General features: G+C 68.0%; 48 protein-coding genes and 1 tRNA gene. 20 read left to right on the forward strand and 29 right to left on the reverse strand.

The annotated features are described in order from the left end of the window. Both ENSA5_RS19300 and lexA read right to left on the reverse strand, forming a co-directional pair. On the reverse strand, positions 1-1,716 hold a 1,716-nt coding region (locus ENSA5_RS19300), incomplete at its 3' end, for a TonB family protein (RefSeq protein WP_181197933.1). Between the two features lie 202 nt (positions 1,717-1,918). Next, on the reverse strand, positions 1,919-2,542 hold the full coding sequence (gene lexA, locus ENSA5_RS19305) for a transcriptional repressor LexA (protein WP_258182928.1): 624 nt from the start codon (positions 2,540-2,542) through the stop codon (positions 1,919-1,921). 235 nt (positions 2,543-2,777) lie between these two features. On the opposite strand from lexA, the gene ENSA5_RS36115 reads away from it, so the two are divergent. Together ENSA5_RS36115 and ENSA5_RS37870 are read left to right on the forward strand one after the other, a co-directional pair. Beyond that, on the forward strand, positions 2,778-3,356 hold the full coding sequence (locus ENSA5_RS36115; RefSeq protein WP_146155878.1) for a hypothetical protein: 579 nt from the start codon (positions 2,778-2,780) through the stop codon (positions 3,354-3,356). Beyond that, entirely contained in the window at positions 3,353-3,529 is a 177-nt protein-coding gene (locus ENSA5_RS37870; protein ID WP_181197934.1) for a hypothetical protein, read from the forward strand. The genes ENSA5_RS36115 and ENSA5_RS37870 overlap by 4 nt, the downstream gene beginning before the upstream one ends. Positions 3,530-3,661: 132 nt before the next feature. Here the strand turns inward: ENSA5_RS37870 and ENSA5_RS19315 are convergent, their stop codons facing one another. Then, positions 3,662-4,156 (reverse strand): hypothetical protein, encoded by a 495-nt coding sequence (locus ENSA5_RS19315; protein WP_106393156.1) that lies wholly within the window; start codon positions 4,154-4,156, stop codon positions 3,662-3,664. 97 nt (positions 4,157-4,253) lie between these two features. Here ENSA5_RS19315 and ENSA5_RS19320 point away from each other — a divergent pair, with 97 nt between their 5' ends. The 7 genes from ENSA5_RS19320 (at position 4,254) to ENSA5_RS19350 (ending at position 14,800) form a co-directional block, all read left to right on the forward strand. Further along, on the forward strand, positions 4,254-4,808 hold the full coding sequence (locus ENSA5_RS19320) for a thermonuclease family protein (protein WP_258182929.1): 555 nt from the start codon (positions 4,254-4,256) through the stop codon (positions 4,806-4,808). Positions 4,809-4,969: 161 nt separating this feature from the next. Further along, the gene (locus ENSA5_RS19325) at positions 4,970-6,409 is read left to right on the forward strand and encodes a single stranded DNA-binding domain-containing protein (protein WP_106393157.1); all 1,440 of its coding nucleotides are present in this window, start codon (positions 4,970-4,972) and stop codon (positions 6,407-6,409) included. Between the two features lie 11 nt (positions 6,410-6,420). Continuing rightward, complete coding sequence (locus ENSA5_RS19330; protein ID WP_106393158.1) at positions 6,421-7,983, forward strand: choice-of-anchor L domain-containing protein; 1,563 nt, start codon at positions 6,421-6,423, stop codon at positions 7,981-7,983. A gap of 16 nt (positions 7,984-7,999) precedes the next feature. Beyond that, on the forward strand, positions 8,000-10,597 hold the full coding sequence (locus ENSA5_RS19335) for an amidohydrolase family protein (RefSeq protein WP_181197935.1): 2,598 nt from the start codon (positions 8,000-8,002) through the stop codon (positions 10,595-10,597). Between the two features lie 521 nt (positions 10,598-11,118). Continuing rightward, complete coding sequence (locus ENSA5_RS19340) at positions 11,119-12,357, forward strand: TIGR04552 family protein (RefSeq protein WP_106393160.1); 1,239 nt, start codon at positions 11,119-11,121, stop codon at positions 12,355-12,357. An 83-nt stretch (positions 12,358-12,440) separates the two neighbouring features. Beyond that, the gene (locus tag ENSA5_RS19345) at positions 12,441-13,436 is read left to right on the forward strand and encodes a hypothetical protein (protein ID WP_106393161.1); all 996 of its coding nucleotides are present in this window, start codon (positions 12,441-12,443) and stop codon (positions 13,434-13,436) included. Between the two features lie 191 nt (positions 13,437-13,627). Continuing rightward, positions 13,628-14,800: a hypothetical protein gene (locus tag ENSA5_RS19350; protein ID WP_106393162.1), complete on the forward strand. Its 1,173-nt coding sequence runs from the start codon at positions 13,628-13,630 to the stop codon at positions 14,798-14,800. On the opposite strand, the gene ENSA5_RS19355 is transcribed toward ENSA5_RS19350, so the two are convergent. From ENSA5_RS19355 to ENSA5_RS19365, 3 genes are read right to left on the reverse strand one after another with little or no spacing between them, the layout of a single operon-like run. After that, on the reverse strand, positions 14,797-15,264 hold the full coding sequence (locus ENSA5_RS19355) for a hypothetical protein (protein ID WP_106393163.1): 468 nt from the start codon (positions 15,262-15,264) through the stop codon (positions 14,797-14,799). The genes ENSA5_RS19350 and ENSA5_RS19355 overlap by 4 nt on opposite strands. A 31-nt stretch (positions 15,265-15,295) precedes the next feature. Continuing rightward, entirely contained in the window at positions 15,296-17,569 is a 2,274-nt protein-coding gene (locus ENSA5_RS19360; protein WP_106393164.1) for a sensor domain-containing diguanylate cyclase, read from the reverse strand. After that, on the reverse strand, positions 17,566-17,910 hold the full coding sequence (locus ENSA5_RS19365) for an FtsB family cell division protein (RefSeq protein ID WP_106393165.1): 345 nt from the start codon (positions 17,908-17,910) through the stop codon (positions 17,566-17,568). The genes ENSA5_RS19360 and ENSA5_RS19365 overlap by 4 nt, the downstream gene beginning before the upstream one ends. A 165-nt stretch (positions 17,911-18,075) precedes the next feature. On the opposite strand from ENSA5_RS19365, the gene ENSA5_RS19370 reads away from it, so the two are divergent. The 3 genes from ENSA5_RS19370 (at position 18,076) to ENSA5_RS19380 (ending at position 23,156) form a co-directional block, all read left to right on the forward strand. After that, complete coding sequence (locus tag ENSA5_RS19370) at positions 18,076-20,115, forward strand: bifunctional aldolase/short-chain dehydrogenase (RefSeq protein ID WP_106393166.1); 2,040 nt, start codon at positions 18,076-18,078, stop codon at positions 20,113-20,115. Between the two features lie 112 nt (positions 20,116-20,227). Continuing rightward, the gene (locus ENSA5_RS19375; RefSeq protein WP_106393167.1) at positions 20,228-22,984 is read left to right on the forward strand and encodes a TIGR02996 domain-containing protein; all 2,757 of its coding nucleotides are present in this window, start codon (positions 20,228-20,230) and stop codon (positions 22,982-22,984) included. Positions 22,985-23,083: 99 nt separating this feature from the next. Further along, a tRNA-Ala gene (locus ENSA5_RS19380) sits at positions 23,084-23,156 on the forward strand. A 39-nt stretch (positions 23,157-23,195) separates the two neighbouring features. On the opposite strand, the gene ENSA5_RS19385 is transcribed toward ENSA5_RS19380, so the two are convergent. After that, positions 23,196-24,188, reverse strand: coding sequence for a tyrosine-type recombinase/integrase (locus tag ENSA5_RS19385; protein WP_181197936.1), 993 nt, complete (start codon positions 24,186-24,188; stop codon positions 23,196-23,198). Between the two features lie 22 nt (positions 24,189-24,210). Continuing rightward, positions 24,211-24,843 (reverse strand): sensor histidine kinase, encoded by a 633-nt coding sequence (locus tag ENSA5_RS36125; RefSeq protein ID WP_146155880.1) that lies wholly within the window; start codon positions 24,841-24,843, stop codon positions 24,211-24,213. 281 nt (positions 24,844-25,124) lie between these two features. Between ENSA5_RS36125 and ENSA5_RS36130 the strand changes: the two genes are divergently transcribed. The 4 genes from ENSA5_RS36130 to ENSA5_RS36145 all read left to right on the forward strand — a co-directional run bounded on the left by ENSA5_RS36130 (position 25,125) and on the right by ENSA5_RS36145 (position 29,671). Then, positions 25,125-25,661 carry a hypothetical protein gene (locus tag ENSA5_RS36130; protein ID WP_146155881.1) on the forward strand — a complete coding sequence of 179 codons (537 nt, stop codon included), beginning with the start codon at positions 25,125-25,127 and terminating at the stop codon, positions 25,659-25,661. A gap of 1,661 nt (positions 25,662-27,322) precedes the next feature. Continuing rightward, a complete protein-coding gene (locus ENSA5_RS36140) occupies positions 27,323-27,790 on the forward strand; it encodes a hypothetical protein (RefSeq protein ID WP_181197937.1) in 468 nt (155 codons plus the stop codon). A 615-nt stretch (positions 27,791-28,405) separates the two neighbouring features. After that, positions 28,406-29,113, forward strand: a complete 708-nt coding sequence (locus ENSA5_RS19400; RefSeq protein ID WP_146155885.1) for a hypothetical protein — start codon at positions 28,406-28,408, stop codon at positions 29,111-29,113. 156 nt (positions 29,114-29,269) lie between these two features. Then, a complete protein-coding gene (locus tag ENSA5_RS36145) occupies positions 29,270-29,671 on the forward strand; it encodes a hypothetical protein (protein ID WP_146155886.1) in 402 nt (133 codons plus the stop codon). A gap of 39 nt (positions 29,672-29,710) precedes the next feature. On the opposite strand, the gene ENSA5_RS19405 is transcribed toward ENSA5_RS36145, so the two are convergent. The 5 genes from ENSA5_RS19405 to ENSA5_RS19420 all read right to left on the reverse strand — a co-directional run bounded on the left by ENSA5_RS19405 (position 29,711) and on the right by ENSA5_RS19420 (position 32,098). Continuing rightward, entirely contained in the window at positions 29,711-29,941 is a 231-nt protein-coding gene (locus ENSA5_RS19405) for a helix-turn-helix domain-containing protein (protein WP_106393172.1), read from the reverse strand. A 251-nt stretch (positions 29,942-30,192) separates the two neighbouring features. Then, positions 30,193-30,693 (reverse strand): hypothetical protein, encoded by a 501-nt coding sequence (locus ENSA5_RS19410; RefSeq protein ID WP_106393173.1) that lies wholly within the window; start codon positions 30,691-30,693, stop codon positions 30,193-30,195. A gap of 142 nt (positions 30,694-30,835) precedes the next feature. Further along, on the reverse strand, positions 30,836-31,066 hold the full coding sequence (locus tag ENSA5_RS19415; protein WP_146155887.1) for a hypothetical protein: 231 nt from the start codon (positions 31,064-31,066) through the stop codon (positions 30,836-30,838). A 103-nt stretch (positions 31,067-31,169) separates the two neighbouring features. Further along, complete coding sequence (locus tag ENSA5_RS37875) at positions 31,170-31,340, reverse strand: hypothetical protein (RefSeq protein WP_181197938.1); 171 nt, start codon at positions 31,338-31,340, stop codon at positions 31,170-31,172. A 185-nt stretch (positions 31,341-31,525) separates the two neighbouring features. Next, complete coding sequence (locus ENSA5_RS19420; RefSeq protein ID WP_181197939.1) at positions 31,526-32,098, reverse strand: RNA polymerase sigma factor; 573 nt, start codon at positions 32,096-32,098, stop codon at positions 31,526-31,528. A 133-nt stretch (positions 32,099-32,231) separates the two neighbouring features. Between ENSA5_RS19420 and ENSA5_RS19425 the strand changes: the two genes are divergently transcribed. Both ENSA5_RS19425 and ENSA5_RS37880 read left to right on the forward strand, forming a co-directional pair. Then, positions 32,232-34,028, forward strand: coding sequence for a serine/threonine-protein kinase (locus ENSA5_RS19425; protein WP_181197940.1), 1,797 nt, complete (start codon positions 32,232-32,234; stop codon positions 34,026-34,028). A gap of 296 nt (positions 34,029-34,324) precedes the next feature. Continuing rightward, positions 34,325-34,585 (forward strand): hypothetical protein, encoded by a 261-nt coding sequence (locus ENSA5_RS37880; RefSeq protein ID WP_181197941.1) that lies wholly within the window; start codon positions 34,325-34,327, stop codon positions 34,583-34,585. A gap of 358 nt (positions 34,586-34,943) precedes the next feature. Here ENSA5_RS37880 and ENSA5_RS37885 read toward each other — a convergent pair whose 3' ends face one another. Together ENSA5_RS37885 and ENSA5_RS19440 are read right to left on the reverse strand one after the other, a co-directional pair. Then, positions 34,944-35,846 (reverse strand): hypothetical protein, encoded by a 903-nt coding sequence (locus tag ENSA5_RS37885; protein ID WP_181197942.1) that lies wholly within the window; start codon positions 35,844-35,846, stop codon positions 34,944-34,946. Between the two features lie 497 nt (positions 35,847-36,343). Beyond that, positions 36,344-37,687, reverse strand: coding sequence for a sigma 54-interacting transcriptional regulator (locus ENSA5_RS19440; RefSeq protein ID WP_106393178.1), 1,344 nt, complete (start codon positions 37,685-37,687; stop codon positions 36,344-36,346). 337 nt (positions 37,688-38,024) lie between these two features. On the opposite strand from ENSA5_RS19440, the gene ENSA5_RS19445 reads away from it, so the two are divergent. Next, the gene (locus tag ENSA5_RS19445) at positions 38,025-38,249 is read left to right on the forward strand and encodes a dodecin domain-containing protein (RefSeq protein WP_181197943.1); all 225 of its coding nucleotides are present in this window, start codon (positions 38,025-38,027) and stop codon (positions 38,247-38,249) included. A gap of 11 nt (positions 38,250-38,260) precedes the next feature. On the opposite strand, the gene ENSA5_RS19450 is transcribed toward ENSA5_RS19445, so the two are convergent. The 13 genes from ENSA5_RS19450 to ENSA5_RS19515 all read right to left on the reverse strand — a co-directional run bounded on the left by ENSA5_RS19450 (position 38,261) and on the right by ENSA5_RS19515 (position 53,386). Then, positions 38,261-38,716 carry an RrF2 family transcriptional regulator gene (locus tag ENSA5_RS19450; protein ID WP_106393180.1) on the reverse strand — a complete coding sequence of 152 codons (456 nt, stop codon included), beginning with the start codon at positions 38,714-38,716 and terminating at the stop codon, positions 38,261-38,263. Beyond that, positions 38,707-39,717 (reverse strand): 2Fe-2S iron-sulfur cluster-binding protein, encoded by a 1,011-nt coding sequence (locus ENSA5_RS19455; RefSeq protein WP_106393181.1) that lies wholly within the window; start codon positions 39,715-39,717, stop codon positions 38,707-38,709. Before ENSA5_RS19455 ends, ENSA5_RS19450 begins: the two co-directional genes overlap by 10 nt. A gap of 4 nt (positions 39,718-39,721) precedes the next feature. Then, complete coding sequence (locus ENSA5_RS19460) at positions 39,722-40,087, reverse strand: group I truncated hemoglobin (RefSeq protein WP_106393182.1); 366 nt, start codon at positions 40,085-40,087, stop codon at positions 39,722-39,724. Positions 40,088-40,451: 364 nt separating this feature from the next. Continuing rightward, a complete protein-coding gene (locus ENSA5_RS19465) occupies positions 40,452-42,011 on the reverse strand; it encodes an NHL repeat-containing protein (RefSeq protein WP_146155889.1) in 1,560 nt (519 codons plus the stop codon). A gap of 222 nt (positions 42,012-42,233) precedes the next feature. Next, the gene (locus ENSA5_RS37890) at positions 42,234-43,583 is read right to left on the reverse strand and encodes a hypothetical protein (protein WP_181197944.1); all 1,350 of its coding nucleotides are present in this window, start codon (positions 43,581-43,583) and stop codon (positions 42,234-42,236) included. Positions 43,584-43,936: 353 nt separating this feature from the next. Then, the gene (locus ENSA5_RS19480; RefSeq protein WP_106393184.1) at positions 43,937-44,335 is read right to left on the reverse strand and encodes a hypothetical protein; all 399 of its coding nucleotides are present in this window, start codon (positions 44,333-44,335) and stop codon (positions 43,937-43,939) included. Between the two features lie 142 nt (positions 44,336-44,477). Continuing rightward, on the reverse strand, positions 44,478-45,134 hold the full coding sequence (locus tag ENSA5_RS19485; RefSeq protein WP_106393185.1) for a DUF3540 domain-containing protein: 657 nt from the start codon (positions 45,132-45,134) through the stop codon (positions 44,478-44,480). 2 nt (positions 45,135-45,136) lie between these two features. Next, entirely contained in the window at positions 45,137-46,228 is a 1,092-nt protein-coding gene (locus tag ENSA5_RS19490; RefSeq protein WP_106393186.1) for a pentapeptide repeat-containing protein, read from the reverse strand. Further along, on the reverse strand, positions 46,225-48,936 hold the full coding sequence (locus ENSA5_RS19495; RefSeq protein ID WP_106393187.1) for a DUF2169 domain-containing protein: 2,712 nt from the start codon (positions 48,934-48,936) through the stop codon (positions 46,225-46,227). Before ENSA5_RS19495 ends, ENSA5_RS19490 begins: the two co-directional genes overlap by 4 nt. Next, positions 48,933-51,269, reverse strand: coding sequence for a type VI secretion system Vgr family protein (locus tag ENSA5_RS19500; protein ID WP_106393188.1), 2,337 nt, complete (start codon positions 51,267-51,269; stop codon positions 48,933-48,935). Before ENSA5_RS19500 ends, ENSA5_RS19495 begins: the two co-directional genes overlap by 4 nt. Then, positions 51,266-51,661 carry a DUF4150 domain-containing protein gene (locus ENSA5_RS19505; RefSeq protein ID WP_106393189.1) on the reverse strand — a complete coding sequence of 132 codons (396 nt, stop codon included), beginning with the start codon at positions 51,659-51,661 and terminating at the stop codon, positions 51,266-51,268. Before ENSA5_RS19505 ends, ENSA5_RS19500 begins: the two co-directional genes overlap by 4 nt. 253 nt (positions 51,662-51,914) lie before the next feature. Continuing rightward, positions 51,915-52,496: a uracil-DNA glycosylase family protein gene (locus ENSA5_RS19510; protein WP_106393190.1), complete on the reverse strand. Its 582-nt coding sequence runs from the start codon at positions 52,494-52,496 to the stop codon at positions 51,915-51,917. 440 nt (positions 52,497-52,936) lie between these two features. Further along, positions 52,937-53,386 (reverse strand): universal stress protein, encoded by a 450-nt coding sequence (locus tag ENSA5_RS19515; RefSeq protein WP_106393191.1) that lies wholly within the window; start codon positions 53,384-53,386, stop codon positions 52,937-52,939. Between the two features lie 281 nt (positions 53,387-53,667). On the opposite strand from ENSA5_RS19515, the gene ENSA5_RS19520 reads away from it, so the two are divergent. Then, positions 53,668-54,987, forward strand: coding sequence for a DUF4215 domain-containing protein (locus tag ENSA5_RS19520; RefSeq protein ID WP_258182930.1), 1,320 nt, complete (start codon positions 53,668-53,670; stop codon positions 54,985-54,987). 53 nt (positions 54,988-55,040) lie between these two features. On the opposite strand, the gene ENSA5_RS19525 is transcribed toward ENSA5_RS19520, so the two are convergent. Next, positions 55,041-56,048: an NADP-dependent oxidoreductase gene (locus ENSA5_RS19525; protein ID WP_106393192.1), complete on the reverse strand. Its 1,008-nt coding sequence runs from the start codon at positions 56,046-56,048 to the stop codon at positions 55,041-55,043. Positions 56,049-56,272: the final 224 nt, after the last annotated feature.

Raw genomic sequence — 56,272 nt, forward strand, 5'->3', positions numbered from 1 at the left:
GCCCGCTCCGGGGGCCCCGGTCCCGCCGCGACCAAACCCACCCGAACCGCGACCGCCAGGCGCGACGACCGGCCCGCGCGGACCCTCGGGGGCCGACGCGCTGCCCGGGCTGGGTTCGGCGGGCCCAGGTGGCGGCCGCGTCGGGCCCTCGGGCGTCGCGGACATGCCCGCGCCCTCGCCCCCGCGGCGCAGCTGCTCGGTCTGGCCCTCACCCGCGGCGCCGACCGGGTTTGGCGAGCCATCGTTGCGGATCAGCGCGCGGGGCTGCTCGCTCTCGTGCGAGCCGCCGCCGCCGTGCAGATGCACCTCGGAGTGCGCGTCGGGGATGTCGCCAGCGCCCGCGTTGTCGAGGATGTAGGGCTGGGCGCCGAAGGTCCCGCACGCGCGCTCGTTGCGGTGAAAGGCCCAGTGCATGTAGATCTTGCCGTTGCCGCTGCGGATCGACTTGGGCGGGTTGGGGTACGGCCCGGTTGCGAACACGACCTCGCGCGCGGCCGCGTCGAACGAAGAGTTGCCCGAGTGGTGGACGGTCCGGACCTTGTCGACCGTGCCGTCGCCGTTGAGCACGATCTCGACCTTGGTCCACAGGTTGAGATCGTTGAGCGGGTGGCTCGCGGGGCGGCTGTCGAGGGCCTCGAGGTAGCCGAAGCCCCAGGCCTCGTGGATGCCCCGGTGCATCGCGGCGATGTAGCGGGCGAAGGGGTGCTTGCGCGAGTTGAGGGCGGTCTGATTGCCGACCTTGACCTCGGGCACCATGTTCTCGAGCGGCGACTGGTAGGCCTTGCGCGCGTCGTCCCACATGCCCTCGTTCTTGCTCAGCTCGAGGGACTCGACGTTGCGGGGCGCGTTGCGGTCTTCGCCGAACACCGCGTCCATCTCGCGCTGGGACAGCTTGAACTGATAGCGCGGGTCCCGGCGCATGATCTTGGCCTGCTGATCGCGCGGGAGCACGCTGGCCGACTCGAGCTGCGCGACCTCGACGACGCCATCTTCGGCCTCGATCGCCAGCTCTTCACGGGCCTCCATCGCCTCGCTGTGCTCGAGCGGGGCGAGCTCGCGGGTTGCGAGCATCGACTCGGGCTTGGGATCGTCTTGCTGGGGCCGCAGCTCCTGCTCTTCGGGCCGCACGTCGGGGGCCTGACGCGCGACCGCGCTGCGCTGGGTCTCGGTCTGGCGGATCTCGTCTTCGGCCGCGGTGCCCCGCTCGGGGTTCTCGCTGGGCTCGACCTGGCTGGCCTGGGCCTCGAGCGCGTCCTGGCTGAGGTTGGTGATCTCGGCCCGGGTCTGCTCGGTGACCTTGCGATCGATGTTGGACAGGTAGTCGGCGTCTTCGTTGGTCTCGCTGTCGTCGAACTCGTCGAGCTGCTCGACCATCTTCATGTTGTTGAGGTCGAGCTCGACCTCCTGCGGGAGCTCGTCCTCGGGCTCTTCGGGGGCCGGCTCGGGCTCGGGCTCCGGTTCGGGCTCGAGCTCCGGCTCCGGCTCGGGCTCGGGCTCGACGAGCTTCCAGTCCGGCGGCTCGGGCTTGGGCTCCTCTTCGATCTCGGGCTCGAGCTCCGGCTCCAACTCGGGGGGCAGCGGCTCCGGCTCGGTCAGCTCGACGATCAGCAGCTCTTCTTGTTTGGGCTCGAAGGGCTCGGTCTCGAGCATCGTGACCGCGCCGCCGACGACGGCGAAGTTGGCCACGCTCGACAGCAGCAACAACCCAATCGCCACAGCGATGGGTACGCCGCGGCGACGAGATGAGAGCTGCTGTGAGACCCGGTGGGCCACGCCTGAGACTAGCAGGGAAGCCCATGGTCGACCTCCGCGCCAGTGCTGGGACGCACGTCGCCCCAAACCGGTGCAGACCGGCTAGCGACGCCTTCCCCGGAGGTCGGATGCGCCCCGGACGCCGGATTGGGCGCCGGGCGGGCGTTCAGTGCATGCGGCGGTAGACGCCGACGACCTTGCCGACGATGTCGATCGCTCGAAACTCGGACCGATGGACGTAGATCGGAGACATGGTGGCGTTGGCCGGCTGAAGGCGCACACGGTCGCCCTCGTGGAAGATGCGCTTGCAGGTCGCCTCACCCTCGATCATCGCGACGACGATCTCGCCGTTTTCGGCGGTCGACTGCTTGCGAACGAAGATGTAGTCGCCGTCGTAGATCCCGTCGTCGATCATCGAGTCGCCGCGGATCACGAGCCCGAAGACCTCCTTCGAGGGCGCCTTGCCGACGAAGAAGCGATCCACGGTCACGCGGTCGGAGATGTTCTCCTGGGCGAGGATCGGCTGACCAGCAGCGACCTGACCGACGATCGGGATCGAGATCTTGGCGTCGTCGAGATCCACGGGACGCAGCGCGCGACTCTTGAGCTCCTCGCGGACGAGGTAGCCCTTGCGCTCGAGCGCCTTGAGGTGGTCGTTGACGCCGTTCGTGGAGCGGATGCCCATGTGCTCGCCGATCTCCCGAAGGGTCGGCGGATACCCGCGCTCGTCGAGGCAGTAGGTGATAAAATCGAGCGCTTCGCGCTGCCGTGCGGTGAGTGGCTGTCGCACTGTCTTCCCCCAGGGTTGGCCAGGCCTCGACATGAGACCTGATCGCGGGGCCGGCTCCGTGTGCGGAGGTCCGGCTGGGATCGAGCCAAGCGCACAAGCGCTCAGCACTGAACATGTGTATGGAATGTCGCGGTCGAGGTCAAGCCGTCGAGAGGTCGCGTGCCCCGTCGGTCGGTCGGTCGGCCAAGTTGCCGAGAACTGGCGAACGACGGCGCAGACGTAGGATGCTGGATGAGTGGGCAGGGGAGCAAAAAATCACCGATTTCGGCCGGGCTCGGAGATCGGCCCCTCGGCGGGCCGGGAGACCGATCCCCGGGCTCCGGGTGAGCGACGAGGCAAGCGAGACCGCCGGGATCCACGCGGGGCCGATCGCCATGGTGGGGTCGAGCGCCGCCGCGGGCCCCGCCGAGCGACCGACCTCGGGGTCCCGGTCTGGCGCAACCCGCTGGCGCTCGTGGTGGCTGTCGGCCTCGGCGTCGGGGCCAGCCTCGCGCTCGGGTCGCAGGCGCCCGCGCCGAGCGGGGTTCAAGACGCGGAGCTCGCTCCCGCGCCCCCGGTCGATCCCGACGCGCTCGCGGGCGTCCAAGCCCTGCGCGACGAAGCTCAGGCCTTGACCCCCGCGCAGGTCGAGCTCGACGAGGCGACTCACGAGCGCTGGATGCCCCGGGTCGCCAGGATCGAGCAGGCCCTCGACGACCCCGCGACGCCCGAAGCGATCCGGGCCGAGCTCCAGGCGACGATCGCGGCCTTGGAGTGTGTCGGCGTGCTGACGTCGAGCGGCACGCCGACCTGTGTCACAATTGGTCCACAATGAGGCAGCTACTCGTTCGCGCAATCATCACCGGCTTCGGCCTTCGCATCGGCTCGGAGCTGGCCAAGTTCGTCGCCCATCGGGTGCTGCCCGAGGAGGACGACAACAAGAGCAAGGATGACACCGAGGAGGACGACTCGCTCGGGAGCGTCAGCGCCGACCCTCCGAATCTTTAGGCCGAGAGCCAGGCCTGCCAGGCCTACGGTTGGGCCGAGAGCTAGTACGAGCCGAGGGGGTGAGCGGAGGGGCCTTCGCCGCCGCAGCGAGGGGCCTTTTTGAAAGGCCCCTTGAAGACGAGTACGAAAAGGCTAGGCAGGCTCGCCGTCGCCGTTCGCCTCGGCCTTGTCCTGGGCGGCCGCCTTGCCGGGCTTGGCCGCCTCTTCCTTCTTGGCCGCGCGGGCCTCTTTCCTCGACGGGCGCGCGTCTTCGTGGCCGACCTTGGTGTCGCTGGTCCGGACCTCGGGCTCGATCCGGCCGCTGTCGTCGCGGCGAAAGCGGATCTCGGTCTTCATCTCGATGACGAGGCCCGAGACGATCTCTTGCATGAGGTCGGCGGCGTCCATCTTGTCGAGGAAGCCGCGGACCTCGTGCGAGATCATCCGGACCAGCTCCTCTTTGGTGCCCTGAGCCACCCCGGTGACCAGACCCTGGCCGCGCTTGAACGCTGCGCTCGAGTCGCCCCAGATGCTGGAGATCAACGAGTCTCCGAGGCGACGAAAGGAGCGGTCGCGCTCGTCGCCCGGCTCGGTTTGCTCTCGTGCGTCGGGGGCGCGTTCGTCCCCGGATTCCTCGTTGTCGGCCACCGGAGCACGCTAGCCCGCTTGCGGATCGGTTTCCAGCCTGGTCATCGGCCGGGGACTCGGGCACAACCGCCTGGTGCGATCGCTTCGCTCCCACTGTTTGAGTCTGCTGCTCGCGAGCGTCGCGCTCTCGTCGGTGGGTTGCCTCGGCTTCGGCGGCCCGCTCCTGCCCGAGACCGACGGGGGCGACGACGAGGCGTCCGAGAGCGACTCGGGCACGGGCTCGGAGACCACCGAGCACCCCTGCGGCCCGACCTCGGGCGTCGTCGAGCGCGTGATCGACGGTGACACGATGGTGCTCGAGTCCGGAGATCGCGTCCGTTACATCCTTGTGAACACGCCGGAAATTACTGATGGCAAAAACGAGTGCTGGGGGTCGCAGGCCAGCGATTACAACTCGATGCAAGTGCTCGGCCGCACGGTGACGATCGAGTACGACCAGGAGTGCAGGGACCAGTACGGGCGACTGCTGGGCTACGTCAGCGTCGAGGATCTAGAGATCAACCGTGCGCTGCTCGAAAACGGCTTCGCCTGCATCCTCCACATCTCTCCGAACGGCGACTCGCGCCTGGCTGAGTACCAGGCGCTCGAGAACGAGGCCAAAACGGCCGAGATCGGGATGTGGGGCGCGTGCGCGACGGTCAGCTGTGACTAGCAGCCGCCTGGCTCCTCCTGGCGAGATCCTGCGATCGGCGCCGCGCGGGTCCGCGAGATCCCTGCGCTTTGCCCCACCTCGTGCCTGGGACCCCTGCCCATCTTTTGCTATGAGCGGAGCATCGCCTTGGGCGACGCCCGAGCTGAACTGACGATCTCCCCATGACTACCCACTGGCTTCGTTCACTCGCTCTTCCCTCCGCGCTCCTCGGCCTCGCGCTGACCGGCCCCGGCTGCGTCGGCTTCATCAACGGCGACGACACGGCCGGCGACGCCGACACGACCGGCGACGCCGGCGACGGCGACGGCGACACCAACACCGGCGACGGCGACGGCGGGACCGGCACCGGCACCGGCACCGAGATGACGATCTACGAGATCCAGCAAGGCGGCGCCGACGGCAGCGTGGCCGCGGGCCTCCAGGTCAGCGTCAAGAGCGTGGTCGTCGTCTCCCCCGTCAACGCCGAGGACGGCCTGGTCTTCGTCGAGGAGCAGGGCGCGGGCGAGTGGTCGGGCATCTCGCTCTACCTGTGGGACGAGGTCGTGATGTCCACGGCCCTCCAGCCCGGCGACATCGTCGACCTCGTCGGCGAGTACACCGAGTTCTTCGACATGTCGCAGATCGTGATCAAGAACCCCGGCGACATCACGGTCGTCGGCAGCGTCGGGCTCGACGAGCTGCCCGGCCCCGACGTGGTCAACGCCGCCGACGTCGCCCGCGACAACCCGGCCGCCGAGTCGTGGGAGGGCGTGCGCGTGCGCATCAACGACGCGGTCATCGAGGAGGCCAACGACGGCTTCGGCCAGTACCTGCTCGCCGGCAACGCGCTGGTCGGCAACGCCTTCGTCGACCCCCTGCCCGACGTCGCCAACATGGGCAGCTACGCCGCGATCACGGGCTCGCTCCACTACAGCTTCGACGAGTTCAAGCTCCAGCCCGCGTCCGCGGACGACCTCGACACCTACATGGGCCCGCCGACCCCGATGGAGGACACGGCGATCTACGACATCCGCCAGGGCATGGTCCCCCAAGACACCCTGGTCCTGGTCGAGAACGTGGTCGTGAGCTCGGGCTTCACCTGGAGCGACTCGAGCGAGGCCTCGTTCTTCGTCCAGGAGCCCGACGGCGGCGCGTTCTCGGGCATTCAGGTCCACCTCGGCGACATGTCCGGGCTTCAGATCGCGCCCGGCGACGACGTGACGATCGTCGGGACCTACGAAGAGTTCTTCGACATGAGCCAGCTCGTGGTCCCCGACGCCTCGGGCGTCACCGTCAACGGCAGCGGCCCCGGGCCCGCGCCCGAGGTCATCGCCGACCCCGCGACGATCGCCAACGGCGGCTCGATGACCGAGGACTGGGAGAGCGTGCTCGTGCAGGTCGAGGACGTGACCGTGACCAACGAGAACCCCGACGCGCCCGACGAGTTCGGCGAGTTCGAGATCACCGGGGGCCTCCGAGTCGACGACCTGTTCTTCTCCTTCGACAACTGGATGAAGCCGGCGATGGGCGCCAACTACACCTCGATCACCGGGGTCCTCGTCTACAACTTCAGCAACTACAAGCTCGAACCACGCGACGGCGCCGATCTGGTCTCCAACTGAGGACGACCCTCATGCGCCACCTCGCCCGGCCCACCTCTCGCCTCACCGCGGTCCTCGCGGTCTCCCTCCTCGGCTGCACTCAACCCAGCTCGAACGACAGCGCGACCTCGATCGCCGCGACCCTCGAGGCCGGCACCAGCGACGACGACAACGACGGGACCGAGGGCGGCTGCGAGAGCGACGCCGAGTGCGAGGGCAACCCCAACGGGCCGGTCTGCGACGAGGCCGACGGCATGTGCTACCCCGAGTGCGAGCCCGGCGACGCTGGCGAGTGCTACGAGGGCCCGCCCGGGACCGCCGGCGTCGGAGCCTGCGCGGCCGGCTCGCGGACCTGCAGCGAGGACGGCATCTGGGGTCCGTGCCTGAGCCAGACCCTGCCGGAGGACGAGGTCTGCGGCAACGACATCGACGAGGACTGCGACGGCAGCCTGGTCGACGTCGACCAGGACGGCGACGGCTGGGGCACCTGCGACGGCGACTGCTGCGACGACGAGGTCATCGGCTGCATCGACGCCCACCTCGTCAACCCCGGGGCCTTCGAGGTCCCCGACAACCAGATCGACGACGACTGCGACGGCGAGATCGACGAGCCCGAGCCGAGCTGCGACGGGGACCTGGCCAGCGACTCGAGCGACGCCCTCGACTACGCCGCGGCCATGGAGCTGTGCCAGACGACGGTCCAGGACCCGCCGCTGGCCGAGCGCCGCTGGGGCGTGATCTCGGCCGAGCTCACCCTCGCCAACGGCGAGAACATGCCGCTCCCGGTTCAGCGCTCGATCCGGCCCGCGTTCGGCGACGGCATCGGCCCGAGCGGCGGCGACAGCCTCGTGGTCCTGTCGAGCGGCAACGCGGCCGCGCCCGGCCAGACCTCACCGAACTTCGCCGACTTCGAGGGCGGCCAGAACCTGGGCACGACCGTGCCCGCGCCCGAAGACTGGATCGCGGCCAACGGCGGCGAGTTCCCGGCCTCGTGCGACGACGTCAACCCGACCGCCAACACCGACGCCAACGACTCGGTCATGCTCACGCTGCGCGTGCGGGTCCCGACCAACGCGCGCTCGTTCACGACCCGGATGTTCTTCTTCACCGCCGAGTACCCCGAGTGGGTCTGCAGTGAGTACAACGACTTCTTCGTCGCGCTGATCGACAGCGACTCGAGCGACAACCCGAGCGACAAGAACATCGCCGTCTACGACGACGGCCAGGACCTGTGGCCGGTCGGGCTCAACATCCTCAAGACCGCGCCGGGTCTGTTTCGGGTCTGCCAGAGCGGCAACGTCGGCTGCCAGGGCGATCTGCCCCAGGAGTTCTACGACTGCCCCGACGGACCCGCGCTCCTGGCCGGGACCGGCTTCGACGCGATCGACGGGGCCAACTCCTGCAACGGCAACAACTTTCCGGTCGGCGGCGGCACGGGCTGGCTCGAGCTGTCGGGCAACGTCGAGCCCGGCGAGGACATGGACATTCGCTTCGCGGTCTGGGACGCGGGCGGGCACCTGTTCGACGCGCTCGTGCTCCTCGACGACTGGCGCTGGTCCCTCGACGCGGCCTCGCCCGGCGTCAGCACCCCTTAGGACACTTCATTTCATCATGCACAAGCCCGCGCTGGTCTCGAACACCTCTTTGTTGACGACGGCGCTGCTCGCCTCGACGCTCGCCTGGACCGGGGCCTGCTCGGCCGAGGTCACCGTCACCTTCACCGGCGGTGAGACGGGCGACGGCGACATGGGCGACGGCGACGGTGACGGCGACACGGGCGACGGCGACGGCGACGGCGACGGCGACGGCGACCCCGGCGACGGCGACGGCGACCCCGGCGACGGCGACGGCGACCTCCCGCCGGTCGTCGACTGCATGAACCCGCTCGAGCCCCCGGTCGAGGGCGTGTGCACGGCCGAGGGTCAGGCCGGCGGCACCTTGTTGATCCAGGGCGAGGTCCTCGGGCCCGAGACCACCTTCATCAACGGCGGCGGCGTCCTGGTCGAGAACGGGATCATCACCTGCGTCGGCTGTGACTGCGCGGCGGATCCGATGGCGATCGACGCGACGATCACCTGCGCCGACGCGGTCGTCAGCCCGGGGCTGATCAACACCCACGATCACATCAGCTACGCGCACAACTGGCCGATCGGCGACGGCCCCGACCGCTACGAGCACCGCCACGACTGGCGCGAGGGCATCAACGGTCACGCCCCCCTGCCCTACTCGGGCGGCGCCCCGGCCGAGGCTGTCGTCGCCGCCGAGCTGCGCTTCGTGATGGGCGGCGCGACCTCGACGGCCAGCGCCGGCGGTCGCTGGGGCCTGCTGCGCAACGTCGACTCGGCCGACAACGAGGGCCTGCCGCTTCAGGCCGCCAACTCCGACACCTTCCCGCTCGACGACGCCAGCGGCACCCAGCAAGACGGGACCTGCAACTACGGCAACAACCCGACGACCGAGGGCGACGTCGCCGGCGAGAACGCCTACCTGCCCCACATCGGCGAGGGCATCGATCGCTACGCCAACAACGAGCTGATCTGCACCGGGATCAACCCCGACGTGATCCAGGCCAACACCGCGATCGTCCACGCGACCGGCGCCGCGCTCGACGAGGTCAAGACGATCGCCGCCGACAAGGCCCAGGTCATCTGGTCGCCGCGGTCCAACGTCGTGCTCTACGGCGCGACCGCGCCCGTCACCTTGATGGACACCCTCGGCGTCAACCTGGCCCTGGGCACCGACTGGCTGCCCTCGGGCTCGATGAACATGCTCCGCGAGCTCGCCTGCGCCGAGTACCTCGACGACGTCCACTTCGGCGACCAGTTCAACGACAAGCAGCTGTGGGACATGGCCACGACCAACGCCGCGTTTGCGATCGGCGCTGAGGCCGGGCTCGGCATGCTCAAAGACGGCTACGTCGCCGACATTGCGATCTTCGCCAAGAACGGCGAGGAGGCCCACGGCGCGGTCGTGCGCGGCCACGAGACCAGCGTCGCGCTGGTCCTGCGCGGCGGCGTGCCGCTCTACGGTGACGCCGCGCTCGTCGCCTCGGACGCCGTCGGCGGGGCCGCGTGCGAGGCCCTCGACGTGTGCGGCGAGGCCAAGGCCGCGTGCGTGGCCGAGGACACGACCTCGACCCTCGCCGAGGTCCTCGCCGTCGCCCAGTACCCCCTCGGCTTTTGCCCCGACGAGGTCCCGACCGACGAGCCCAGCTGCGTGCCCTGGCGCCCGATCGAATTCCCCGACGGACCGAGCCCCGACGACCTCGACGGCGACGGCATCGCCAACGACATGGATCTGTGCCCCGAGGTCTTCAGCCCGGTGTTCTCGACCGGCGCGGTCCCCCTGTGGGACGAGCAGCCCGACGACGATCTCGACGGCCTCGGCGACGTCTGCGACCCCTGCCCCGAGGACGAGACCAACAGCTGCACCCACGACGACGCCGCCAACGACTTCGACGGCGACGGCGTTGCGAACGGGGTCGACAACTGCCCCTACGAGCCAAACGCCGACCAGGCCGACGCCGACTCCGACGGCCACGGCGATCTGTGTGACAGCTGCGCCGAGCCCAACCCCGGCTTCGCCGCCTGCTCGATCGCCGTCGAGGCCCTGGCCGACGAGAGCCACCCCGACCACCCGGCCGAGAACACCACCGTCACCGTCAACGGCCTCTACGTGACCGCGGTCCGCCCGATGGACGTGGGCTTTTGGGCCGAGACCGGGACCCAGGAGCCCCACACCGGGCTCGCGGTGTTCAGCGGCGGCAACCAGCCCGCGCTCGCGGTCGGCGACGTCGTCAACATCACCGGGACCTACGTCGAGTACTTCGGCCTCGTCGAGCTCACCAACCCCAGCGTCGTGATCGTCGACAGCGGCGACCCCCTGCCCTTCTCACCGCTGGTCGTCGACCCGGCCAGCGTCGCGACCGGCGGGCCCCAGGCCGAGGCCTACGAGGCCATGCTCCTGCAGGTCGACGACGTCGCGATCACGGTCCAAAATGCCGACGCGCCCGACGACTACGACGAGTTCACGGTCACCGGCGGGCTCCGGGTCAACGACACCAACTTCCCCGCGCTCGACAACGCGTGCATGGTCGGCGACGCGTTCACCTCGATCGTCGGGACCCTCGACTACAGCTTCGCCAACACCAAGCTCGCGCCCCGCGACGCCGCCGACCTCGCCTGGATCGACTGCAACCCGGTGCCTTAAGAGGGCCACGGAGGCGATCGCTAGGCCCACCCCAGCCCACCGGGTCCATCGCGTGTGTCGACTCCCGTTCCTGGGTCGTTTCTCGAAGTGCGCGAGTCTTTTCGCAGCCTGTGGAATGTGTTAAAGGGGCCGGCGCGTCTGCGAGGCAAGGTCCCGCACCGTGTTCTACCCCCCGCTTGGGGCTTCTTTCTGCAACTTGCGCCTATCTCGCCCGTCCCCGACTGAGCAAGATCTCCGACAAGCACCTACATCTGCTACTTTGTAGGTGAATCTCCTCCAGCGTGGTAACTCACGGGCGTCCCCCAAATCGGAGCAGAAACGATGATCCTCGCATACATCGGCAACATCACCGCCGCCCTCGTCTCCATCGGCCTTCTCGTCGGCACCCTCCGCTTCACGCGCCGGGCCACCTGAGCCACCCAGCCTCCCCCACTCCCAGCCCGCTGATTTTTCAGCGGTCTGTCACTCGGTGATGCGGCTCACTGGTCTAAGCTAGAGCGACCGGCCCACCCGGTCGACTGATGACTGAGCCGCTCGAACCACCGCCGTCCGGCACCGCGACCCTCGAGGCCGAGCTGTCGCGCAAGCTCGGAGCCTTCTCGGTGTCCGAGGCCTTGCGCCGGGCCGAGCCCGAGCCCGAGGTGGCCGGGCTCGGTCTGCAAGACGCCAACGAGCTGCGGCTGTTGCTGCGGGGCGAGTCGGTGGTCGACTGGCACCGCCTCGACTTCGAGACCGAGGCCGACTCGCGCCGACTCCTGGCCCTCAACGGGTTCGACTGGGCCGACGCGGGCGACCGCGCGCGGATCGAGACCCTGCGCGGCAACGCGGTCGACTACCTCCACAACGTGCTCAAGTTCCACGTCGACGAGCACGTCGCGCAGGGCGCCCCCTTCATCGAGCTGCCCTTGATGGCCTCGGGCACGCTCGGCACGCACAAGCAGCAGCGTGGCGCCTGCGTGCTGCTCAAGGTCATGCACATCCTCCATCACCTCGACGCCCGCGAGCTGCGAACCCAGCTCGCGCTCGCCGACTCCGAGCTGTTCGAGAGCGTCGAGCACAGCGCGCTCGAGATCTTCGATCAGCTCCGCGCGAGCGGTGCTCCGGTCGTGGAGTTTCAGTGGTCCCGCAAGACCCGAGGGTCGCTGCTGACCAAGATGTTGATCAAGCGTGAGACCAGCGCGGCGCGGGTCTTCGATCGCCTCCGCTTCCGGCTGATCGTCAAGCATCAAGAAGACCTGGTCCCGACGCTGCACACGATGCTGCGCAAGCTGATCCCGTTCAACTACGTGGTCCCGGGTCAGACCGTCAACACCCTCGTCGACCTCCACGAGCTCGAGAGCCTCGGCCCGAGCCCGCTGACCACCGACGAGGGCCGGCTGCCCGACGCCAACGAGTTCTCCGGCGCCAACTTCCGGGTCATCAACTTCATCGCCGACCTGCCCGTCCGCGTCGACGGCCTCGTCGAGCGCTCACTGCTCGACAACGCCCGCGGCAACGTCGTGTTCGTGCTCGCTGAATTTCAGCTGATCGACCGGTCCACGGCCCGGGCCAACGAAGAGGGCGAGTCGTCCCACGTGGCCTACAAGACCCGCCAGCACGCCCGCGTGCGCGAGCGCCTGTTGCGGGTGCCGTCGGAGCCCAAGGCCAAGGCCAGCAAGAAACGGCGCGCGCGCGAGGCCGAGCCCGAGCCCGAGCCCGAAGCTCGCGTCAACCCGCACGCCGACCTGCGCGGGCGCGTGGTCCAGGCCGACGAGTCCTAGGGCTCGTCGCTGAGGTCGTCGAGGTCGTCGAGCAAACGACCATCCACGCCGGTCCCGGCAGCCCGGTCGCGTATGATCGCCACATGTGGTTCGAAGACCTCCTCGGCTTCGCAGAAAATGGCACCCCCGACGCCGTCCGCGCCCAGCTCGAGCTCGATGGCAAGCGCTTGCGCTCGAAAGCCAACGGCCGCGAGGTCGGATGCGGCCGCCTCGAGGTCCTAGCTCTCGCCGAGCTACGCGAACGCGGCGCGCAACTCGGGCTCGCGGGCGGCGGCAACCGCTCGCAGCTCCGCGAGCAAGTCGGCAACGTCCAGACGCTACACGCCGACCCTGCCAACGCCGGCGCCCTCTTCCAGGCCGCCTCGCAGTTCAATCTGCTCGAGATGACCGGTCCCCGCGTCACCCCCGAGCAAGGCATCGGCATCTACGAGTACGACCGCACCCAGGGACCGGCATGCGCCATCGCTGCTGGCGGCGGCACCGTCTATCGCAACTACTTCGTGCCCCTCGGCGATCAGCTCGGTCAAACCGCGAACCGGCAGATCGACTGCCTGGCCGAGCTCGGCGAGCGCCTCGACAACCACGGCGACCGACTGTGGACCATGCAAAACGGCTACGCCCTGGCCTCCCCCATCGGGCTTAACGAGCTTGCCGCTCGGCTATCGGGCACCAGCAACGCCGACCGCGACAACCTCCGAGGCACCCTGCGCATCGGCGTGCACTGGGATGTCGAGGTCACGCACCAGGACGCCGGCCACCTTGTCACCCAGGTCTATGGCTCAGCGCTGCCCGTGGCCTACAGCCCGCACAGCGCCCGCGAGTGGGAGCCCTTTGCCCGCCTGGTTCTCGAAGCCTCCTACGAGGCCACCTTGTGGGCCGCCGCCCTCAACGCCCAGACCACAGGCAATCGCAAGGTGTTCTTGACCCTCCTCGGCGGGGGCGCCTTCGGCAACGAGCTCGCGTGGATCACCGACGCCCTCGACCACGCCATCGCCCGCGCGCCAACCCAGGATCTCGACGTCGCCATCGTCAGCTACGGCCGCCCCAACCCCGCCATCGAAGCCTGGCTCAGCTCGTAGCTCAACCCGCCCGCGCAGCACCGCCCACGGCCACCGCGAGGACCTCCCACAGCCCCCATCCGCGTCGACTTCCTCGAGCACCAGCGCTCCCCCTCCCGGTCTCCCGCGGAGGAGATGGAGCCGTCGACGATGGGGTGGCGGATGAGCTCAGAACTCGAAGGTCGGCGGCCATTTGATGGCATGCTTGGAGCGTGCTCTACGAAGCCGAGCTGTTCGTGTCCTCGCGTGCCCTACTCTCACTCGAGCCGCGGGCTGGGGCGCTCGAGCGCCTGGCCAGCTTGTTCGGGTTCACCACGCGCCTGGCCGAGGAACGCCGGCTGCGGCTCGCGGCCGCGGTCGAGCGGGTGCTCGGGGCCCTGCGCGGGTCTGGGATCGACGACGCGGTGTTCGCAAGCCGCGACGCGACCCCCTGCTTTGTCGACCGCGTCGGCCGGGGGCGGGACATCGACGCGCTGGCCGAGCCGGCCGGCGCGACGCCGGTCGACTTCGACGTGCTCCACCTCTTCGTCCGCGAGACCCACGTCGAGGCCGACCAGCCCGATCCTTACCGAGCAGCGGGCACCAACGAAGGCCCGCAGCTGCAGCTCGCGGTCGACGTCGAGCTGCATCGGGTCGTGCCCCTCGACGGCTACCCCCTGCGCCTGCGCGTGCATGGGCTGATCCACGAGCTCCGGGCCCAGCCAGACGAGAGCTGGGACGCGCTCGCCGAGCGGACCGGTCGCTACATCGCGGGCCGCTTCCCCGACCGCCGCGTGCACGGGATCGAGGGCGTGCCCGCGGAGTTCGTCGACCGGGTGACCGCGCTCGCGCGCGCGCTGTCGGACAAGTTCGGCGGCGAGCAGATCGTCGACACGGCGATCCGCAGCGCCCTGGTCCTGCCCCGGTTCCCGCGCGAGGGCACCCTCGAGGAGCTCCCGGCGCCGCTCGGCGCGGGGAGCTTCGCGCGCTTGCCCGGACTCGAGGATCCGCTCCGCTACCTCTTCGTCTGGCCCGAGGTCCACGCTGGCCTGACCTACGAGCAGATACTGGTGCTCGACGGCCGCGGTCGCCGAATGCTCGCGACCGGGCCCTCGCCGGTGACCGCGACCGCCGAGGGCATCCTCGCCCCCGGGCACGCGCCGGTCGAGCTGCCGGTCCCGGATCTGCTCGGCTTCAGCGGCCACGAGTGGGAGGCCGAGGCCCGACGCGAGCACCTGCTCGCGCCCGGGGCCTGCTGCGAGGGCCTCGACGGGGTCGCGGCCCTGATCGCCCACGAGCGGCGCAAGTTCGAGTGTGGCAGCCGCGGGCCCGCGCGCGGGACCTCGGCGGGTGGCGGCGGGGGCGACTCGCGGGTCCACTTCCCAGGCGCGGGCGTCGGGTTCTAGCGGGGCGGGGACACGAGCACGCTCCAGCGCAGCTCCCCGCGCTTGGTCCGGCACCATCGCGGTGAGCACACCGAGTAGTCGACGCTCGCGCGGACCTCGTAGCGCCCCGGCTCGGCCGGCGCCGTGAACGGGACCCGCACCCGGGGCTGGAGCGCGAGCGCGTCGACGACCGCGGACCACCCGAGGCGATTCTCGACCAGCTCGAGGGCGCTGTCGTCGACGCGCACGGCCAGCGGCAGATCCCGCTCGGGCGCCTCGAGCAGGACCAGCGACAGCTCCCCGCGCTGCCCGGGCTCGACCGCCGGGGTCTCGAGCGCCTGGACCTGCGCGGTGATCAGCTCGGTGCCCGGGCGCGCGTCGCCCTCGCCCTCATCGGCGTAGGCGTGGGCCTGGGCGCCGACGAGGAGCACGAGGAGCACGAGGAGCACGAAGCCCAGGCCCAGACTCGAGCGCAGCGCGGCCATGGCCCATTATCCCAGGTTTTCACGCCCCGCGTCAGGGCAAGTCGCAGACCTTGGTCACCCGGTTGCGACCGTGCTCTTTGCAGTAGTAGAGCGCCTGGTCGGCCCGCTCGATCAGCGCGTGGCGCTCGAGCCCGTCGCCCGGGTACTCGGCCACACCGAGCGACAGCGTGACCGAGAAGCTGCCGTTGTCCGAGGTCATGGTCTGGGCCGCGATCTCCTCGCGGAGGCGGTTGGCGAACACGGCCGCGCCCTCGCCGTCGGTGTCGGGCAGCACGAGCACGAACTCCTCGCCGCCGTAGCGCGCGACGATGTCGACCTTGCGCGCGTGCTGGGTGAAGATCGCGGCGACCCGCTTGAGCACCGCGTCGCCCACGGGGTGGCCGTAGGTGTCGTTGACGCTCTTGAAGTGGTCGATGTCGGTCAAGATGATCGAGAACTTCTGCCCGGTCCGCTCGGCGAGCGCGTGGAGGTGCTCGAGCCGCTCCTGGAACGCGCGGTGGTTGGTCAGCCCGGTCAGGCCGTCGGTCGTCGCGCGCTGCTCCATCGACTGGTACATGCGGGCGTTTTGGAGGCTGACGCCGACCTGGTGGCTGATCACCCGCAGCATCTCGCGCGCCGCCGGGGGGTAGGCCTTGGCCCGCGAGCTGACCAGGGTGACCGTGCCCAGGACCTGCTCACCGCGCACGAGCGGCAGGACCAGCACGCTGCGGGCCTTGTCGAGCTTGGCCTTGGGATCGAACACGGCGACCGAGGTGTCGGGGTAGTCGCCGGTCGCGGGCATGTGGTGGCGGTTCTTGATCGCCATCGAGACCAGGCACGCGCCGTCGCGGAAGCGCCCGCCGTCGAGGTGCTCGGCCAGCGCGCGCCAGTGCTTCACGTCGCGCTCGCTGAGGCCTTGCTGGTCGAGCTGGTCGTGACAGCGAACCGCGATGACCTCGTGGATCCCCGCGCCCGCGTCGTGACGCGTGATCACGGCGAGCTCGTAGGGCGCCATGGCCGAGAGCGCGGCGAAGGTCTTGGCGTAGACGTCGTCGAGGGTCAGGGCCTGGTTGAGCAGCTCGCTCGCGCAGTAGAACTGCTCCTGCTCGTACTTGCCGCGCTCGACCGCCGCGAACGCCCGCTCCTGCTCGATGATCCGCAGGCACTGGCTCGCGGCCTTGTCGAGCGCGCTCTGCTCCTGGTCGGTGAACGGACGATCGTCGATCCGGTCGGCGCACAAGAACCCGCGCACGACCTTGCCGTCGGTCAGCGGGACCGCGCACAGATCCGTGATCGCCTCGGGGCCCTGGTAGTAAGGCGGCACCCGGCGCCCGCCGAGGGACTTGAGCCGCAGCGGCTTGGGGTCGCGCAAGACCGCCGCGAGCACGCCCGGGGCCTCGATCATCGGGTTGTCGCGGACCATCTCCGACGCCGTCGCCATCTCCTTGATGACCAGGCGCGGGGTCTTGCGAGGATCGACGCGCTCGCCCGGACGACGCTCCTCGTCGTCGTTCTCGACCCACAGCAGCGCCGCGGTGTGAAGATCGAGCGACACACACAGCAAGTCGATCGTGAAGAACAGCTGCTCGTGGACCGCGTGCACGGCCCCCTGGGCCATGCGCAGCTCCTCTTCTTCGCGGCTGCGGACCGCGCGGCTAGCGAGCGGGAGCTGCGAGGCGATCAGGCGAAAATCGCTGGCCTCCTGGCGCACGCGCGCGAGCTCGGCGCTGACCGACTCGGCGTGCTGGCCCCGGAGGCGGCGGGCGAGGCTCGACAGGACCAGCAAGTTGCCGGCCGCGAAGAACATCAGATAGATCAGGTGAATCGCGACGGTGCCCCAGTGCCCCTCGAGCCCCGCGCGACCGCTCGCGTAGCCGACGAGCACCTCGAGCATGCAGGTCGCGGCGAGCCAGATCCCGGCGACCCAGCGGCGCTTGTTGACGATCAACAAGAACGAGACCAGCGCGTAGATCAGCGGATACAAGAAGCTGCCGAGCCCCCCGGTCGCAACGATCAAGATGTAGGCCCCGGTCACCAGCAGGAGGCCGAGCTCGATCTCGTGGGCGGCCTCGACCGCGCCCCGGGCTCCGCCACGCCGACGCGGCGCCTCACCTGCGACGGGCCCGAGCTCGCGCATGACCGCGCGCCCGAGCGTCGCGGCGTAGATCGCCAGGCCCGTGAGCACGAGCAGATCCCCCGCCCACAGCCGCTTGGCCGAGAACTGACCCATGGCCATCAGGTACGCGAAGGCCACGACCACGATCAGGCCCCACCACTCGGTCGCCTGCCGCCGAGCCCGATAAAAGGTCCGCGCGAGTACGGTCATGGCTGGTCTCCGGTGCTCTCGTCGAGCTCAGTCCGCGGGCGATGGAGCTCGAAGACCAGCTCGCCCGGCTTGATCATGTTGAGGTCCTCGCGCGCGATGCGGGCGAGCTCGGTGTCGACGCGCTCGTGCGAGCGCGCGTCGCTTGGGTCGCGGTGGAGCGCGTCGACCTCGGCCTCGAGCAGGCGAATCTCGTCGCGGAGCTCGGCGTTGCCGTCTTGCAGCGCGTCTCGCTCAGCGCGCACGCGGGCCAGATCTTCGGCTCCGAGGTGCTCGTAGCTGGGCAGGAACGCGATCGCGGCCGTGATGAACAAGGCCAGCAGGATGCGGTTGAGCCAGGTCATCAGCCGGTGCCCGCAAGGTACGGACACCCGATCGCAGCCGCAAAAAAACGGTCTCCTCGTCGACTGCCCAGCTGCGCAGGTGCGCAGCTACAACACAAGCGGTTACACCCGATTTTTCGCCAACCGCGCCCGTCCGCGCGCTTTTGGACGTACAACCACCGGGCCATGGACAGCCGCTGGTCCGACGAGGAGGCGCGCGACTACGTCGAGCGCTACGCCACCGCCCCCCACTCCAACGAGGACGTCGCCCTGCGCGTCTACAGCTCGCGCCTGATCGGCCGTGAACCGAGCCTGGTGCTCCACGGCGGCGGCAACACCTCGGTCAAGACAGAGCTCGTCGACGACACGGGCGCCACCGTCGAGGTGCTCTGCGTCAAGGGCAGCGGCTGGAACCTCGGCGACATCGAGCCCGCCGGGCTGCCGGCCGTGCGCCTGTCGACGCTCACCGCCCTGCGCTCGCTCGACGCCCTGAGCGACGAGGACATGGTCAACGCCCAGCGCACCCGCCTGCTCGACGCCAGCGCGCCCAACCCCTCGGTCGAGACCCTGCTCCACGCCTTCTTGCCGGCCAAGTTCATCGATCACTCCCACGCCGACGCGATCCTCGCCTGCGTGGATCAGCCCGAGGCGGAGCGGATCTGTCGCGCGGTGTTTGGCGATCGCCTCGCGCTCGTGCCCTACGTGATGCCCGGGTTCGCGCTCTCGAAGCTCGCGGCCGAGGTCGCCGCGCAGCACCCCCGCGCCGAGGGCTTGCTGCTCTTGCAGCACGGCCTGTTCACCTGGGGCGCGACCGCCCGCGAGTCCTACGAGCGCCACATCCGAGCCGTCGACCAGGCCGAGCGCTACATCGGGACCTGGCGCGAGGCACAAGCCCCGAGCGCGAGCACCAGTCAAGAGCGCGTCGAGCTCTCGCGCTTCGGCCCCGAGTTGCGCGGGCGCCTCGGCGAGGGCGAGCGCCGCTACTTCTTCGACGTCCGCCACAGCGAGGCGATCCGGCGCTACCTCGACCGTGACGATCTCGCCGAGGTCTCGCAGCGCGGCCCCGTGACCCCCGACCACGTGATCCGGACCAAGGCGACCCCGCTGATCCTCGACCTGCGCGAGGTCCCGGCGCAGCGCCACACCGCCACGATCGACGAGGCCCTGGCCACCTTTCGCGCGGCGTATCGGGACTACTTCGAGCGTCAGAGCGCGGCCCGCCCCGAGCGCGAGTTCACCGGCCTCGATCCCGATCCCCGGGTCGTCCTCGCGCCCGGCGCGGGCGCGCTGATCGGCGTCGGGACCTCGCTCAAGGCCGCGAGCGTGGCCGCGGATCTCTACGAGCACACGATCGACGTGATCGAGGCCGCCGAGGCGATCGGCCGCTACCAGGCCCTGCCCGAGGCCGACCTGTTCGACATGGAGTACTGGTCCCTCGAGCAGGCCAAGCTCGGCAGGCACAAGCCGCGCCCGCTCGACGGACGGATCGTCTATGTCAGCGGCGCCGCCGGGGGGATCGGAGCCGCGACCGCCCGCGCCTTCGCTCGGGCTGGCGCCTCGCTCTACCTCGTCGATCGCGAGGCCGAGGGCCTCGCCGAGCTCGCCGAGTCCCTCGACGCCGCCAGCGAGATCGTCGATGTGAGCGACGAGCAGGCCCTGCGCCGCAGCGTTCACAATTGCGCCTTGACCTACGGCGGCCTCGACGGCGTCGTGTCCAACGCCGGGTTCGCGCCGCAGTCCGACATCGCGACCTGCCCCACGCAGCTGCTCGAGGCCAGCTTCGCCGTCAATTTCTTCGCCCACCACTGGCTCGCGTCCGAGGCCTTCTCGCTGTTCGAGCGCCAGGGCATGGGCGGCTTCTTGCTCTTCAACGCGTCCAAGGCCGCGTTCAACCCCGGCCCCAAGTTTGGCCCCTACGCCCTGCCCAAGGCCGCGCTCGTGGCCTTGACCAAGCAGTACGCGCTCGAGGGCGGCGCGCGCGGGATCCGGGCCAACGCCGTCAACGCCGATCGGATCCGAACCGGCTTGATGTCGGCCGACGAGGTCGAGCGCCGCGCCGCCGCGCGCGGGCTCGACGTCGACGCCTACTTCGAGTCGAACCTGCTGCGGCGCGAGGTCACGGCCGACGACGTCGCCGAGGCCTTCGTCCACCTCGCCCTCGCCCCCAGCACGACCGGCTGCGTGCTGACCGTCGACGGTGGCAACATCGCGGCTTCTCCTCGCTGACCTCGACGACGATCAGCCCGGCCATGACGATCACCGACGCCCGGACTCAGCACCTGCCCTGCGCGCGCATGGGCGCCAACGCCGAGCGCCTGTTCGGGCTCGACGGGTAGCCATGGATCACCTCGCTGCGGCCGCGCGCGCCCTCGCGGGCGAACCCGACCGGGTCGCAGCTCTCGACCACTTGGTTGTCGCGTGGCGAGCCAACCATCGCTGGCCCGAGCTCGCCGAGCTCGTCGAGGCGCTCAGCGCCGAGATCACCCGGGCGCTCACGCCGATCGACGCTGAGCTCGGCGACCCCGACTACCACGCCGCCTGGATCGCCCGCGCCGCCGGGGCGACGGCCCACGAGCTCGAGATCCTGATCCCGGGTCTGTTTCGCGGACCGCTCGGCAAGCGGATCCGTGAGCGCTTCGATCTGCTCGCGCCCTTCGCCGACGACCCGCGCATGTGCGCGGCGTTTGGGCGCATGATCGCCGAGCCACCGGTGACCGCGGCCGCCAATTTCTCGCTCTGGGCCCAGCTCTTCGCCAGGCTCAAGCAGGCCCCCGACGTCCGCCTGCGCCCGATCCTCGACCAGCGCCTGCGGTCCGTGGGCGGCGCCTCGCAGTTTTGGCCGATGCTCCACCAGCGCGCCCTGAAGCTGCTCCGCCAGCTCCCGAACGAGCTGCCCGAGCCCAGCGCCGAGCAGCGCGAGCAGATCGCCAAGCTCCGCGAGCGCATCGCCGAGCTCGCCGCCGCGCCCCCGGCCGCGCTCGTCCGGGGCGACACCCCGTCGCTCGAGTCGGAGCTGCTCGCCAAGGTCTACGCCAACCCCGACGCCCTCGAGCACCGCCTCGTCTGCGCTGACGCGCTCTTGTCTCAGGGGGATCCGCGCGGGGAGTTCATCCAGCTGCAGCTCGCTCGCCAGGAGCACGGCGGCCGCCCGAGCAAGCGCGAGCGCCAGCTCCTCGCCGCTCACGAGCTCAGCTGGCTCGGGGATCTCGGCGGCGTGATCGAGCGCAAGAGCGTTCGCTTTGAGGGCGGCTTTCCGGTCTACGGCGAGGTCTTGTTCGAGTCTGCGACCCAGCGCGCCGTGATCGGCAACGAGGCCTGGGCGACCTTCCGGGAGGTCGACACCGACAACGTCTCGCTGCTCACGGATCCGTGCATGCGTGGTCTGAGGCGGGCCGGGGGTTTTGGCTTCGCGCAGCTGCGCGAGCTGCTCGAGCACCTCGGCCCGGCGTCCGGGATCGAGCGGCTCGGGCCGGTCCTCGTCGACCAGCTCCCGCCCTTCGAGCTCGAGCACTTGATGAAGGCCGAGGCGAGCTGGCTCTCGGGTGTGCGCGAGCTGTGGCTGCACCTCGACCAGCACGATCTGAGCAAGGAGCCCGACGCCTTCGGGTGGCTGTTCTCGACCCCGCTCGGCAGGCGGCTTCGGGCCTTTCGCCTGTCCTCGTTTCCCTTTCCGAGCTACGACCTGCGCGAGCCGCCGTGGCCCGCGTGGCTCGACACCTTCGACGGTGGGGACGGCTGGTCGAGGCTCGAGCGCCTGAGCCTCGACATGAGCTTTTTGACCCTCGAGTTCGTGCGCGAGCCCCAGCGTCGGCTGCTGCGCGTGAGCACCGTGATCAGCGGAGGACCCGCCCACTATCACCTCAGGGACGCCGAGCGGGTGCTCGCGCCGCTGCGCGGGCGCTTTGATGCCCTGGAGATCGTCAGCCGCGGAGCCAAGCCGATGGTCACGACCGCCGCGCTCATATTCGCTGAGGCCGCGGGTTTTGCTCGTTTCGGCCACGTTCACGCGCCCGGCGCCAAGACTGAGCTTGGCTACGAGGGGTGGCGACGCTGGCGAAAGCTGATCGAGCGGCAAGGCCGGGCGGCCAAGCGCCTGAGCAAGAGCCGCAAGCGAGCGCGCAAAGGGACACCCAAGCCCCGCCGTGCGCCCGCGACGACAAGCGACGGGCCGTGGTTCCGCTTTGCTGACGGCGTCGAGAAGCTCGGCCTCGGCGGGTCGGTGAGCTGGCTGGAGTTTTGCGGTGACGAGCTCCACGTGCTCGGGCGGACCCTCGGCGGGCTCTCGGCAGACTCGCTCGCGCCTCGCTGGGCGCTGGAGGATCGGCGGCACGCCTCGGTGAGCTGCGTCGCGCACGATCGGGGGCGGGGCCGGCTGTGGCTGGGCACCTACAAGGGCGCGACCTTGCTGTGGGATCTCGCCGGGCGGCGCGAGCTCGGCCGGGCGCGCTTTCACCGGACCGAGGTCCGCGCGGTCGCCGTTGTGCCTGGGCGAGATCTGCTGCTGAGCGTCGACCGTGATCGCAAGCTACACGAGTGGGCCTACGAGCCTGGGCCCGGCGACGAGCCCGTGGTGATGATCCCGCGAGCGAGCACGACACTCGCTGCGCCCGTGACCGCGATGGCCGTGCACCCGAGCGGGGACAGCCTCGCGCTGCTGGCCGGGTCCGGTCGGGTCTCGCTGCGGTCGGTCGACGATCTGTCGACGGACCGGGTGATCGGGCACGTGGGGCCGCGCGCGGAGGTCCTGCGCTGGGCGCCGGGCGGGGATCACTTGATCGCCGGGCGGCGCGACGGCAGCGTGGTCGTCTGGGACGCCGATGGGACCGAGCTCACAGAGGTCGAGCTGCATGAGGCCCACGTCAGCGCGCTGTGCTCCACCCCCGACGGTGGGGCGCTGATCAGCGCCGGGAAGCGGGTGCGGGTGACCAACCGGGGCAGCGGGGAGGAGCTGCTGGTGATCGAGCCCGGGAACGGCACGATCGGGAGCCTCGCGGTGTCCGAGGATGGCGCGGTGCTGGCGGTCGGCGCGTGGCGGGGGGTGAGCTGCTGGTCGCTGCGCGATGGGCGGCTGTTGGGGCGCTATCCGGGGGTTTGAGGGCGGATCGCAAGAGTGAGCGGGAAGGTCTTGACGCTGGGGTGCGGCCACGCTATGCACCCGCTCCCGGCTCGCACCTGTGTGAGAGGCGGGGATCCCGGGGGCATAGCTCAGTTGGGAGAGCATCGCACTGGCAGTGCGAAGGTCAAGGGTTCGAGTCCCTTTGCCTCCAACGCGAAAACGGCAGCTAGATAGCTCTAGCTGTCGTTTTTCACAATTGGGCTGGAGGCGGTGCCATCATGGTGCCATGAGCGGTGCCATGGTTTGGGGGTTGTGAGGTTGCTCCGAGTGAGAGCCTGGCGATCGCCTGGCTGGCGGCGCCGGTGAGCATGTGTAGGTAGCGCTGCGTCGTGGTCAGATCCTTGTGGCCGAGCAGCTCCTTGATCACCCACAGCCGGACGCTCTGCGCGACCAGCCTCGTGGCGAAGGTGTGCCTCAGCTTGTGGCTCAGGCCCGTGCCGTCGATCCCTGCTCCGGCCTCCGCCTTTTCGAGCCGAACCTTGACTGCCTTGGCCGTCAGCGCTTCGCCGCTCTCGCGGATCAGCACGCAGACCTGACGCCGCGAGCGCGGCAGCGCCTGCAGGGCCGCTGACAGACGAGCTGTCATCGGCACCGAGCGGATCTTGCGACCCTTGGTGCCCGGCTGGTCCTTCTTCTTGTAGCGGCTTCGCTTGAGCCGGATCAGCGGCTCGGGTTGCCAGCGGACGTCATCCCAGCGCAGGGCACAGACTTCGCCCTGGCGCAGGCCCGCGTCGCCCATGAGCAACACGAGCGCGTGGACCTCGGGTCCGACCTCGGCCGCGGCTGCAACCAGGGCTTCGTACTCGGGTGGCTCGTAGAACTCCGCCTCTTTCTCGTCGAGCTTGATCAGCCCGGCCTTGAAGCGCGGCGCCATCAGGCCCTCGCGCTCGTACCAGAACCGGGTCATGCGCGAGAGCACCGTGAGCCCGTTGTTGATCGTCTTGCCGCTGAGCTCCTTCGCCGCCATCGCCCGCTTGAGTTCGCCAAAGTGCTTGGTGCGGATCTGATCGATGCGCACTGAGCCGACGGCCGGGACGATGTGGTTGCCGAGGAGGCCCCGCTGCGAGTCGATGGTCGACTCGCGCAGCTGCTCGACCAACGAGTGGCCGGTGATGAAGTTCCCCACGACGACAGCCGCGAGCACATCCTCCGCCGCATCGGACCCTCGCGTAACGAAGGGCATGGAGGACTTCCTCCCTCCAACATCACAGGGGAAGCTTCGCCGCAGCACGCACATGCGTACCGCCGCGCCGAGGTTTCGGTGAGAGTTGCTGCTCCCCTACGCCATTGACGAACCCTTCCCACTCAAGCAGCCCGCAACCCGATCGAATACGAAGTCTTGCTGCGCGATCGGCCAGTGCACGGAAAACCTGGGAGTACCCCATGCCTCGTTCTTCCTCTTGATAGGTGCTCACCCCGTGCTCGAGAGCCGCTGAGATCGCATCGAGGTCCTTTAGTCCCCGGTGGCGCCGGTTCTCCCGAATCCGATCAGGGATCCCGATACCAAAGTCCGTCACACTGAACATCCAAAATGACTTTGTGACTTCGTACGTAGCCACTGCGAAGCAGTCCGCGCGGGAGTGCTCCTGCGCGTTGCTGATCATCTCATCCATCGCGCCACACACGAACGCCGCATGGCCTGAGCTCACCCCACCTCTCATCATGCTGGTCTTGAACCGCATCTCGAATCCTGTGCCGGACCAATCTCCATCGAATTCCTGGAGTTCCCCCCAACCCCATTGGATCCTCAAGGGCTGTCCGCCACGATTACCGCTCGGACCAACGAGTGCATCGATGAGTTTGCTTTGCTGCGGGCCCAAGAGAAGCTGTCCCAGCACGGGCCTGATGTCAGGATAGCGCCTACACAGACCTACAGACTCTGCGAGATCTGCTCCCCAGTCAACTTCGAGATCCCTGATCCGGCCAGACTCTGCGAGGAGCTCAACCTTGTCCAAGTGATTCGGCATTAGAATCCGGACCATAGCGGCCTAGACAGTGGTTGGCGAGCGTTACTTGACAACGTCGACGAGCTGATCAACATTCAAGGGTGCCTTTGAAACAAGAGCGAGCGCGTGAAGCGCGAACATCCGTGCACCCAAGCGCTATGCAGGTCGCTCACGTGCGAGTCGTCGCCTTGGGCGGTGATGTCATCCTCGCGTCCCGCCGCAAGGGAGAGCGCCACCGAGTTGAGATCGAAGCCGCAGCAGGGGTAGCACACCTCGTGGTGCTCGACTTCGAAGGTGCCGAGGTTCTCACTCCCTCCTACTTCTTTGGTTCGTTGTGGTTTCTGTGGGAACGGCAGCACGTGGAACAGTGTTCGGTGCTCGTCAACGTGCCCGAACCAAGCTACGACGATGTCGAGTTGGTCACCAAATTGAAACGCACGCCCATCTGGGCGGCACGCTATCCGGCGTCGACGATCACCAGTCCGACATTACTAGGAGACCTTGAGACGACCGACAGCTTTGCACTCGAACAGGTTTTCAACCTGGGCTCTGTCTCCGCCTCCGAGATGGCGGTGGCAGATGATGTCCTGAGCGTCACAGGCTGGAACAACCGCCTCGCAGGGCTCTGGCAAAAGAAAGTACTCACACGACGTCGGCACGGTCGCATGTTCCGCTATGCCTTGCCGTGGAGGAGTGAAGAAAATGGGTGAAGCGCTACACCGCAAACAGGTCGAGAAGTTCGAAAACCAACGGAATACAAGGCTCAAGGAGGCCTCAGACAATCTTCTCGGACCAATTCCGCCTAGCAAAGAGAAGTTGATATCAGCTATCACTATGGGAAAGACGATCCCGCCCGGCTCCCAGGCAATACCGCAAATGAGTGCGGATGGTCGGGTTGTCGAGTTCCTCGTTGAAGGCGCCGTGTGTGCGACCGCTCCGGCCGAACGCTTCAGTCAACTTGGCGTTGCTCCCCACTCCAGTTTCTGTCTGGTGACGGAGTCTGATTCGGAGGTCGTCAGCATGCGCGTCTGCACCGTGGACCGCCGACAACTTCGTCCTCCGACCGAGGAGGACTGCTAGTGGTAAAGAAAACCACCGCTTTGGATCTCGCCGCGCCTATGTCACTCGGCTGCATTGGCTGCAGCGTCCTCGAGGATTGCGGGGGCCACTACTCTCCAAAGGGAGGATGGGGGTGCTCCGATCGGCTACACAGCCCAGACGATCCCAATGATGTACTGAGCATCCACGAGCGCAACTACCCCCAACGAGTTGCCGAAATCGGAGGGTTTGGTTTTGGCGACCTCGATCGTATCGGAAACCCCACCCACTTGCCTCCATATGTCAGCGGGATCGATCATGGATCATACCTTACGCACCATGACGCCAAACACCTCAAGTGGGCAGCAGTACATCTGCGCAAAGTCATTTCATTTCCCAAGGGGCGGTGGCGGCCTCGCTTCCGCAGCCCAGCGGAGCTCCGACGACACTTCGGCATCCGCGGAAACACGAAGCTCATGCTCACATGCATCGACAAGGATCGGTCTATCGAGCCTCTCTGGGCCCAAATCTATGAGCCCGGTTTATCGAGGTACCTAGCATCGCTGGGCTTCGATGCTGCGGTCGCACCTAATTTCTCTGTATTCGACAATGATCCTCCAGCGCAGCACCAATACAACCGCAAGCGCTCTGCGATCGTGGCCGAGGAGTTCTCTCGGTTCGGTCTCCCCACAGTGCTGTACTGCCACGGCAACCGCCCTACTGACTGGGAATTTTGGCGAGACTTCCTCCGCTCCCACCCAGAGCTCTCCTTTATTGCGAAGGAATTTCAGACTGGCCTCGCTAGCCCCGCCCGAGGTCGAGCCTGCATTCGCGCTCTGGCGAGTCTTCAAGATGCTGTCGAGCGGCCGCTCCATATCGTGGTGTTCGGAGCTACACGACACCGCCGGTATATTGCGGACCGCTTCCGCAACTGGACGCTAGTATCTTTCAGCCCTTTTGTCCTCTCGACGAAGCGTCGGGAACTCGTTGCACACAAGAATGGGTTCCGGGAACAATGGGCGAAAGATGAACGCCCCGGACTCCTCTTCTCGCGCAGCCACCAACTCCTTCATGCAGACTGCACGTCTCTCCATGCAACACGTTCAGCACAGATTGCGTTCGCGTCAGCCCGTCGGCGAACAGGAGCGTCCGGTGATGCGGACGTTTCGCCGACCTCTTCCCCCAACACCACAACCACTACCTACCAAGACCGGCCGAAGCGACGCTATCGTCGCTCGAAGAAGCAACCCGGGGAACCTCGTGTGGGCAAATAGCCACTGCTCAGTCTTGGTTGAGATCAGGGAGTACGATGCCCCTAACTGATGAAGAAAAGTTGGCTCTTGGCATCGGCGCCGTCGTCGTTGGTGCCGTCACCGCCTTGGTCGCCGCCCTTGCATCGCGTAGCCGCCGACGTCCTTCCGAGACGACTCTGCTCGAGGACTACTCCTACGAGGACGTCACACGTCCAGGCCGCGGACACGAACGCGGCCTCGTGGAGGAGATGAGGCGGCGCCATCCACGCCGACATGTCTTCGACAACTCGTACTTCACTGCATCGGATGGAAGGCTCATCAAACCCGACGTCGTCGTCGCTGACTCACGTGGAGTTCACGAGGTCCGAGAGGCGAAGGATGTGGCGGAGCTGCGAAGTGCTCACGTGTGGCAAACGATCAACTACGACCAGGAACTCCGGCCCCGAGCTGGCACCACCCTCGACATCGTCGACCGCACTCGCGTACCCGAACACGTAGCGGAACTGGCGGAGCTCTTCGATATCAAGATCAAGCGCTGGGACAACTGATCAACAGGAGGTCTGGGGGATGACCTACGAACGAATACTTCAGCCACGCCACGACACCACTCAGTGGTTGCTCCACTTCACCCATGACGCGGCTGTTCCCAGTGAACCATTTAGTCGCATATATGCCCGCGATGTGCTCGCCAAAATTTTAGTCGATGGCACTCTGAAGCCCAGTTGGTCGCGCCGTGGAGGCCGAAGTACGATCTACGGCCCACGGCCGGCCGTTTATTTTACCGAGCTGCCGCCACTGGCATTTTGTGAATATCTCCGTCACCTACGAGTCAGTGATCAACGAGGTCGACTCCGACCATCCCAACTACGTGTCAGGCCCGACAACACCCTCGTCACTCTCCGGATTTGGCCTTTTCGTAGGTGCCAGCCTGGAGCGCGGGTAGAAGCTCGCGCCCCAGGCTGGCGTGGACAAGACTGAGGGTGCGGACGCGTTGCGTCCCGCCGTCCGGGGTGCGCGGGCCATGCTTGGCTCCTCTCGGCTGCTCAGCTGTGGGTCGCCCCGGCGACTCAGCGCCACTCACGCAAACCGCAAAACTCCCCCTCGCGCACAGACAGGGTTCGCAGGTATGGACGGCGCCTTTCGTCTCGTCTAGACTCGCCCCAGTGCCCACATCCTCTATCGAATACCCTTCAGAAGATGAGCGCTATTTGCATCGGGATTTAGGCATGGCGACACACAGCATTGTTCATTTTGAACCCGTCGACGCGAATCTGGATGAGTTACTCGCCTCGGTCGGACGCGGCCTGGCGCATCTCGACCATGAAGTGGACGCCATTGGGCCTCTAGGCTACGACACAGAGTGCGGTGACTTTGGGTTCGAAGGGCGCCTGGAGGAGTGCGCGTGCTTTGACGAAGCCGGAAAAAAGGGGGCGGATTGGGGCGCCATCGCCGTGCGCATCGCGCCCCCGGAGCCGGGTGACTACGTTTACTCCTACTTCTGGAGGGTGGAGTCTGCGACCTGCATTGGTCTGGAGATCCCGTCAGGAGCGATCTGGTTCGAGAACGATGACTGGCCCAAGGTCGCCTGGCTGCGTTCGTTCCTGCCCTCGTTTGTCTCGGCGACGTCGACGCGAGCGTCGGCGTACGACAACACCCGAACCGAGATGTTTGGCGCTTTGGATGTCCCTACCATGCTCGACCGCCTCAAAAACGGAGACCTTCTAAACAGTGCACCAATCTCACACTACACGATTCAGACCAATCTAATTCCAATGACAAAAATACAGTCGACCGTAAACGAGCACGCGCTCCCGCGCATGAACTTCTCGGTGTCGACCACAGGATACTATGTCCTCGACAACCTGCACTGATCGCGTACGTGTCGAGGGCCGACCGGAGGGCAGTCGACGCGGCGCGGTCACGCTGGCCGGTCACGCCCGGCGAAGACATGCCCTCGAGCGCGGCACACCTCCATGTCAACACCAACTGTAGTCCAGCACACCCCATTTCGGCGCACACCGGCAGAGTTGCTTACCAGCCTCGAGCCCGTTCTCGAGCGTCTCGATGCCGAGATCGAATCCGTAGGACGACTCGGCTATGGAACCGAGGACGGAACCTTCGGCTTTGAAGGCCATGAGCAAGAGTGCGACAACATTCGAGATACGATCAAACATGCCACTCAGTGGGGAGACATCGCAATAAAACTGCTCGCCCCCCCGGCCGGAGGGCGGTTCTACATGCACACGTGGCAGCGCGGAGGCAACGCACACCTTTCACTCGAACTTCAGCACAGCAACCTCTACTTCAAGAGTGAGGATTGGCCAATTGTCGGTTGGGTGCGTGCGCTCTTGCCGGCCGTCAGTGCGGCCCTGGGAGCCGCGGCCTCGGCGTACGACCCGTACCGACCTGTTCTAGCAGGCCCTGCCTGACAACAGAGAGACGACCTACCCGGCCCGGTCACCGAGCCCCTACTTGTCGTCGTCGGGATCGCGGACCAGCTCCGACGCCCGGACGCCGAGCCCATCGGCGAGCTTGAACAACCAGTCGAGGTCGGCCTCCTGCTCGCCAGCGAGCACCGCGAACAGCTCGCGCCGATCGATCCCCGCCCGGTCGGCGACGACCGTGAGCGGCGTGTAGCTCTGCTCGGTCAAGCGACGCAGGTTCAGCGTGAGCAGCTCGTGGGCGTGGAGGTGGTTCACGACCGAGACTCTATACCCAAGCGAGGCCCCCGGTCGCCATTTGCAGACCGAACCCCGCAGAGCCCCGAACCGAGGCCATCGCGGCCCACGAGCGTGACCACCATCCCCGCCCCCCATGCCATCGAGCACGGCGCCGGGCGGAGCTCACCAACGCCCACGAGAGCGCCGCGACGAGCTCGTCCATGCTCGCCAAGCGGTCCCGAGGCGGGCCGCGAGCTCCTCGAGCGGCGCGGACATGCGGCGTCGGCAGCTCACCGGCTCCTCTGCTGTCGCTCCGCACTCGGTGCTCGACGAGGATCGCGGCCGCCGCCCGCTATCAACCGATACTGAGTGCTGCTCGTCGCCCCACGACGCACGACCACCCCCGCAGCCTCGAGCTCCCGCAATGCACCCTGCAGCTTCCACCGCGGTCCGCCGAGCCGAGCCCGCAGGTACGCCGCGCCGACCGGTCCGGGCGCCTCCGCGAGCACCTCACGCACAAAAGTCGAAAACTCCCGACCGCGCAATCGCTTCGCCTGCTCGAGCAGGCCCTGGTCGATCGGGGGTCCCCCATCGTTGGGCATCACCACCGAGCCCAGCTGCGGCTCCGCGAAGATCTCGCGCAGGGTCAGCGCGCTCAATACCTCGCCCCGCGGCCCTTCGAGGTTGCTGAACAGCTGTAGGAGCGTCCACTCGGAGTGGGCGCGAATCACCTGCGCGATCGCCCGGCGCTCGGCCTCGCGCAGGAGCGTCTCGATATGCGAGATCTCCATGGCCGAGTTAGGCCCGGAAGCAGCGAGCCGTTACCAAGAAAGTCGGCCGCCGATCGCGACATTCGCGCCGGCAGGTCCGAGACCACCGACACGTTTCGACAAATCTCGAGTCGATGTCGGCGTCCGCTCACGTCCCTCCCCCTCACAATGGGTCCAAACCCACAATCACGGCCGAGAAGATCAAGAACACGACTAACAGCGACATCAGGAGGCCGTCCCGCGCAGCCACGGGATCTTCACGGTTCCGCCAATACTCGAGCACACACGCGACGGGCGGCAACGCACCAAAGACGACGGCGGCAAGATGGTGGTCGCGAACCGCGAGTTCGTATGCATTCACGCCCCCCGCGAGCAAAATCAGGACGATGACCACCCGCCGCACGATAGTCCGCCGTTCCATCACCAGCACTCCACAGGAACCTCAAACACCTCGGTGCACGTGCAGCTCATCCGCAGCGTCGCCCACGCGCCCACCGTCACTGAACAGTCACTCCGACCAGGGTGTCGCGCGAATCGTAGGCGATCAACTCGGCGTCGTGCTCGCCGCTCATGACGGTGACGTCCGCGAGGGTGAACTCGTCTTGAGATTGGGCCCGCCCAGGTCCGGTGAGAAGCGCGGCAAGGGCTGCGTTTGTTGGGGCGACCATGCTCGGGATCTACGGCCACCCTAGGCACACGACAAGTTCGGCCCACCGTGCACTCGTGGCGCCTGCGGGAGCTGCCCGGCGCAATCGCTTCGGTCTGGCAGGTCGGCGCCGCAGTCAAGAAGGTCGACAGGGTCGCGACATTCGCGCTGGCAGGCCCGAGACCGCCGACCCGTTCCAAGAAATTCTCAAGTCGGTGTCGGTGTCCGCTCACGCGAGACCCTTGGCCCGGTCTCGATCCGATCGCGGATCATCTCGGTCGCTCGGCGAACACGGCCGCGGACGGTACCAGGCTTGATCGTGCGCCCCTCGACGAACTCCTGTGGGGCCTCGCCGCGGAGCCGGCTCTCGAGCGTGCGCCGCATTGTGGACTTGATCTCCAGCATCGCGTCGCGCACCAACGCTCGCCGCTCCCGCCACAAGGTGACCTCGTCCGGGCTCGGCGGGGTCGGCGTGGCGAGCCACTCGCCCGGGAGTTCGCCCTCACGACGGCGGCGCTTGACCCTGCGGCGGTGGCTCAGCAGGCGGTTCATCGCTATCGAATACACGAATGAGCGAAAGGACCTCGGACCCCGCGGTTCGAACTCTTTCAGCTCTTTGACAGTGATCTCCAAGGTCTGCTGAGTGAGGTTCTCGACCTCGAACTCGTCGACCCGCCTTCGAAAGAACGCCAACAGCTCACGATTGAGCCGCCGGAACAGGCGCTTCTCCGCGCGCGGCTCACCATCGCGCAGAGCACGGAGTAGCTCATCGACGGACATGGCGACGAGGGTACACGCAACTGCACCGAAGAGAACTGGCCGAAAGACCACATGACCCGACAGATCCGCTGGGTGGAGCCGACACGTTTCTCGTACTTCGCTGTTGTACGATGGCTGCCCCCGGAGTTCGCGAGTGTCGCGCGAAGCCTCATCCTCAAATGGAAGCCGCCGCATCTCCGAGCGGTGGGCGAAGCTCGTCCGCGCGGTCGAGTCGGGGGCCGACAGGCGCGGCGACGATCCCTCGATCCGCGGCGTCGAGCTCGGCCGCTTCGAGCTGCTCGACTGGATCGGCGGCGGCGGCATGGGCGTGGTCTTCCGCGCCCGCGACACGATCCTCGACCGCGAGGTCGCGCTCAAGCTGTGGAAGCTGCCCGGCGAGGAGGCCGAGGCCGCCGTGCTCCACGAGGCCCAGTGCCTCGCCAAGCTCTCGCACCCGAACGTCGTGGCGATCTACGAGACCGGCAAGGTCGGCGACGACGTGTTCCTGGCCATGGAGTTCGTCGAGGGCATGGACGGGCGCGAGTGGTTCAGCCGGTTCTCGCTGATCTGGGAGGAGGTCGTCGACTTCTACTACGCCGCCGGCCGCGGCCTCGCAGCCGCCCACGCCGCCGGGCTCGAGCACAGCGACTTCAAGCCCGAGAACGTGCTGCTCGGCAAGGATCAGCGCGTGCGCGTCGCGGACTTTGGCGTCGCTCAAACTTTGCGGGATCACATCATCGTCGATGACGACTCACTTTCGGCCGAAGAGAGCGCGGGGCTCGGGACCGTGAGCTACATGGCGCCGGAGCGCCTGCAGGGGCGGCGCGGGGACGCGCGCTCGGATCAGTTCTCGTTCTGCGTGACGGTGTGGGAGTGCCTCTACGGGACCCGGCCCTTCGAAGGGAAGACGGCGGCGGCGCTGCTCGAGGCGATCGAGGCCGGGATGCTGCAAGTCGGCGAGCCGGTCGGCGGGATCCCGCGGCAGCTGCGGCGAGTGATCGCCAAGGGGCTGTCGGTGAGGCCGGCGGATCGCTGGGCGGACATGCCAAGCCTGCTCGACGCGATGGCGAGGGTGCGACGGCAACCTCGCCGGCGGCGTCGGCGGCTGCAGGTGGCGGCTATCGGCGTGGGGCTGGTGGTCGGAAGCTCGCTGGCAACGGCGGAGTGGATTGCGCAACGCGCACCGACGCCCGTGGAGACCCGTGCGCAGGCGGCGAGGCCCACCACTGGCGAACTCGAGCGCGACTGCAAGCGGGCGATCGTGCTCCAGCTCGGCCACGCGAATCAGGTCATCGCCGAGGTCGTCCGGCTGATCGAAGCCGACGATCTCGACGGCGCCCACGCACGGTGGAAGGAAGCACGAGAAGCAGCCTGGGCGGACACGACCACGCTCGAGTGGGAATCGCTGGTGATCGCGCACTTCTTTGCCGCAGAGGCGCTCGCGCTCGAGCACACGAAACCCGCCCTCTCGATCAAGGCGGGCCGCCACGCCTTCGAGACGGCCAGCTACGCCCGGGCCCACTTCCCAACGGGCAGTTGGGCGGAGCTCGAAACAGCGGACATTCTGAACGACTGCCTCCCGTTGATCACTCGGAGCACCCGACTGCTCGCCGACTACACCCGTCTAGCCCGGTCCGCGGCCTCCCTTGGCTGTCTGTGTCACGAGAGCCTCGGCTACGGTCACGTCGACGCGTGCCTCGACGCGCGGGGCAACATGGACCCCGCCGCGCACGCCTGCCTGGCCAAGGCGATCCAGGGTCACGAAGCCGAGTTCACTCCGTACCTTGCCTGCATGGTCCCGACCCTCGAGGATCACAGCTCGTGCCTGAGCGCCGCTGGCTGCGTTAGGACGGAGGTCGCCCGCTGCGACATCGAGCGTGAGCGCGACGCAAGCGCCTGCCCCCGGCTGACCGACTCCGTCCAACACGCGTTCTCAGCGTGCAGCGGGTAGCCATTACCTACACCATTCGCGAGTACGATTCGCGAATGAAGACCACAATCGTTCTCTCCCTCATCGCGCTGTTGCAACATTTTGGCGCCTCAACCTACGCGCCAGATCTTTGCGCGGACGCCTACCTGAAAACGACCGGTGAGCCCATCACGGACCTCGCAGGGACCACTCTCTCTCGCTTCTGTGAGTGGACCGGACCGGCCGCGCCCGCGTGGGACGACGACCTGTGCTGCAAAATCAGCGACGAAGGCGCCTCCTGCTCGGCCACGAGCGCCAAGGGCACGTGTACCTTCGGAATGAAGATGTACTGCGAGTACGGCGAGGTCGTCAGCGACGGCACCGTCGCCTGCTACCAACCGTTCCCCAGCTCCTGCGACTCAGGGGCGTGCAACGGCGGCACCGTCGAATCATCCAGGACCCAAGCCGATCTGCTGTGCTGTCAAAACGGCGACTGCTACGAGTGGGACATTCAGGACGTCGAGGACTGCGTCGGTGACTTCTCCTGGTGCTCGTCTGGTTACCTGAAGGAGGACGGCACCGTCGACTGCTACGACTGACCCCGGCAACTCTCGAGCCCGGCGACTGCGGCGTGAACCGGCGGCCGCCGGGCCTTCCTCGACAGGGCGCTCTGCCTCGAACACCTCGGCCCCGACGGTGCAACTACCGCCGCAGGCTAGCAGCCCGGGGTGCAATGCATCGTGTCGCCTCGCGCCGGAATTTTTGCCGAGGGCGCGAAGCCAAAACGCCGCTGTACCGGGCGTACTGCAAGTTTTGGCGACAAAGCCCTCGGCGAAAAGGCCAAGCGGGGCGGCGCGAGGCATTGCACCCCGGGCTGCTAGGCGGCGCGAGGCATTGCACCCCGGGCTGCTAGACCGGGCCGCCCTCAATCGAGTGCTCGGCGTACCCAAGCCCGCCCTACCCCGTCTCGCCGAGGTCCTCACTCTCCTCGCCCAACTCCTCATCCACGCTCACGCCCTCGCCCTCGAGCTCGCCCTCGAGCTCGCCCTCACCCTCGCCCTCGCCCGCGGCGGCCCCCGCCCGTGCCGGTACCGGCCGAATCGTCAGCATCGGCATCAGCGCCGTCTCGACCACGTCGAGGGTCTCGGGCTCGCTCTCATCGAGCATGGTGATCACCGCCCCCGCATAGCGAACGATCAGTCGCCGCAGCCGCCCTCGCAGGGTCCGCAGATCCGCCGCAGATCCATCGATCCGCATCGCGCGAGCCTGGACCATCCCCTCATAGCGAACCTGGCAGCGGCGCAACATCGGCAACAGCTCCGGGCCGGTGAGCTCGATGATGTCCTCTTCGAGTTTGTCGGTATCGATGAGCCCGAGGACATTCGCCATCAGCTGGGCTTGCTCGGCGTAGGGGCGCTGGATGAAGTTCAGCCTCCCTACCCCAAACAGGCGCTCGGAGATCTTGCGTGCCCGCGTGGCCTTGTCGCGCAGCTCCTCGATGTCGACCTCCGGAGGCGCGTCCGGGTCATCCTCGACAAAGTTGAGGCCCTCGCGCATGTAGACCCCCCAATCGTCGAGGCGTCGACGTATCAGCGACCACAGCGGATCAACCGCGATGTCGAGGGTCTGGTCCGCGCTCGCGCTACCTTCATTGTCTTCGCGCAGTCGCACGATCATCGCGTCCTCGGCGTCGTCGCTCGTGTCGCGCATCAAGCCCTTGACCTTGTCGACGTGGGCGGGGGCGTTGTCGGGCGCGGCAGCCTCGAGCGCCTTGGCCATCGACACCATGGTCTGCAGCGGGAGGTTGGAGACGGTCTGGAAGCGGGAGAGGTCGAAGTTGCTGAATGGGTCGGTTGTCATGGGTGGGCGTACTGCGAGCGCTGTGCCAGGGGCGAGTGGTCGAAAATCGCTCGTCCTGGCCACTGTGCGTCAATCGCGCTGCGAGCAGATTCGCAGACTGACGAGATCTTCGTCAGCGCGAGTCGCGCAGACTTCTCTTTGCACTAACATCGAGCCGGTGGTGACCACCCCTGAGGTCGGCCCGCCTAGTTTGGAGCCGGTGGTGACCACCCCTGAGGTCGCCGCGCCCAGTTCGGAGCCGGTGGTGACCACCTCAAAGTAGGTCCGATCGAGCGCGAGGGCGGCCTGGGCCGGCTCGACCGAGGGTCCAGGCGAGCGCAGAGCCGGCGGGGCCCGGCGAAACCACGCAAATTTCCTACATTCGGGGTGGTCAACACCGGCTCCGAACTGGGCGCGGCGACCTTGGGGGTGGTCAACACCGGCTCGGAAGTAGCTGCGTCGACCCGTGCGGCGGTCACCACCGGCTCGACGCGCGACGGGCCGACGCTCGGAGCCGCTCAGTCGCGCGTGTACAGGCCCAGCTGCTTGAGCCGGGCCCGCAGCCGGTCGCGGCTGATGCCGATCTGCTTGCTCGCGTGGGACAGGTTGTGGCCGTGGGCCTCGAGCACGCGCGGCAGCATGCGCTGGTCGATCGCGGCGTGGACCTCATCGTAGGTCGCCCCCCCAACGAGCAGATCTTCGACGCGCTCGGGACCGTGCAGCCGCCCGTCGCCGAGGCGCAGATCGACGGCGTTGATCTGGCCGTCGCGCTGGAGGTGCGCGGCGTGCTCGACGGCGTTGCGAAGCTCGCGGACGTTGCCGGGCCAGCTGTGCACCCGCAGCGCCCGCGCGACGTCTTCGCTGAGCTCGAGCTCGAGCCCGTACTCACGGCAGACCTCGCGCACGAACATCTCGGCGAGCTCGACGATGTCCTCGCCGCGCTCGCGCAGCGCGGGCGTCCGGACCACGGCCCGCGCGAGCCGATAGTAGAGATCCTGGCGAAAGCCGCCCTCGGCGACCGCCTGGCGTAGATCACGATGGGTCGCGGCGACCACCCGGACGTCTACGCGGCGGGCCTGCCCCGGCTCGCCGAGGCGCGTGACCTCGCGGTTGTCGAGCGCGCGCAAGAGCTTGACCTGGTGGTCGAGGGCGAGCTCGCCGACCTCGTCGATGAACAGGGTCCCGCCGTCGGCGGCCTCGAACACGCCCGGCTGATCCCGATCGGCGCCAGTGAAGGCGCCCTTGCGAAACCCGAAGATCGTGCCCTCGGCCAGGGTCCGCGAGAGCGCCCCGCAGTCGAGCACGACCAGGGGCCCGCGCCGGCCCGAGGCCTCGTGGATCGTGCGCGCCGTGAGCTCCTTGCCCGTGCCCGTCTCGCCCAACAGCAAGATGTCGAGGGGCGTCGGGGCGAGCTTGTCGATCTGCGTGTAGAGCTCGCGCATGGCCAGGCAGCCGCCGTACAAGTGCCCGTAGCGACTGACGGCGATGACCTCGACCTCGACCTCGCTGACGTCGACGAGCACGAAGCGGCACTCGCCGGCCCGAAACATGTCGCCGCAAACGAGCTCGACCGCGGGGACCCGGCGCTCGTGAAACCACACGCCGTTGGTGCTGCCCAGATCCCGGAGCGTGGCCCCGGCCGCTGTGGCGCACAGCTCGAAGTGGACCGAGCTGACCGAGCGCTCGCGCACGCAGACGTCGGCGAGGCCGCTCCGACCGACGGTGACGACCTGGGCGTCGATCGTGACGTCGCCCGGGGCCTCGCCGTCGAGGATCCGCAGCGCCAGCCGACCGGGGCGACGCTCGGTCTCGGCCGCGAACGCGACCCGTCGAGTCGACGAGGTGAGCTCGGGTTCAGACACGCGGGGAGGTTAGCTGATCTGCCATCTCGTCCGCACCGCTAAACTCTCACGACTCCGCGTACGGACGCGGGAGTGCTGGCCTGGAGACGAGTCCAGGTTGGCTCCTGCATGGGCCGAGAGTAACGCGACCGAGATCCGACGGGCGAGCTTGGCCCGGCGCCCGCTTCGGCTGGAGATCGAGATGTAGACAAATTTGCGTGCTTTACGCGCACTGATAGGCTCAGTGCAATCGAACCAACGATTGGCCTCGGGCATAAATTGCATCGTCCCGGCCGATCGTGGTGATCACGCTGGAGAGAACAACATGCATGCAACCAACGAAAACAAACACCAAGACGTGATTCGAATTGTCGCCAGCTCGACCACGAGCTTCGACGACGCCGTCAAGAGCGGCATTAGCCAGCTCTGCCAGGGGCCCCACCACAAGAACCTCCGCTTCACCAACTACGAGGTCGTCGGATTTCAGGGCACCATCCAGCACGACGTCAACAGCTGCGAGGTCATGCTCTACCAGGTCGTGATGGATGTCGCCGGCGATCACATGATCCCTGCGCCCACCTGAGCGCCCGCGCTTCAAGCACCGACGCGGATGATGCCGAGGAGCTTGCGGTAGGCGTGGCCCCGGCGGCCGATGACGTCGGCGAGGGTGTAGCGGTCGAGCACGGCGAGGAACGCCTCCTGGGCCTCCTGCAGGGGCGGGACCAGGGCGCAGGCGCCGGTCAGGGGGCAGGCCTGATTGCCGTCTTGCATGCACTCGACGAAGGCAAAGTCGGGCTCGGTCGCGGCGATGACCTCGCCGATGCGAATGGCCTCGGGGTCGCGGGCGAGGCGAACGCCGCCACCGCGACCCCGCTTGATCTCGAGGTAGCCAGCCTTGCCAAGCTTGCCGACGACCTTGACGAGGTGGTGAGAGGAGATCGCGTAGGACTCGCTGATCTCTTCGGTGGAGATCAAGCGCTCGCGGTCGCGGACGGCGGCGACATAGATGAGGACCCGGAGGGCGTAGTCGCTGTGCTTGGTCAGGCGCATGCTTGCGAGGGATCGCTGGGCGGAGTCATGACAAAGGCGTCCGCCAGGATCCTACGCGAACCGACGCCGGCGAGGAACAGCTCGAGGCGCAAGGCCTTGACGATCTCGGCGTCACCGCACACAAAGCTCAGCCACGCGGCGGGGGTCTCGCTGGCCTCGATCAGCTGGCTGGCAAAGCTGACCACGTTGGCCTGCTCGAGGCCGGGCTCGGTCGCGGCGCCGTCGAGCACGAGGGCGTGAACGCGCAGCTGAGCGTGGGCTTGGGCGAGGGCCTGGAGCTCGTCTCGCATGTAGAGGCTCGCGGGGCGAGCTCCGGCTTGAATCAGGGTGATCGGCCCGCGGTGACCGCGGGCGAGGGCTTCGCGGACAACGCCCCACAGCGGGGCGAGGCCGGTGCCGACGCCGACGAGCAGCAGGGGCGCGTCGAGTTCGTTGCTCGGGTAGCAGCAGCTGCCGCGTGGGCGCATCAGGGTCAGCTGCGTGCCGGGGCCCACCTCGTCGCACAGCCACCTGCTCATGCGCCCGTCGGGGACGCGACGCACGTGGAATTCGAGCAGGTCCTCGCTCGGCACGCTCGCGAGCGAGTAGCTGCGGGTGAGGCCGTCGGCCCGAGCCAGCGGAAGGTACTGGCCCGGCGCATAGGTGAGCGGGGCTCGCGGGCGCAGGCGCAGGCGGACCACGCTGTCGCTGAGCCAGGTGTGCTCGACGACCTCGGCGGCGGTCGCCGCATCGTCGCCGAGCCGCTCGAGCTCGAGCGAGGTCCGAGGGTGACACTGGCAGGCCAAGAACAGGCCCTGTTCACGCTCGACCTCGCGGAGACCGGCCTGGGCTTGCTCGGGCAGCTCGCCGCTGGTGCAGACCATCGTGCATGATCCGCACACACCGCTGCGACAGGCGTGGGGGACCTCGACGCCGCCGCGCAAGAGCGCGTCCAGCACAGACTCCCCCGGGTTGAGGGGGAGCTCGAGCTCCCCGATCCGCAGTTGGATCGGCTTCGTCATCGGCTCAGCGCGAGAGCACGTCGTCGCGGACACTGTTGGCGACGGCGGCGACCTGCTCGATCAGCTCTTGGGCCACACCGAGGCTGGCGAGGGTCTCTCCGAGGTGCTTGACGACGAGGTCCACGTGGCGGTCGTTGATGCCCCGCTTGACGAGGTCGGCGTGGGCCGTCCGCATGTCCTGGCCGCTGTACTCGTTGGGCCCACCGGTGACCATGGTCAAGAACGCGGCCTGCTTGACCCGCTGCCTGTCCATGTCGGTGTCGGCGAAGAAGGGCGAGAGCTCCTCGTCCCGGAGGACCCGACGGTAGAAGTCATCGACAGCTGCGTCGATCGCAGGCTTGCCACCCAGTTGCTCGTAAACGCTGCTCATGGCGGTTTTCTCCTTTGGTCTCTGAAACCGGCATCCTTCTTACCTATTTTGAGCAGCCGCGCAAGCACAATCGAAGCACAGCGTCGCAGGCGAGCTCGCGTCGAGCTCGGGTTGACGTTACTGGCGCGTGGTGTGCCAGGAACCCGGGATGCACTCACCAGTATTGATGAGCCCGTCGCCGTCGAATTTCCCAGTCTCGGGATCGAACTCTCCGTCGATCCAGAAGGTCAGGATGTTGTGGTCCGCACCAACCCACAGGCGTGGGGCGAGCGTGAGGCCGCCGCCCGGTACAGCGGCGTTTTGGCTTCGCGCCCTCGGCCAAAATTCCGGCGCGAGGCGACACGATGCATTGCACCACGGGCTGCTAGCCGGGGGGCGGCACCGGGGACACGTCGCCCGGGATCGGCAGCTCGACGTCCCCGTAGGCCGTCTTGTCCTGCGCGGCGATCTCCTGGTCGAGATCGATCACGGTGCTCGTGTTGATGTCACCACCACCGTAGGGCGTGCCCTGCAGGCCGTAGACGACATCCGGCGTGTAGAAGTCGAGCGCGTCGCCGGTCATCCACACGTAGCCACCGGGGTCAAAGTCGTGATCGACGCCGCCCGCGGCGCTGTACGGCATCAGCTCGCCAACCACGTAGTTGGTGCCCTGCCAGACCCACTCACCGTCGATGTAGTCGTAGTCGAAGGTGGTCGACTGGTGCGCGCTGGTCTGCATGTCGCCGTACATGGTCCGCTGGGCGATCAGCATCCAACCATCGTGGGCGAAGCTGAGGTCGGAGACCGGCATCGAGGTGCCGGATCCGTTGGGCACGTCGAACTCTTTCTTGGCCGTCGCGGCGTCGGGAATGCCGCTGTTGCCGGTGTAGGCGACCGACCAGACCTCGTTGTTCTTGGCCTGGTTGCCGGCCTGCGAGTGCTCCCACCACACGCTGTAGTACAGGCGCCCGGCGTGGGACTGCACGGCCCAGACCCGCTCGCCAAGGGGCGCGAACTGGCCGTTGGGCTCCCCCGGATCGTTGGCGGGCCCCATGGTCACGTTGCCCGTACCGTGGTGATAGGTGCTGACGATGTCGCCGCTGTAGACGTCGAGCTGGTAGATGCGCCCGTCTTCGTGGTTTGAGACGTAGATGGTCTCGCTCACGCAGTCGTAGTTGAGGTTGCCCATCGCGGGGCCGTTGTTGGGGATCGTGGCGAAGTCGCTGATCTCACCCGTGACCCGATCGATCTTCTTGATCGTCGAGGTGTTGTTGGTCGCGCCAAACACCGTCGACGGGGCGACGTAGATGTTGCCCTCGGAGTCGAGGGTGATCCCGAAGATCCGACCGCCGAGGTTGGCCTCGTTCCACTCGGGCCGGACGTAGAGGGGCGCGAGGTAGTTGACGCTGGGCGGTGGCGGGTCGCCCGAGATGTCGACGATCGTGATCAGGTGGCTGCCAAAGCCGCCGCTTTGGACCCGGTGGGTGACGATCGCGATGGTCTTGTCGAGGAAGTCGGCGTAGGCCGGGTCCTCGAAGGCCGGGAAGCCACCCGCGGCCCCGTAGATCTCGGACTCGCGACACGAGCCAGGTCCGCCCGGGCCACCCCCGCCCTCCCCTGCGTCTCCGATCGGGTTGAGGTCGAACTTGGTGTTGCCGCCATCGGAGTCGGAGTCGTCCCCGTCCCCGTCTCCCGAGTCCCCATCGCCCGGATCGCCGTCGCCATCGCCCGGATCGCCGTCGCCGTCACCCGTGCTGCTGTTGGTGGTGCTGTTCGTGCTGTTGGTGGTGGAGTCGCCGCCCTGGTCGGTCGTACCGTCGCCCTCGAGGCCGGTGCTGAACCCCTCATCTTCGGCGGCCCCGGAGCACCCGCTGAGCCACAAGACGGAGGTGAGAGTGAGGGTGAGGCTGGCGGCCGGGGATACGCTGGGCTTGGGTGTGGTCATGACTACAGTTCCAGGAGACTCCCCGCACGCTACTACCTTGGCGCGGCGATCGGGAGGACGTGATACACGGCACCTCCCCGATGGGCACCACCGCCCCCTAACGATGCTTTATGGCCCTGGAAAGGGGTTTGGGCGCGACATTGACGCTCCCCCTCTCGCGGGGAGGCGTGAGATTCGCGGGCCGAGCTGCCCTCAAACGAAGCGCCGCTCCAGCGCTGCGTGTCAGTTGATTCCGCGCAAGATCCCGAGCTGATACTCGCTGCAGGACATCTCGTTCTGGACCCGGAACACGCGGATGTAGACCTTGCTCGGCCAGCTCACGTTGTCCGTGTACATGCTCCCGAGCGCGTGGTCGTCGAAGAACCACCACGACAGAGTCGGCGGCGCGCCGAACCCGTACTGGGTCGCCAGGCTGTCGGCGAAGGCCGCCCCCTGGCACGAGCGGTAGACCTCGAAGCGGTAGTCCTGACCCTCGTTGGTCGCGAAGTCGACCTGGATCACGCCGCTCTCGGGCCGGTCGCCCGCGCCACCGTTGGCGTCGGCGGTGAACCAGTACCAGTCCTCGGCCCCGTTGTTGGGGCCGTTGTCGATCTCCGGGATGACACCGACGGGAAGATCCAAGAACTGGTCACCCTCGTCGAGGTCGCCGAGGAAGCCCGCGGGGTCGTCCGAGCAAGCCGGGAGGCTCTCGGCGAGCGAGGTGGCCTCGCACTCGCAGCCGTTGGGCACGTCGCCATCGAGATCGTAAAACCGGTCCTCGCAGCCGACGATCTCGCAGCCGTCCTGACCGGGAGCGGGCGGGTTGCAGGCCCAGTTGGCCACGTTCGGCGCGTTGACGCCCTGGGGCGGGCACATGTCGTTGGGGCTGGCGTTGTCGATCTCGCCCGCGCAGTTCTCGGACAGGCCGTTACAGATCTCCACGTCATCGTCGACGCCGACGTTGGCGTTGACGTCGTCGCAGTCGGGCCCCGGCATGTCGACGCCGTACTGATCGCAGCCGACCCAGACCATGTCCATGTCCATGTCGACGCAGTTCATGCAACCTTCGTCGCTGAAGGCGTTGTAGTTGTCGTCGTCGCAGTCCTCGCCGGGCTGGTTGTCGTCGTAGCTGTCACAGCCGACCCAGTGTCCGTCCTCGTCGGCGTCCATGCAGTTCGCGCAGCCTTCGACGCTGTGGTTGTAGGGGTCGTTGTCGTCGCAGTCGTCGCCCATCGGACAGTTGGTGCCGTAGCCGTCCATGTCGATGTCGACGCACTCCATCGGGTCGCCGTCGCCGTCTCCGTCGCCGTCGCCGTCGCCGTCCCCGTCCCCGTCTCCGTCTCCATCTCCCGGGTCCCCGTCTCCATCTCCCGGGTCGCCGTCTCCATCTCCCGGGTCGCCGTCTCCATCACCGTCACCGTCACCGTCGCCGTCGCCGCTCATGCTGTTGCCGTCGTCGTTGGTCGACATCGAGTCACCGGTCTCGCCGTCCAAGACGCTGAACGAGGTCGCGCTGACGGCCGAGTCGCCGCACGCGGTGGCGACGAGAGCGAGGGACAGGATGAGGCTATGAGGGAGCGTGCGAGTCGCCATTGGGGTCGGGTTCCAGGTCAACCGATGTGGCGCACACTCTATCAGAGACCGGGCCTGCCCGCGCGCAGCCGCGACGCGACGCTCGCGCAAGGCTCAGGCTAGCCGCGGCTCGTCCTCCTCCCCTCCCCTGCGTGAATTCCAGCCAAGGCAAGCGCGCTCGCTCCCCGGTCCAGATCGGGTCGTCGACATCTGGATCGTCGAGCACCCGCGAGGCGACCCCATCGCAAGGCAGGCCTTGGCCGGGGAGCGACGGCAGCATCGGCAGCGTATCGACCAGCGCGGCACCCTTCATCGTCAGACCAGAGCCCCAGTCCAAGCCCGAGCGAGGGCCTTTCAAACCGGGCGCTCGGAGACTAATGACAGTTCTTGAAGGTGGCCGTGCCCGAGAGCGAGTGCCCCTCGGCCTCGCACGCGAGCGTGGCCTCACCCATCACGTTGGTGACGTCGTTGACCGACGAGGTCTGGCGCTCGACGCTCATGGTCCCGCACACGCCGAGATCGATGACCTGCTGACCGGCGATCAGGATCGCGTTGGGCTGGTTGGTCGGGGTCTGAACCAGGCGCACGGTCCGACCGCTCTCGTCGATCAGGTCGACGCCCTGAAAGCCGTTGACCTGGCCCGCCCGACACGAGGTCGGCGTGAAGCTCTCGCCGTCGACCTTCAGCGCCCCGCCGAGTTCGGCTACGCATGCGGTCGTAGACAGCAACAGTGCGGCGAGGAGACCCAGCCCAAGGGGATGGTGGCGCGTCATGGGCCGATTATACACCGCCACAGGTAGCGCGATAGATGGCTCGAGGGTGATCGCCTCGCGCACGGGACCCGGCCCCCCTCAACCAGACGCTGCTCTTCACGACTGGCTGTGTCGCCGCATCGCTGCAGCCTGGCCGCGGAGCTCAGCCAAGGTGGATCTGGCCGGCCTCGACCTTGGCGAGCTTTCCACCGTTGATCAGGGCCTTGTCGGCGGCGATGTGGGCGGCCTCCTTGGCCCGATAGTCGATCACGCCCGCCTGGATCTGATCGACCTCGGCGACGCTGCGGAAGCTGGTCTTGCTCGCCAAGGTCAGGCGCTCGGTCAGGGTCTCGATCACCTTGGCGACGAAGCTGAAGTTGGTCACGTGCGCGAGCATCGAGCGCAACACGGCCGTGCACTCGTCGAAGACCACGCGGCCGAGCCGGGCCTGGACCCGGACCTCGTCCCCGCTGATGCCGACCTGCTCGTCGCTGCGCAGCTCGAGGCCTGCGCTCGCGTCGACGCTGAGCTCACCGCCGACCCGCAGCGCGGCGTCGCCCTCGATGCTGAGCGTGGCGGCCCCGGCCTCTGACGCCCGCTCGAGCACGCCGAGCACGTAGCAGCGCGCGCCCTGCTCGACGAACCACACCTCGTCGCCGAGCTCGGGCTCGAGCAGGCAGCTCGCGGCCCGCCGGGCTTCGAAGCGGCGGCCCTCGTCGTCGAGGACGAAGCTCGGGCCGCCCGCGCGGATGATCGCGGTGCCCTGGCGCGCGGGCTCGGGGATGGGGTCGCTGACGATCTCGAGTTCGCGGACGTGCATGGTCAAAATTTCGGCTTCCAGTTCTGCGCCGCCGCGAGCTCGGGATCGGTGCCCAAGGTGACGGCGCGGTTGGGGATCAGGGCGCCGCTGTCGACGACGTTGTGGAGCTTGGCGCGAAACATCTTCGCGGCGGTGAAGTCGGCCTCGCGGATGTCGGCCTCGGAGAAGTCGGCGTAGATCAAGTTGGCGCTGGTGAACGAGGCCTTGGCGCACTTGGCCCGGTGGAGGACGCACTGGTACATCCCGGCCCCGGCGAAGTTGCAGCCCTCGAGCTCGGCGTCGACGAAGATCGACTGGCTGAGCTTGGCCTCGCGCAGATCCACGCCGCGCAGATCGGCCTCGACGAAGAGCGCGTTGGCGGCGTTGGCCCGGGCGAGCACGGCCCCGGCCAGCTTGGCGCCCTTGAAGTTGGAATTGCGCAGATCGGCGCCGCTGAAGTCACAGCCCTCGAGCAGGGCGTCGGTGAACTGGGTGTAAGACAGCGCGGCGCCGACGAAGGACATGCCGCTGAGATTCGACTCGATCAGCATGACGCGGTGAAAGCTCGCGCCCTCGAACAGGGTCTCGCGCACGTCGGACTTGATCAGCGTGACCGAGTCGAGCTTCGAGCCGCGAAAGTCGACGCCGTCGAGCTCGACCTCGAGGTAGATCGTGCGCTCGAGCTTGGCCTGGTTGAACAGGGCGTTGCTGAGCTTGGACTTGCCGAACACGGTCAGTCGCGCGTCGGCGTTGCGAAAGTCGACCCCGCTCACGTCGACCTCGTAGAACTTGGTCTGGGTCAGCTCGGCGCCGCTGAGGTTGGCCCCGCTGAGGTCGCACTTGGCGAGGTTGACGGCGTGGAGGTTGGCGCCCGCGAGCGTGGCGCCGTCGAGGGCGCAGCCGATGAAGCTCGCCTCGCGCAGGTCGGCGCCGTCGAGCTGGGCGCCCGAGAGCTTGGCCTTGTTGAAGACGCCGCCGCACAGCTTCGCGCCGCGCAGATCGAGGCCGCTCAGGTCGTAGCCGTTGACCTCGCGCCCGCGGTGGACGAAGGCGGACAGCTCGTCGGCGTTGCTCGGCACCTCCCACTTGGTGGGGTCGCTCATCTTGCGGGTCATGGGCTCGGCTCGCCTTCGGCGACGTGTCGCGGGTGGATCCGGACCTTGGTCAGCAGCGCCTCACCGAGCTGCACGGTCTCGTCGGACCGGACCCGGGCCATGTCGGCCGCGTGGAGGTTGGCGCCGCGCAGGTCGGCGCCGTAGATCGCCGCGCGGGCGAAGCTCGCGGCCATGAAATTGCCCGACATCATCTCGGCGTTGCGCAGGTCCGCGGCCCCAAAGTTGGTCTCGCGGGCGACGACTTGATAGAGCTTGGCGTCGGCGAGGTCGGCCTCGCTGAGGTCGGCGCGATCGAGGGTCGCCTTGCGAAAGTCGGCGCCGCGCAGCGACATGCCGCGCAAGTTGGCCGCGACCAGCGAGGCCTCGGTGAACACCGCCTTGTCGAGCTTGGTGGCCTCGACGAAGCGAGCGTTGTCGAGCCGGGCGCCGCGAAACCCGACCTCGCGCAGATCCGAACTGAGGAAGGTTGCCGCGACCAGCGAGGCGCCCTCGAAGCTCGACCCGCGCAGGTCGTTCTCGAGCACGACGCACTTGTCGAGCACCGCGCCGCCGAAGTCCGTGGCCGTGAAGGTCGTCTTGGCCAGGACCGCGGTCTCGGCCTTCATGCCGCGGGCGTTGACCTGCTCGAAGCGGGCGCCGTTGAAGGTCACGCCCGCGAGCGAGGCCCGCTCGAAGCTCGCGCCCGAGACCGCGGCCTCGAACAGGATCGACCTGCTCAGATCCGCGTCGGCGAAGCTGGCCCCCTCGATCTTGCTTCGCCCGAGGTTGACGTTGACCAGCGAGGCGCCGTCGAGGCGGGTCCCCAGCAGCGAGGCGTGGGCGAGCACGGCCTTGTCGAGCTTGGCCTTGCTCAGGTTCGTGTGTTCGAGCCTGGCGCTCTCGAGGTAGGCCCCGCTGAGGTCCGCGCCCGAGAGATCCATGCCGCTGAGGTCGGCGCCGGTCAGGTTGAGGGTTGCGAAGTCCTCGCCCGCCGCGATCGCCTGGCGGACCCGCTCGCGGGTCGGCTCGACCAGCTCGGCGGGCATCGCCGGGGCCGGGTGCTGGAGGTGGGCCTGGAGGTGGTAGGCCTCGCGTTGCTGACGCTCGGCCTCCCGCCAGCGGGCGAGCAGCTCCTCGTTGACGATCATCTCTTCGAGCTCGTCGTTGATCGTCCCGGCCGCGCGCGACTGCATTGCGAGCTCCTGCAGCATCCCGAGCAAGTAGGCCGCGGTCCAGACCGGCGGACCGACCTTGCCGGGCCCCGCCTGCTCCTCGTGGAGGGTCTCGCTGGTGAAGCCCTCGACCTTGGCCTCGTCGATGATCTTGTCGATGTCGGCCTGGGCCTTGGCGGCCTTGGCCTCGAGATCTTCTTTGAGCTTGGCCGCGTCTTCCTGGGCCTTGGCCATCATCGCGGCGGCGTCTTGGATCTTGGGCGGATCCGGGAAAGGCGGGACCGCGAGGGGCCCGTGAATGTCGGGGTCGAGCCCGTGTCCGGCGACGATCGCCCGGGCCTCTTCGGTCGCCTCGACCCGCCGACGGTGGAGGTTGTGGGCGGCGAAGTTCTCGAACTTGGCCAGCTCCTCGTCCTCGTCGAGCGGCGAGGGGACCGGGCCGAGATCCTCGGGCACCAGCTCTTCGTCGCGGAGTGAGGCGATCGGGCCGTGCTCGGGATCGAGGCGCGCGGCCATGCACTGGCGGTAGTGCTCGAGCTCGCGCGGCCGGCCCTGGTGCTCGGCGGCGACGAGCAGGTGGAGGATGTCCTCGCCCTGCTCCTCGGCGATCAGGGTCGAGCCCGACCAGATCAGCACGGCGACCTCGGCGTCGGGGAAGAACCACAGGGTCTGGAGCGCGAGCGGGATCTCGTCGATGCGCTCGGGCGCCTGCTTGAGCTTGGCCTTGACCTCGGGCGCGGGCGGACGCGGCTCGCCGATCTGGTGCGAGCGGCTGACGAAGACCCGGGCCCGAAAGCGCGGGAGCTCGCCCTCGACGACCTTGCTCGGGTGCAGGTTGTCGAAGCGGTAGCGCTCGCCGCCCTCCCAAAAGCCCTCGCGCCGCTGGTCGGGGCTCGCGATGTTGTGGAGCTCCCAGTTGACGTCGGCGGCGAAGCCCGGGAACAGGTTCTCGAGCCAGTGCTGGTCGTAGGTCCCGGCGAGGGCGTTGCGCTGGGGCCAGCTGATGTCGAGGGGGCCGAAGCCGGCCGGGTCCGGGCGGTCGTGGGGCGAGGTGATCGGGTCGCCCGGGGCCTCGATGTTGGGCAGCGGCACGATCGGCACGCCCTCGATCTCGACCTCGGCGGTGCCCTTGCCGTGGGGGTTCTTGGCGTAGCCCTCGCCGCCAAAGGCGTGGGCCCAGTCGATCGGCATCTCGGTGAAGGGCCGCGGCTGCGTCGCGCTGCGCCCGGTCCAGTAGCGGTCGCCGTAGACCGCGAGATCCTTTTGGATCGGCCCGACCCTCGCGCGGACGGCGAACGCGGCCTGGGGCTGGCCGCCGGGCGCGTAGGCGCTGCCGTTGACGAGGAACTCGCCGCGCGACTTTGGGATCATCGCGTCGAGGGCGCCCTCGGCCCCGAGCCGCTCGGCGACGAACTTCCACATCGCGACCTCGTGGAGCATCGCGTCGGTCCGGCCGAGCGGGATGAAGCTGAGCGCCGAGACGCCCATGTAGAAGCGACGCCCGTGCTCGAAGCAGCGGGTCAGGATCGCGAGTTGGCCTGGCTTGAAGACTTTCACAGCAGCGAGGAGAGCCCGAAGCTCCAGATGCCGATCGCGCCCAGCGCGACGGCTTGGCCCTTTGACTCGATCGCCATCGCGTCGTTGCTCATCTCGGCCATGCAGGCCGAGATCGCGATGTTGCAGGCCTCGACCTTGGTCCCGGTCGTCGCAACCGCGAGCCCGACGATGTCCGTCTTGGCCCCGACGAGGGCGAGCTGCCACGAGAAGGCGTCGCCCTGACCGCCGCCGAACTTCCAAAAGTCGACGTCGACGGTCTTGGTTCCGCCGGGGGCGAGGACCGTGAACCCGCCGGTCGCGGTCACGAGCATCGAGCCCGTGGTCGTCATGTTGATGCCGCCGGTCGCCGTGATCGCGAGGTTGCCCGGGGTCGTGGTCGTGATCCCGCCGGTGATCGTCTCGGTCAGCGAGCCGCTGACCGTGTCGGCCACGTCGCCGGTGATCGTCCGGGTCACGCCGCCGCCGACGGTCTCGGTGATGTCGGCCCCGATGTCGCGGGTCTCGGACGCCCCGAAGGTCTCGGTCACGGCGCCGGTCACGGTCCGGGTCTCGGTCCCGTCGACGGTCTCTTCGAAGTCGCCCTTGACGTGGACCGTGCGCTTGCCCCCGACCGTCATCTCTTGGTCGCCGTCGACGGTCTCGCTTTGATTGCCGTGGACGGTCTGGGTCTGGTCGACGTCGACGTTGTTGGTCTGGTTGTTGCCGACGGTGGTGTTGTGATCGTTGAGGACGACCTCGTTGAGGTCCTTCTGGGCGTGGATGTAGATCTCTTCGGATCCGGCGGCGTCCTCGAGCCGGAGCTCGTTGAAGCCGCCGCCGCCCGGCGAGCTCTCCGACTTGATCGTGCTCTTGGTCTTGTCGTCGGGCAGCGGATAGGGCGGCGTGTTGGCGCCGTTGTAGAGGCAGCCGGTCACGACCGGGCGGTCGGGGTCGCCGTCGACGAAGGTCACCGCGACCTCCATGCCGATCCGGGGCAAGAACACGAAGCCCCAGCCGTTGCCCGCCCAGGGCTGGACCACGCGGATGAAGCAGGACGAGGCCTCGTCGGACGCGCCGTCGCGGTCCCAGTGGAACTGGACCTTGATCCGGCCGTGCTCGTCGGTGTGGATCTCCTCGCCGGACGGGCCGACGACCGTCGCGGTCTGCATCGCGGGGATCCGCGGGCGCGGGGTCTTGCGAGCCGGCCGCCACTCGAGGTCGATCGGCACGCACTCGAAGCGGTTGTTGTAGGAGTCCTGGGACTCCGCCTCGCCGCCGGCCGCGGCCGCGTAGTTGCCCGCGCTGTGCTCGACGGCGACCACGAGGTACTGGCCCTCGAGGTAGGTGTGCGGGTGGTCGACGAGCTCGAACTTCATGCCCGGGCTGAGCCCGGTCGCCGTCGACATCCCGACGCAGCGGGTCGCGTCGCGCTGGTGGACCACGCGGCGGAGCCGGACCTGGTCCTCGACCGCGGCGAAGTCGAGGCCCTCGCTTCGGTAGCCGTAGAGGGTGCTGGGCTCCTCGTGCTCGTAGTCCTCGCGCTCGGGCCCGAGCTCGGCGCCGTTGGCGAAGCCGAGATCGCTGACCGTGTCGTCCTCGGCCAGCTGCGCGGGGCCGGGCGAGAGCCAGTCGAACACCGCGGTCCGGGCCACGCTCGGGCGCAGCTTCGACTCGCGGTGAAAGGCGTGGATGTTCTCTTCCGTCCCCGAGCCGTCGCCGCGCAGGACCACGGGCAGCGTGCCGTCGTCGTTGCCGTAGGAGATCAGATCTTCGTAGGCCGCGGGGTCGTCGATCAAGGTCAGGGTCTCGACGTCGTCGGCGTGCTTGAAGCAGTAGACGATGCCGTACTCCTCCATGAGCCGATCGACGAAGTCCAGGTCGGACTCGCGGTACTGGACCGTGTACTCCTGCGGCGAGTAGTCGCCGGTCAAGAAGTCGGTGTTGACGCTGCGCTCGTAGGGCCCGAGGGCCTCGTTGAAGACCTCCGCGAGGATGTCCGGGATCGTCATGTCCTGGAAGATCCGGCTGGTCTTGCGGTGCGCGAGGGCGATCATCGCCGGGACCACGGTCAAGGTGCTGACGACGTGATCGCGCTGGTTGATCCCGTCCTCGACGCGCTCGACGATCCCGCACAGGTCGCGGGTGAGCGAGCCACGCTCGACGGTCACCGTGACCGAGGCGCCGAGCATCGCGATCGGCTCGGCGAGGGAATCTTGGGTGCGGAGCTCGACGCGGAGCTGATAGGGCTCGTTGAAGCGCTCGGACAGCTGGAGGCCAGAGACCTCCCACTGGGTCTCGGAGTCCGAGTCGCAGAAGAAGCGGAGCCGAACGGGTTGATCGTCTGTTTCACTCATGGCGACAAGATCAGGACTTTGACCTGGCTGGGGACGGCGCGCACGCCCGGGCAGTTGGTCGAGTTTTGCAGCGCGACGCTGCTCACGCGAGTCGCTGGCAAGCCACCGACCAGGGTTGTGAACGCCCCGGTCAGGTGCCGCGAGGGCGCCATGACCGTGCCCGCGGCCACGCCGGTCGCGACGCCAGCGTTGTCGCCGTTGGTCATCGGGATCGAGGTGCCCATGTTGTGCGCGGGGGCGCACATGAACAGCACGGTGTAGGCCGCGGGCACGCCCATCGGGCCGGCGGCGATGTTCGGATAGGGGATCGGCACGGGCCCGGCGGGGCTCGGGGTCAGGCAGACATCTGGAAAGCCAGTGTCCATGCCCATCATCTGCGTGTTGGCGAACATTCGGTGGTCGTCCTGGGTCGAGCGCGGCTGAGATGGCCGAGCAGATGCTAGCACCGACCACGGACGAGCGATCACCGCGCAGGTCGGCTCGGGTCTGGTCGGTGGTTTGCCCGCGCGAGTGTACTCGGCCTCGCGTTTTCCTGCAGGCAGGAAGGAGCTCGAAGACGAGCACGACCACGACCACGGGTGAGACCGGCGACGGGGATGGGGCCGGCGATCGGGATGAGGATGGACGCCTGCTGCGGCTGAGCCGCTACCGCACCGCGAGCCGGCGAAGTCGTCGCTTCAACACGGGCAGCACCTCGTCGGCAAACCAAAGGTTGCGGGCGAACCAGCGGCGGTTGCGGGGTGATGGATGGGGCAAGGGCAGAATCGACGTACCGTAGCGCCGCCACTGACGGACCGTCTCGGTCAGGTTCTTGCCCTGGCGCTGTCCAAGGTAGCGAGCCTGAGCGTAGCGGCCGATCAGGAGCGTCAGTTGAACATCGAGGTGGTTGAAGATCTGCTCGTGCCACAGTGGCGCGCACTCGGGGCGAGGTGGGAGGTCGCCGGACTTCCCCGCGCCGGGGTAGCAAAACCCCATGGGGACGATGGCGACAATGTTGGGGTCGTAGAAGGTGGCGTGATCGATGTCCATCCATGCGCGCAGCGTGTCCCCGCTCGGATCGGCCCAGGGGACGCCAGAGGCGTGGACCCGAGCTCCCGGCGCCTGGCCGATGATGGCCACCCGCGCGGTGGTGCCAAAGGAGACGACGGGGCGGGGGTCATGCGGCAACGCGGCGGCGCACGCCGTGCAGGCGCGGATCTCCTCGAGCAGTCGTAGCGCTTGGGCCATGACGTGAGGATAGCTTGAGGATAGCTTGAGGATAGCGTGAGGTCCGCAGCTCGTTGATGGGGCTGTGTCGAGGCCGCTGGGGCTCCGCGCATGGCCTCAGGAGCTCCGAGCTCGGGGCGTCGCCTCTCCATCTGGGATGCAAAAGGCTCTTGGTGAACCCTCGCCACGTCGGTCGGCTGCGCTTCGAAGGTGCTTTTCGTACGGCGATACCCCGAGCTCGGAGCTCCTGTGGCCTTTTATGCGCTCATCTCTCGGCGGTGGGTGACCCCGCTCCGAAGCGCTGGGCGCCGTCTTTGTTCGCATCCTTTTGGCGACAAAGCCCTCGCTTGGCCTCTTCGCCGAGGGCGCGAAGCCAAAACGCCGCTGTACCGGGCGTACTGCAAGTTTTGGCGACAAAGCCCTCGGCGAAGAGGCGGCGCGAGGCATTGCACCCCGGGCTGCTAGCGCTCCTGGTCGCGCTCGTGCACGACCAGGGTCGAACAGCGCGCTCCCCGGACGACGCGCTCGGTCACCGAGCCGAGCAGGAGGCGGCGGAGGCCGGCGCGGCCGTGGGTAGCGATCACGATCAGATCGTGATCGGCAGAGGCGTCCGTGATGAGATCGACGGGGCTCCCGATCTCCACGCGTGACTCGATGCGCTCGGGGGCCAGCCCGAGCGGCTCCACCCACTGACGAAGCTGGTCGCGCAAGTTGGCGACTCGCTCGCTCGGGTCGCTGTCACCTTCTGGGGGGCGAAAGGCCGGATCGACGGGGGGCATGTCGACAGGCTCGAACACGTGGAGCACGGTCAACGAAGCGCCCATGCGCTCCGCGAGGGTCGCGGCCTGCTCGAGCGCCCGCTTGGAGGGCTCCGAGAAGTCGACCGGCACCAGGATTCGTTCGAAGCGCATTGGCCCTGAGCCTCACGTGGCTCCGGCCGTATCTCAATTAGATGACCGTGCAATCTGTGCACGATCGTCCGCGGCGGCGCGGAGACCTCGTCGCTGTCACTCCGCTCGTCGCCGACGCACAGCGCGCTCAGCCGCACCTGAAGATGGCGCGAAATCGCGCAACACACCTGTGCAGGTCACGGACTCCTGCTCCGATCGCGCTCCGCTGTCGTGCGAAGATGTCGACCATGCGCCGCGCTCGTGTCCTTGAACTGACGGTCTCACTCTGCTTGCCGTGGGCGGTGGCCTGCACGCCAGACCCCGCGGGCGACGGTGGCCTCTCGACCTTCTCGACCACCCTGCCCGGTGACGGCGACGGCGACGGCGACGGCGACGGCGAGACCGGCTCGGGCGATGGCGATGGCGATGGCGACGGCGACTCGGGCGGCGTTGACTGCGGCGACGGCGTCGTCCAGGCCGGTGAGGAGTGTGACCTCGGCAACGAGAACTCCGAGTCGGGCCAGTGCACGCCCAACTGCAAGATCGCCGCGTGCGGCGACGGCTTCGTCTACGAGGGCTTCGAGGAGTGCGACGACGGCAACGCGGTCAACACCGACGACTGCGTCGAGGGTTGCAGCCTCGCCGTGTGCGGCGACGGCTTCGTCCACGAGGGCTTCGAGATGTGTGACGACGGCAACGACGACGACGCCGACGGCTGCAACTCGCGCTGCCTGCCCGGCGAGTGCGGCGACGGCATCCTCCAGGACGGCGAGCAGTGTGACGACGGCAACGACGTGACGACCGACAACTGCCCCGCTTGCCAGCTCGCGTTTTGCGGCGACGGCTTCATCCAGGCTGGGGTCGAGATCTGCGACGACGGCAACGATCTCAACACCGACGGGTGCATCTCGCCCACTTGCGTCCCGGCGGCGTGCGGCGACGGCAACCTGTGGGAGGGCATGGAGACCTGCGACGACGGCAACGACGACGACAACGACGCGTGCCCGGCCAGCTGCGAGCCCGCGTTTTGCGGCGACGGCTTCACGTGGTCAGGCAACGAGGAGTGCGACGACGCCAACGACGTCGACGACGACGGCTGCACCAACGACTGCATCTCCAACGGCGCGAGCTGTGCCGACATCCAGACCGACATGAGCGTCTGGGGCCAGAGCTCCAGCGGCGTCGATCTGCGCAGCTACACCAACAGCACGCTCCACTACATCGGCTGCCCGGCCGACGGCTGCCCGCCCGACACCTTCTACTGCGACTACGATCCCAACGCGGGCACCTTGCAGTTCGGCACCAACGCCAGCGCGGCCCTGCGCGCGGCCATCGACCCCGACGACCAAAACGGCGACGACATGCCCGACAGCTACGGCGGCTGCTGCAACGCGCCGCTGGGCCTGTGCAACGCGCCCAACAGCACCAACAACGGCGTCGGCGTCGACATGGTCACCGCGCTGTGCAACGCGCTTGGCTACGCCAGCGGCTCGATCGTGCGCGAGGTCGCCAGCAACAGCTGCCCCGAGATCCACGCGATCTCGCAAGACGGGCAAGAGTGGGGCTCGGACTTCGTCAGCAGCCAGGGCTACGGCGCCGAGTACCTGTGCTCGAACCAGTAGTCACTCGTCGTCGGCGAGATCGCGGGGCGGGGGTCCGGCGCTGAGGCCGAGCCTCAGTCGCTCACCTTCAAGACCAGCTTGCCGAGCTTGTCGCCGGAGAACAGCTTGGCGAAGGCGTCGGTGAACTGCTCGATGCCCTCGACCACCGTCTCGCGGTAGCGGAGCTTGCCCGTGGTCAGCCACCCGCCCATGTCGCGGAAGGCCTCGCCGTAGCGCTCGGCGTAGTCGAACACGATGAAGCCCTCCATCCGCGCGCGACGGACGAGCAGCGTCATGTAGTTCGACGGGCCCTTGACCTCCTCGAGGTTGTTGTACTGCGAGATCGCGCCGCAGATCACGACTCGCGCGCCGGTCGCGAGCCGGGTCAGCGCGGCGTTGAGGATCTCGCCGCCGACGTTGTCGAAGTACACGTTGACGCGGTCGGGGCAGGTCGCCTTGATCCGCGCGGCCACGTCCTCGTTTTTGTAGTCGATCGCGGCGTCGAACCCGAGCTCGTCGACGAGGTGCCGACACTTGTCCGGACCGCCCGCGATCCCGACGGCCCGCGCGCCCTTGATCTTGGCGATCTGCCCGACGATCGATCCGACCGCTCCGGCCGCGCCCGAGACCAGCACGGTGTCGCCCTCGGCGAGCGCGCCGACCTCGAGCAGACCAAAGTAGGCCGTGATCCCCGGCATGCCGAGGACCCCGAGGTAGGCCGAGAGCGGCGCGAGGCTCGGATCGACGGCGTGGAGGCCGTCGCCCGGGACGCAGGCGACCGTCTGGACGCCGAGCAGGCCGTTGACGTGATCGCCGACGGAGAATTTTGGGTGGCGCGAGGCGATGACCTCGCCCACGCCCCCGGCCCGCATGACCTCGCCGATCCCGACCGGCGGCACGTAGGACGGGGCGTCGCGCATCCACCCACGCATCGCGGGGTCGAGCGAGATGTACTTGGTCGCGACGACGACCTCGCCCTCGGCGGGCTCGGGTACTGGCGCCTTCTCGATCGTGAAGTTGTCGTCGGAGGGGAGCCCCTCGGGGCGCTTGCTCAGGATCACTCGGGTGGTCGTTTGCGTCATCTGCTTCGGCGGTCCGGAATGTCTCGCGCTGTCGTCACAGGCGAAGCATACTCTGTGACCGTGACCGCCCCCGCCAGCGATCGACGGAGGAGGGCTGCTAGCAGCCCGGGGTGCAATGCATCGTGTCGCCTCGCGCCGGAATTTTCGCCGAGGGCGCGAAGCCAAAACGCCGATGTACCGGGCGTACTGCAAGTTTTGGCGACAAAGCCCTCGGCGAAAAGGCC

Source organism: Enhygromyxa salina (assembly GCF_002994615.1).
In the GTDB taxonomy this organism is placed as follows: Bacteria; Myxococcota_A; Polyangia; order Nannocystales; family Nannocystaceae; genus Plesiocystis; species Plesiocystis salina_A.

What these genes read in the sequence shown, in the direction of transcription:
- ENSA5_RS19505 (WP_106393189.1), bottom strand. Translation starts at nt 51,661, where the DNA reads ATGTTCGCCAACACGCAGATGATGGGCATGGACACTGGCTTTCCAGAT.
- ENSA5_RS19420 (WP_181197939.1), bottom strand. Translation starts at nt 32,098, where the DNA reads ATGTCCGTCGATGAGCTACTCCGTGCTCTGCGCGATGGTGAGCCGCGC.
- ENSA5_RS19480 (WP_106393184.1), bottom strand. Translation starts at nt 44,335, where the DNA reads ATGACGCGCCACCATCCCCTTGGGCTGGGTCTCCTCGCCGCACTGTTG.
- ENSA5_RS19410 (WP_106393173.1), bottom strand. Translation starts at nt 30,693, where the DNA reads ATGGAGATCTCGCATATCGAGACGCTCCTGCGCGAGGCCGAGCGCCGG.
- ENSA5_RS19510 (WP_106393190.1), bottom strand. Translation starts at nt 52,496, where the DNA reads ATGGCCCAAGCGCTACGACTGCTCGAGGAGATCCGCGCCTGCACGGCG.
- ENSA5_RS19455 (WP_106393181.1), bottom strand. Translation starts at nt 39,717, where the DNA reads ATGACGAAGCCGATCCAACTGCGGATCGGGGAGCTCGAGCTCCCCCTC.
- ENSA5_RS37875 (WP_181197938.1), bottom strand. Translation starts at nt 31,340, where the DNA reads ATGGTCGCCCCAACAAACGCAGCCCTTGCCGCGCTTCTCACCGGACCT.
- ENSA5_RS19490 (WP_106393186.1), bottom strand. Translation starts at nt 46,228, where the DNA reads ATGACCCGCAAGATGAGCGACCCCACCAAGTGGGAGGTGCCGAGCAAC.
- ENSA5_RS19325 (WP_106393157.1), top strand. Translation starts at nt 4,970, where the DNA reads ATGACTACCCACTGGCTTCGTTCACTCGCTCTTCCCTCCGCGCTCCTC.
- ENSA5_RS19335 (WP_181197935.1), top strand. Translation starts at nt 8,000, where the DNA reads ATGCACAAGCCCGCGCTGGTCTCGAACACCTCTTTGTTGACGACGGCG.
- ENSA5_RS19345 (WP_106393161.1), top strand. Translation starts at nt 12,441, where the DNA reads ATGTGGTTCGAAGACCTCCTCGGCTTCGCAGAAAATGGCACCCCCGAC.
- ENSA5_RS19385 (WP_181197936.1), bottom strand. Translation starts at nt 24,188, where the DNA reads ATGCCCTTCGTTACGCGAGGGTCCGATGCGGCGGAGGATGTGCTCGCG.
- ENSA5_RS19365 (WP_106393165.1), bottom strand. Translation starts at nt 17,910, where the DNA reads ATGACCTGGCTCAACCGCATCCTGCTGGCCTTGTTCATCACGGCCGCG.
- ENSA5_RS19330 (WP_106393158.1), top strand. Translation starts at nt 6,421, where the DNA reads ATGCGCCACCTCGCCCGGCCCACCTCTCGCCTCACCGCGGTCCTCGCG.
- ENSA5_RS19340 (WP_106393160.1), top strand. Translation starts at nt 11,119, where the DNA reads ATGACTGAGCCGCTCGAACCACCGCCGTCCGGCACCGCGACCCTCGAG.
- ENSA5_RS19515 (WP_106393191.1), bottom strand. Translation starts at nt 53,386, where the DNA reads ATGCGCTTCGAACGAATCCTGGTGCCGGTCGACTTCTCGGAGCCCTCC.
- ENSA5_RS19355 (WP_106393163.1), bottom strand. Translation starts at nt 15,264, where the DNA reads ATGGCCGCGCTGCGCTCGAGTCTGGGCCTGGGCTTCGTGCTCCTCGTG.
- ENSA5_RS19485 (WP_106393185.1), bottom strand. Translation starts at nt 45,134, where the DNA reads ATGCACGTCCGCGAACTCGAGATCGTCAGCGACCCCATCCCCGAGCCC.
- ENSA5_RS37870 (WP_181197934.1), top strand. Translation starts at nt 3,353, where the DNA reads ATGAGGCAGCTACTCGTTCGCGCAATCATCACCGGCTTCGGCCTTCGC.
- ENSA5_RS19360 (WP_106393164.1), bottom strand. Translation starts at nt 17,569, where the DNA reads ATGACCGTACTCGCGCGGACCTTTTATCGGGCTCGGCGGCAGGCGACC.
- ENSA5_RS19370 (WP_106393166.1), top strand. Translation starts at nt 18,076, where the DNA reads ATGGACAGCCGCTGGTCCGACGAGGAGGCGCGCGACTACGTCGAGCGC.
- ENSA5_RS19525 (WP_106393192.1), bottom strand. Translation starts at nt 56,048, where the DNA reads ATGACGCAAACGACCACCCGAGTGATCCTGAGCAAGCGCCCCGAGGGG.
- ENSA5_RS37880 (WP_181197941.1), top strand. Translation starts at nt 34,325, where the DNA reads ATGAAGATGTACTGCGAGTACGGCGAGGTCGTCAGCGACGGCACCGTC.
- ENSA5_RS19465 (WP_146155889.1), bottom strand. Translation starts at nt 42,011, where the DNA reads ATGACCACACCCAAGCCCAGCGTATCCCCGGCCGCCAGCCTCACCCTC.
- ENSA5_RS19500 (WP_106393188.1), bottom strand. Translation starts at nt 51,269, where the DNA reads ATGAGTGAAACAGACGATCAACCCGTTCGGCTCCGCTTCTTCTGCGAC.
- ENSA5_RS19450 (WP_106393180.1), bottom strand. Translation starts at nt 38,716, where the DNA reads ATGCGCCTGACCAAGCACAGCGACTACGCCCTCCGGGTCCTCATCTAT.
- ENSA5_RS19375 (WP_106393167.1), top strand. Translation starts at nt 20,228, where the DNA reads ATGGATCACCTCGCTGCGGCCGCGCGCGCCCTCGCGGGCGAACCCGAC.
- ENSA5_RS37890 (WP_181197944.1), bottom strand. Translation starts at nt 43,583, where the DNA reads ATGGCGACTCGCACGCTCCCTCATAGCCTCATCCTGTCCCTCGCTCTC.
- ENSA5_RS37885 (WP_181197942.1), bottom strand. Translation starts at nt 35,846, where the DNA reads ATGACAACCGACCCATTCAGCAACTTCGACCTCTCCCGCTTCCAGACC.
- ENSA5_RS19460 (WP_106393182.1), bottom strand. Translation starts at nt 40,087, where the DNA reads ATGAGCAGCGTTTACGAGCAACTGGGTGGCAAGCCTGCGATCGACGCA.